The organism is Microvirga lotononidis, from assembly GCF_034627025.1.
In the GTDB taxonomy this organism is placed as follows: domain Bacteria; phylum Pseudomonadota; class Alphaproteobacteria; order Rhizobiales; family Beijerinckiaceae; genus Microvirga; species Microvirga lotononidis.
The window spans coordinates 1,584,881-1,641,758 of record NZ_CP141048.1 but is presented as its reverse complement, the minus strand read 5'-3'; the positions used below and the strand labels follow the sequence as shown (position 1 = coordinate 1,641,758).

Below are 56,878 nucleotides of genomic sequence, written 5' to 3'. Positions count from 1 at the left end.
GGATCGATGACTTGATCAAACCGAGCGAATACACGAGGTGATAAATAGGCTGATGTTCTCTCGTCCTCGACCCCGCCGGTTGGCGTTTGAGGGCGGCGGGCTTGGGGTCAAGAGTATCTAGGACTTCAAAACGGCCAGACGCCGACCAGCACGGGCGTGAACGTGTCCGGCTCGTACGCCAGCCATGATATCCAGCAGGTGACGAAAGCCACCATCGGCGAGGGCACGATCACGATCCGCGACAAGGACAAGCAGAAGCAGGATGCGGCTATGATCAACCGCGAAGCTGGTTCAACTCAGATCATCACGAAGGAAGAAAAGGCAGGAGTAGAGGTACATCTGTCATCTGACGCACTTCAAGAACTTGCGACTGGTTTCAAAGGTATACGTGAAAACATTGAAAAAATAGCCGACAAAAACTTTACCTCAAGCGCTGCCATCCCAGATGACGTAAGTAACGCTGTAGGGAAGGGCGATATCGGTGGTCTTGATCTGGCATATGCTGTAATGCAGATGTTACTTGACCCCTCTGGTCTGGGCGATGAATTCAGCGGCACTATTAAGTCGACGGCATCTATTTGCGCAAAGAGCGACGCCTGTGTGGAACAGTCAAGAGATATAATGGATCGCTGGGAGGCTAAACTTTCAGAGAATCCAGATTTAGCACAATATGCACAGATAAAAGGAGAGAGAGGCTTCTCGGGAAGTCCTAATGGGACTGATAATCCTTTCAAACACCTTAGGCCTCATCCGACAGATCCGACCAAGGTCATTTATATCCACCCCCAGACAGGGAAGAAGATAGTTAAGCCAATGCCACCCGGCTTCCCAGGTGGTAACAAGGATTAAATAGAATGCCTAATGTTACGAAAATTTTGGCCGGGCACCCTTTGGTCGGACGTTGGCGTACTGAAGAAGATGATGCCAGGACAGAATATGAGATATCTGCTGATTTAGATGGCCTAAAAGTCACCGGCCGTGACTATATTGACGGGGAGGATTATGAGATAAGTGATGTAAAATGGACCAAAAATCTCGTTGAGTTTAAAACCCATATGCCATCAACAGGTAGAAGAGGACATATTGTTTTGAGTTATGTAGAAGCAATGCGATGCGTAACAATGACGTTTACTTTCACCGATACATGCATGGCGTATAAAGTAGTGTAAGATTTTCGTTTGCAGGGGTGAGTCGATTTACCGAACCTTAACTGCATCAATAAGAGAGCAGGTCTGGTTGAACGGCGTAGCTCTCGACACCGCCACGCTCGAATTCAAAGGCATCTAGGACCGCTGCACGGGCATCTCAATCAACGATTAGGCGGAAGTGACGCTCGGCACGCAGACCCTGCCGAACGGCCAGACGCCGACCAGCACGGGCGTGAACGTGTCGGGCTCGTACGCCAGCCACGACATCGAGCAGGTGACGCAGGCGACGATTGGGGCAGGCACCATCACGGTCCGCGACAAGGACAAGCAGAAGCAGGACGTCAAGGACATCAACCGCGATGTCGATGAAGCGCAGGTCATCACCAAGAATGAACGCGCGGGCGTGCAGGTCTATGCATCAACCAATGCGGTCCAGGAGATCGCATCCGGATTCGAAGGCATTCAAGCAAATATCCGAAACTTCGAAAATCTTCCCAATAATGTCAGAAATGGCATTGATCAGCTTGCGGCAGCAGGCGGAGCGCTTGGAAAAACGGTAGACAAGGCACTCGGCGGAATCCTGAGCCAACTCGGCAGCCCGAATGCTTCACGTGTCGGTGCTGCGCTGAACAGCGGGGAGCTCGACTACAAGGCCCTCGCGGCTAGCTTGTCGCATTGCGGCCAACAAAGCTTCAACCTGCACGACCTGCTGTTCACACCGGCGTATGCCAGCGGAGGCTGTCCGGTGCAGTTGAGCACTGGCGAGACCGTTTATCTGAGCAAGAGCGAGCAGGATAGCTGCTGGTATGCAGCCGGGAAGGTGGCTTTAGGGATCTTAGAGCGGAGTACAATCGGGAGCGGCGCAGCCTCCACCGGATTTGCAGCGGGAGCGCTTGCTGCGGCCGGAAGTGACCTCCGGGCGATGGGAGATCTCGGGGCTTATGCCGTTGCATTGACCTATGGTGCCGACGACCCGCGCCGCAAGGAGGCGGAGCAGTTCTTTGGGGCAATGCGCGATCAGGTTGTGACCATGCTCAAAGACCCTGCCGGCACGCTTAAGGGTGCGGCAGTCGAAGTGGTCAATAGCGTACAGGATAAGGCTATCCTGTACGCGCAAGCTTCAGCGCAAGGCGATTATGTTGCCATGGGGCGCATCGAAGGCGAGCTGGCATATGAAGTGGGGTCAATCATTGCATCTGGCGGCGCGGGCGGGGCTCTTGGCAAAGGAACGCTTAAAGTTCTCAAGTCCGCAGTCCCGAAGATTGCTGAGGCGGCTGAACTCGGCTTGGGCAAAATCTCGCTCAAAGGAACAAAAATTCTTGACGCCAATATCAAATGGGGTGGAGAGATTCTCGAACAGGGTATGCCTTGGAAGGACTACTTGGCAGGACAACTGCCAAAAGGCTCCAGGCTCCCTGCTAATTTCAAGACATTCGACTTCTTCGACGAAGCAAGCGGCGTTGCCACAAGTGCAAAGACCCTAGACACGATGACGGCTGCGAAGCTCGCGGATCCTAAGCAGGTGTACTACTCGCTGAAGGCCAATATCGATGATATGGCAAACTATAATAAAACGTACAGGTTAGATAACAGAAGCGTTGATCCTAATCATATTGAGGTCCGTCAACTTCAAGTGGCCGTCCCAGCAGGAACCACATCAGCACAATGGGAGCAAATCAACAGAGCAGTCGAATACGCAGCTGGCAACAATATGCAAAGCGTTAAGCTAATAGTGACTGTGGTGAAATAAGATGAAAAATGTCAAACCCAAAAAATGGTCTGTTGCATATAAAACAGCAGATTTTATTTCAATCGTGACCCATTCTGGTTATAGGGGTTCCGCAATTGAGATAGGGCGTGCTTATTGTATAGTTCCAGCGACTATTAACGAGAGAGATCTCGGTATTGCTGCCCAAGAATGCTTGGGCAAAAGCAGGTTTTTGTCACTAGAGCAGATTCCCGATTTTTTTGAGCTTGGTCGGCTTAAAAGAGATCATGATCTATGGATTGACGAGCTGATGCAGAAGCATGGCTTTAAAACGAAAAGAGCATTATTCAAAAGCATGCTGAGTTGCAACCTAACCATTTCAGATGATGTATTAACAATCGAGCCTACGGTTCACGAGAAACTTGAAGGTTGGAGCGGTCGGGGAGAGGAGGAAACTATCGTGCTTCCAGCGGACAGTTCTCCGGGCGAGGTCGGAGCAGCAATTCGAGCTGCCTTTGAGCGCTGTGCTTAGAGTTCGTTTAGACACTTGGACCGGCTTCCAATTGCCTATTTGAGACACTTTGTACCGAGTCCTCGAACTAAGGGCGCCCCAACTTAAAAGTGGTCCGACCGCAAAGCTGTTGCGATCGAACCTATGTATGCTGAATAGTGCGTAACTTATTGCCAGAATTAGTTTTTGCGAAGTCCTTCGCATTAGTGACGAAATTTAGCGTTTAATGCGAAGGGTTTCCGATTATTTCTGACGGTACCCAAAGTGGATGTACGAGACACCATAAGTCAGACTCTGTTTGCAGCTTCCTCCTAGGGAAGTACGCATCAAAACTCTGACTCTGATTCCAGAGAAAGCTGACTCAAAGTGGCCGCCATGACATAAAAGCCTGACTCAAGCACATTATGTGTCTTAGTTACACGCTTCGCCGCATTAAGTTTGAGGCTCAATATTGCGTATCAATCAGCAGATGGTGCTTGCGAGCCTTGACCTTCTTGGCGCCATCATAGCCACGCGGTCCGTCCATCTCAGTAGTCTTGACTGATTGGATGTCGAGGATCGCGGCTGTGGGCTGCGAATTGCGGCCGATCCTGCAGCGGTCACTCTCGCGCAGAACCTTGGTCACGTGCTCCCAGGTGCCGTCCTCGCGCCACTGGGCGTAGTGGTAGAAGATGGGGCATCGCGGAGGGTACTCATGCGGCAGCAGCCGCCATTGAGCGCCGGTGCGCAGCAGGTAGAAGATCGCATCGACGATGCTCCATAACGGATAGATTTGTCGCCGCCCAGCCGGATGTCTGCAGAGAATAAGGGGCGCGAGCAGCGCCCATTCGGCATCGGTGAGATCGCTGGCATAGAAACAGGAATCCATGGCAGGGCTCCTGGATCGTCAAACAGCCCACATCCGCGGCAGCGGCCAGCACCAAAACTATGTTGAATAAAACACTTGTACCGAGCAATAAGATTGTTCGTCAGCCTCTTAATCATGATAAATAAATAGGTTGATATCTGTTGAGAGTGCAAACCAGTTCTGTTTATGTTGCCGAATTAAAAGCAAATCAACATGCCAATTATTTCGGAACTACAGGTCTGAAACTTTTGGAGTGGGCAATAAATAGATAGCAAATGGATTTGCGGAGATCTTTATGCTATCTTTTCTCAGAGTGAGCGGTTCGGGTTTAACGGTGCTCTTTTGGATGATGGTGCTCGATCATAGTCGCCCGGAGATAGCTTCGTTGACCCAAATGTGTGTTTGAGCACTACTCCGCAGTGAAACAGATCGATAGGTGGAGCCATGGACTCCGATTTCACCACCTCTCCGGAGCTATGCAAGAAAATAGCCGAGCAAGTCCGCTTGGCTCCAATTGGGGGCTCCCTGGATGGTCGTCTATTGCCGACTACTACCACGACAAGGATATCGCATTCAGCTTCCATGGCATTGAATGTAGTGCAACCTCGATTGCTGTTCATCCAGATCGACGCTTTGATGGTCGGGCCCGTGTCCTGATGCATTATACTGCAGTCTTCCCGGATGGATTCCAGACCTTGGGCTCTCAGACGTTTCCGGGGATGGTTTATGGACGGGTTGATCCCAGAGGGGAGATCCACGTCGAGAGTTTCCGGTTTGGAAAAGATGGCAGGATTCCGCCAGAAGGTATCCCTGGCTGAGTACGCGGGAAATTCGTGAAGCTGAACGTTGGAGGACCAAGTGATCCGTTCTTACGACAGTGAAGACCATTGGTCTGAATTCCAGCCACTCGATCCCTCTATCATGGCGCTTGTTCAAAGGCTAGCGGGCTGCGGCTTACTCCTGAGTGAGATCGAAGATGTGATCAAACGTGCCTTGGCAGATAAGCTATCGGAAGTAACAATGGTAGCCGACGGGTACGATGACAGCGCCATATCTGTCCTTAAAGGTCTGCCATCGGGTAGAAAGCATCGTCATTGATTGCTGTTGCCACAAGCGTAATTGCGTTCACTTCAGCAGAGGTTGTTGGCTGCCACATGAAGTTTTTAACCGTCGGCTGCTTCCCGTGACCAGTTGCTAGAGGCCAGCATGTACAAGTCGCCGCTTTTCTTCGGCATTGTCTTTCCTGCCCTCATGGTGCTTGCCGGCTGGTCGGCATATCGGGCAGGGCACCTCAATGGGTTTTGGTTTCTATATTCCGTTGTAACGCCTTCTCTTGTCTGTGCTCTGGGATGGTGCGCCGTCGTTCTCAACGAGATTGCGATGAGGCGAGAAAGGCAGAGAGAAAACCATAGTCTGCGGGATCCTGGGCTATCTCGAGATCAACAAGCACTGTCGGCTGCTATACTCGAAGGTCACAATCCACCTGACAAGAGCAGATCAGATCGGTTCACAGATGCGATTGAAGTCATCAATCTGGTTATTCCCTGGGTAGGCTCTACGGCACGTGCAGTTGCCTGGTACCGGACACGGCCTCTGCCCGGTCTCGACGGACAGACGGCGGAGCAGCTGGTCAACCAAGGGCGCGCTGAAGCTGTTAAAGCTCAGTTGGCTCGCATGTCACCTATAAACCTGCTGTAGCTGCCGAGCCGCGGAGGAATTCGATCTGTGACGCAGGCATTCTACAGGAGTACGACTTCGATTAGCCGGAACCTCTTCCATTGAAGGTGCAACTACCCAGCAGAGAGTCTAGCCTCACTTCTGAAGATAGGTACTTATCAGAAGTGAGCGCATGGTGCTGGATTCGTGCGGAGTAAGCGAACTCGTGGGCCTGTTCGGTATCGTTGCCGTGCCGAAGAGCAGCGAGACCAAGAGGTTAACGAAATCTTAACGATGGCGGCTGGGATCCCGATCGTCTGAAAGGCTGGGCAAAGCGGACATTCAGACCGCGGGGCTCTTGGTCGCGAAATGACCCGAAGCCGACTCCAGCGGCAAAGCCCAGCCTGGCAATTAAGAGGATATGGAGTATCGTTTTCTGAAGCCTACAACTTCGGCGAACTGGTGATACACGGTCTCGAGACTACCTCAGGGAGCGCCACAGGCCTTCTCCCAGACAAGGGTGACATTGATCGCTCCTGAGCAGCCTGACATCGATGTGACGGTGCCTTGACTTCACCGTGTGGTAGGCAGAATGTAAATCAATGGTAGCGTGATCCGGAGCAGGATCCGTACGACCTCTCCGCCACACCGCGTAAAGTGACAACGCCGTCTGGTTGGACGATCCCCATGGACAAACCCTTGCGAGAGGCCCGAGAGGGCCAGCACAGCCTTTCACTGCCCCCAAAGGTTACAATCACGCTTCATGTCAACGGCGTGGCGCGCACGCTGACCGTTGCCCCATGGACGACATTGCTCGACGCGCTGCGTGAAGATCTGGATCTGACTGGCACCAAGAAGGGCTGTGATCACGGCCAATGCGGCGCCTGCACGGTGCTCGTGGATGGACGCCGGGTGACGTCATGCCTCGTCCTCGCGATCAGGCTGGAGGGCGCTCAAGTGATCACCGTCGAAGGATTGGAGAAGGATGGTGCCCTGCACCCGGTGCAGCAGGCCTTCATCGACCATGACGCCTTCCAGTGCGGCTATTGCACGCCCGGCCAGATCATGTCGGCCGTTGCTTTGATCAGTGAGCGGAGGGCGCATAGCGCTGACGAGATCCGCGAACTGATGAGCGGGAATATCTGCCGCTGCGGTGCGTATCCCAGGATCGTCGCGGCGATCCAGCAGGCCATGGCTGTCATGGGGGGCAAGCCATGATCAACTTTCAATTTTCCCAAGCGACCGACGTTGGCGACGCTCTCCGACAGATCGCAGCCGATCCGGACGCCAGCTTCATCGCAGGGGGCACCAACATCGTGGATCTGATGAAGTACGATGTTGAACGCCCCGGGCGGCTCATCGACATCTCGCATCTGCCTCTCAGGACTGTCGAGGAAGCTCCGAGCGGGGGCCTGAGCATCGGTGCGCTCGTGCCGAACAGCGACTTGGCCTACCATCCACTGGTCGAAGCGCGCTATCCCTTGTTGTCGAGCGCGATCCTGGCGGGTGCGTCGCAGCAATTGCGCAACATGGCATCGACCGGCGGAAATCTGATGCAGCGCACGCGGTGCCTGTACTTCTATGACACGGTGACCCCATGCAACAAGCGCGATCCCGGCAGCGGCTGCTCTGCAATCACAGGCATCAACCGCATCAATGCCATCCTTGGGACGAGCGAAGCCTGCATCGCGACGCATCCGTCCGACATGTGCGTCGCGCTCGCGGCGCTCGAGGCTATGGTGCATGTCGCAGGGCCATCCGGGGAGCGCGCGATCCCCTTCGCCGATTTCCATCGCCTGCCAGGCGATACCCCGGAGATCGACACTAACCTCGCGCCGGACGAGATCATTGTCGCCGTCGAACTGCCGCCTAAGGGCTTCGCTGCCAACTACAGCTATCTGAAGATCCGGGATCGGCTGTCCTATGCATTTGCACTCGTGTCGGTCGCGGCGGCCCTGGAGTTCGAGAATGGGCGCATCAAGGAAGCGCGGCTCGCACTCGGCGGCGTGGCGCACAAGCCCTGGCGGAGAACGGAAGCCGAAGCGGCCTTGCAGGGCGAGGCTCCTGATCGTGAGGCTTTTGCCAAAGCAGCCGACATCCTGCTGCAGAATAGCCGTGGCTTCGGGCACAACGATTTCAAAATCGGCCTTGCCCGTCGTGCGATCGAACGCACCTTGACTCAGGCCGCGCGTGGCACGCCTCAAGTCCAGGCCATCAAGAAGATCCGGTGACTGTCATGACCTATATCGGCACCGCCACATCCCGCGTCGATGGCCATGCGAAGGTCACGGGCGCGGCAAAATACGCAGCAGAACCCAAGGCCGCCGACCTTGCACACGGCAGCGTCGTCACATCAACCATCGCCAAGGGCAGAGTCGCGCGCATCGACGTGAGCGATGCCTTGCGGGTCGACGGCGTGATCGACGTACTTACCCACACGAACCGGCCTCGGATGGCCGACGGCGACAGCGGCTATAAGGACGATTTGGCGCCAGACGGTTCGCCGTTCCGGCCTCTGTACGATGACGCGATCCTGTTCGACGGTCAGCCGGTGGCGCTGGTTGTGGCCAACGATCTGGAGACCGCCCAGTTCGCGGCGTCCCTGGTTCAGGTCGACTACCACGAGGAGCCGCACGTCACGGACATGCAACGCCAGCGTGATGTGGAATCTGTCTTGAAAGCTGCTGCGGAACCCGGCTCGAGCCCCTTCGCCCCACCAAAGCCGCGCGGCAACGCCAAGGCAGCACTCGCGGCAGCGGCCGTGCGCCATCAAGGCGAGTATTCCGTCCCGATCGAGCATCACAACCCGATCGAGCTCTATGCCTCGACCGTGATGTACGAGCCTGATGGCAAGCTTACCGTCTACGACAAGACCCAGGGCGTTCAGAATGTCCAACGCTATCTCTGCGGCGCGCTCGAGCTCGCACCGGGCAGCGTCCGCGTGCTCTCGCCCTTCACGGGCGGAGCGTTCGGCTCAGGGTTGCGGCCGCAATATCAGGTGGTGCTGGCCGCCTTGGCGGCGCTCGCATTGAAGCGCTCCGTACGTGTCGGGCTCACCCGACAGCAGATGTACGGGCTCGGCTATCGGCCGGCCATGATCCAGCGGATCGATCTCGGTGCGAAAGCCGACGGAACTCTGGAGGCGATTTCGCACGACGCGGTCACCGTGACCTCGCAATACGAGCACTTCTACCGGCAGGAGACCGGCTGGTCCGGCCTGCTCTATCGGTGCCCTAATACGACATACGCGCACAGGCTCGCGCCCCTTGACCTTCCAAGCTCGTGCGACATGCGTGCACCAAGCGCGGCGACCGGCGTTTATGCTCTCGAATGCGCCATGGACGAGCTCGCGGTCGCGCTCGGACTCGATCCTCTCGATCTGAGATTGCGTTGTTATTCGGACCGGGACCAGATTGCAGACCGGCCCTACAGCAGCAAGAACCTGCGGGAATGCTATCACAGAGGCGCCGAAGCGTTCGGCTGGGACAAGCGCAACCCTGAGCCGCGCTCGATGCGCGATGGTAGCGAGCTGGTGGGCTGGGGAATGGCGACCGGCGTCTGGGAGGCATTGCAGGTGCCGGTCGCGGTGCGCATCGTGCTCACCGCCAACGGTCACGCCGAGGTGTCCTGCGCAACCTCCGATATCGGCACCGGCACTTATACGATCATGGCTCAGGTCTCTGCCGACATGCTGGGCCTTCCGATCGAGAACATCAGCGTCAAGCTCGGCGACTCGACGCTGCCGCAATCACCCGTCGAAGGAGGGTCATGGATTGCGGCGTCGGTTGCCAATGCGATCGTGACGACCTCTGGTGTGATTCGCAGCGAATTGCTGAACCTCGCCAAGAAGGCGCCGAATTCGCCACTTTCGGACGTTGAGCCCGATGACGTCCGGCTCGCTGACGGCAAGATCGTGGGCAACAAGGACCCGGCCCGTGCGGTGTCGATTGCGGACGCCATGCGGCAGGGCGGAATCGATCGCATCGAGCGGGAGGAGACAACGCACTTTCCCAAGAACGAAGCGCATTCGCACAACACGCATTCGGCCGTCTTCGCCGAGGTCAAGGTAGACGAGGAACTCGGGGTTATCCGGGTTACCCGCGTCGTCAATGCGGTCGCTGCCGGGCGCATCCTGAACACCAAGACTGCCAGCAGCCAGATTCTGGGCGGGGTGGTATGGGGCATCGGCATGGCGCTGCACGAGGAAACGCTCCTCGACCACACCTTCGGGCGCGTCATGAATGCCAACATCGCGGAATACCACGTGCCGGTGAACGCCGACATACACGACGTCGAGGTGATTTTCGTCGACGAGCCGGACGGCACCATCAACCGGCTCGGCATCAAGGGTTTGGGCGAGATCGGCATCGTCGGCGTTGCCGCCGCGATCGCCAATGCGGTCCATCACGCGACCGGGAAGCGTGTACGCGACCTGCCCATCACGTTAGATAAGGTTTTCCAGTAAACCAGAAGGGCGGCGGAATTATCTCAGGCGCGCCCCGTGTCCTACTTGAGACATAGTCCGTTCCCGAATCTGCGTCGTCCCGTCAGCTACGGAACGTCCGGTAATGGCACCAAGCGGAAGTACACCAAATGTCGGTGATGCAGCGATAACCGGACTTTGGGCAACTGCCGATTGCCTGAGATCATTCGCTCTGTGCAGTTTGGACACGCGCCTTTCCCATATCTATTCGCCGCCATGTCCCGGGTCGGGCATCGGTATGGAATGGACCTTCTGATGGTAGTGGGCCCCGTCGCCGATCAGGATCTCGGCGAGTCCATCGATCTCCTGCACCACGCGATCGATCTGACGGTATTCCGGGCCGCCGATCGGGATATCAGCCAACGTCCGCGTGAGGAGATGGCGAGTCGGACGCAGGGACTCCAGGAGCCTGTCGGCAACCTCCCGAGTCATGAGGCGCCGGGACTTTCTCGAATGACCGCGTCGCATGGGATTGGATCCTCCGGGTCGCTCAGGTGTTTCGGTCGGGCGCGGGCAAAGCTGGAACATCATGGACGTGCGGGGTCGGGACGGTTGGCACCCGTACTTCCGCGGACGTAGCCAAACGACAGCGCCGACGCTAGGCGCGCGATCCGCTGCTCGAGGATCTCCTGCTCGACGAGAAGGGCCTTGATGGCCGTTCTCGGATCGCCGCCGCAGGCCTCGATCACGGCCGTGACGTCCGCCTCCATCCGGTCCGTGTCGCACGCAGGATGTACCTGATCGGTCATCGTCACCTCCCTTGAGAGCCGCGACGATACTGATTCGCCGCTCCAGTCTCCAGGGCAATGTTCTTAATTTGTTCTTTACTGTGGAATGCGGGGAAATCCCCGGGATGGCGATGTGCCCGACACGATCCACTGCCATGAGACGCGACCAGCTTGGCAGGCGTTGGCTGTTCCGTAATATCGCCCCTTGCCGCGAGCCGGGGGCACAAACATGGCAGGGATCGCCGGGATAGGGATCGCCCTATTCCTTTTCTTCTCGTTTCCGAGGCAGATGTTCGCGCTGCTCGGCGTTCTCGTTGTCGGGGTGGCGCCCTGTTCCTCTTCATGAACCAACCGGACCGACGCCGGGCGGAGGCCCGGGAAAGGGAGCTGGCCCAGGTCGTCATGCGGGCACGCGGCAGCCGGACGGCCTGTGCCGACCCCCGCTATCCGGTGATGGTGGACGTCACGAACAGGTCACCCGACAGGACGCTCTCGTCGGTGAGCTTCAGCCTCTCGGCCTACAAGCCGGGCTACAGCAGTTCCGTCATGAATGCTTATTCGCTCTCGAGCGATCGAATCCTGGGACCGGGCGAGACCCACGTGGGTTGCTGGCCGGTGTCGTCGTACTAAGGGCCAGCCGAGGGCTACACCTACGAATCCCTCCAGTGGGAGGTCAGCAAGAGCTACGTGAACTGGCGCTGAGGTCCGGGTCCTGACGCACGGGACGGCGGACCCCGGCACTTGGATGTCCCAGACCCGCAGGACTCGTGCGCCTGGTGTTGGGCGGGCAGCCTGGACTCAGCCAAAGGACTCGATGCAGGGATGTTGAGGCCGTCTGGACGAAAAAAGGCCCGCCTTTCCTGAAGGAGGTGGGCCTTTTTCAATCCTTGGCGGATGCGCCCGGTCCCGTCAGTCCGCACACAACCCAAGGCTGCAAGGACCGAAGAGTCAGCCTTTTCGCCGATTCGAGTCAGGATACCCCCGGGTTAGAGTCAGACTTCTACACCAGGGGACAAGATTTTAGCCTTCTACCAATTGGTCCCCTATAGCCGATTTGATGGATCACTTCGCATTAATTGGTTCGCGATTCGCAGTATTTGCGTGACTGTCCAACATGGATTTCATCACACGTCCAGGTTCGCCACCGAGAGTGCGTTTTCCTGGATGAACTCGCGGCGCGGTTCCACAACGTCGCCCATGAGCTTGACGAAGAGATCGTCGGCGTCCGTCGTGTCCTTGACCTTCACCTGCAGCAGCGAGCGCACGTCTCGGTCCAGGGTCGTTTCCCAGAGCTGCTGGGCGGTCATCTCGCCGAGGCCCTTGTAGCGCTGGAGCTGCAGGCCCTTGCGGCCGGACGCGATGACGGCGTTGAACAGCGAGAGCGGACCGTCGATCTGCATCTCGTCGTTCTTGCGCACGAGTTTCGCAGGCTTCGCGTACACGTCCTGCAGATTCTTGGCGCGCTCGTCGAGCTTCTTGGCTTCCTGGCTGGCAATCAGGGCCTGGTCGAGGGTCGCGGTCTGCGTCACGCCGCGCACGGTGCGCGAGAAGACGTAGCCGCCCTCGCGAACCTCGCCGGTCCAGCCGCGTTCGAGCTCTTCCGAGATCGCGTCGAGGCGTTGCGCGATATAGGTCGCAGCGGCGGGGCCCTTCTGCGGATCCTCGACCACGTCGGGACGCAGCGCAGCGGCGATGGCCGCCTGCTCCACGACCTTGCGGTCGTAGCGGGTGTGCAGGCTGTTGAGCACCTGGCGGACGAGGCGAGACTCGTCGATCAGACCCTTCAGCTGGTCGCCTTGGAAGGCCACGCCGGTTTCGAGCTGCAGCGCGGCGTTCTCGACGCCTTCGCCGATCAGGTAATCTTCCAGCGCGCGCTCGTCCTTCAGGTAGATCGAGGACTTGCCGCGGGTCGCCTTGTAGAGCGGCGGCTGCGCGATGTAGAGGTGCCCGCGCTCGATCAGTTCCGGCATCTGCCGGAAGAAGAAGGTGAGCAGCAGGGTGCGGATGTGCGAGCCGTCCACGTCCGCGTCGGTCATGATGATGATGCGGTGGTAGCGCAGCTTGTCGAGGTTGAATTCCTCACGGCCGATGCCGGTGCCGAGCGCGGTGATCAGCGTGCCGATCTCCTGGCTCGACAGCATCTTGTCGAAGCGCGCGCGCTCCACGTTCAGGATTTTTCCGCGCAGTGGCAGCACGGCCTGGAAGGCGCGGTCGCGGCCCTGCTTGGCAGAGCCGCCGGCGGAATCGCCCTCGACGAGCAGCAATTCGCATTTCGACGGATCGCGCTCCTGGCAATCGGCGAGCTTGCCGGGAAGCGACGCGATGTCGAGCGCGCCCTTGCGGCGGGTGAGCTCACGCGCCTTACGGGCCGCCTCGCGGGCGGCGGCGGCTTCCACTACCTTGCCGACGAGGGTGCGCGCCTCCTGCGGGTGCTCCTCGAGCCAGTTGTTGAGCGCCTCGTTCATCACGTTCTCGACGGCGGGACGCACTTCGGAGGAAACGAGCTTGTCCTTCGTCTGCGACGAGAACTTCGGATCCGGCACCTTCACGGAGACGACGGCGGTCAGGCCTTCGCGGCAATCGTCGCCGGTGAGCGAGACCTTTTCCTTCTTCGTGAGGCCCGATGACTCCGCATAGCCGTTAACCTGGCGCGTCAGCGCCGCGCGGAAGCCCGCCAGGTGCGTGCCGCCGTCGCGTTGCGGGATGTTGTTGGTGAAGCAGAGCACGTTCTCGTGGTACGAGTCGTTCCACCACAGGGCCACTTCGACGCCGATGCCGTCCTTCTCGGAGCGGATCATGACCGGCTGCTGGATCAGCGGGGTCTTGGCGCGGTCGAGATAACGCACGAAGGCCTCCACGCCGCCCTCGTACATCAGCTCCTCGCGCTTGTGCTCCGCATGGCGCTTGTCGGTGAGGATGATGCGCACGCCCGAGTTCAGGAACGCCAGCTCGCGCAGGCGGTGCTCCAGGGTCGCGTAATCGAACTCCACCATGGTGAAGGTCTCGGGCGAGGGAGTGAAGGTCACCTCCGTGCCGCGCTTGCCCGGCGCGTCGCCGATGACGGCCAGGGGTGCCACCGCGTCGCCGTGGCGGAACTCCATGAAGTGTTCCTTGCCGTTGCGGTAGATGCGCAGCTTCAGGGAGGTGGAGAGCGCGTTCACCACCGAGACGCCCACGCCGTGCAGGCCGCCGGAAACCTTGTAGGAATTCTGGTCGAACTTACCGCCCGCGTGCAGCTGGGTCATGATGACCTCGGCGGCCGAGACGCCTTCGCCCTGGTGGATGTCGGTGGGAATGCCGCGGCCGTTGTCGGTGACCGTCACCGAGCCGTCCGCATTGAGCGTGACCGTGACTTCCGTTGCGTGACCGGCGAGCGCCTCGTCGATGGCGTTGTCCACCACCTCGTAGACCATGTGGTGCAGGCCCGAGCCGTCATCGGTATCGCCGATATACATGCCCGGCCGCTTGCGTACCGCGTCAAGGCCCTTGAGGACCTTGATCGATTCCGCGCCATAGGCGTCGGCATTCACGTTGATAGCAGGTTCGGCCATTTGGGATCCTTCAGGACGCGCAGAAAAGGACAGGCACGCCGGTGTTTTGATTCGTCAGATCAGATATTTAGTGACGAATCGTTGAAATTTCACCCCCACGCGCATACGCGCGCGTGGAAAGGGGAAGAAAAATCCACCAAAATCTGCCGAATCAGGGCTCGGAGGGGCGGTTCTTTGCCTCAGAAGCTGCCGAAGACCCCTGATCGCAAGCAGGCCGAAGGGAAGGGTCAGGATCCCCCAGATCAGACCTGACTGTTCGACCATAACACCTGCGTTGCTATCGTAGCAGCGGCCAAGCTCGTTGAAGCAGTCCCGCCAAAGCCAGTACCGATCGTAAAACGCAAAGCTGCAGACCAGGGCGAGAACAAGCCAGAGGATCAAAACACCAAGGCGCGCGGCAGAACGAAGCTGCCAACGGCGATAGAGTAGTACGACGACGGTCCCCAAGAAGATCAGGATCAAAGGGCCGAGAATCGCCAAGGTCTTACCTCGACGCAACGGCAGCCGCGGCGCCGGCCAGGAGGGCGCCGGTCGTGCGGTTGAGGATCCGGATGGCCTTCGGGGTCGTGAAAAGCTGCCGGGCGCGGGCGGCGAGCACGATATAGACGGCAAAGACCACGCCCAGCACGCTTACGGTCGCCGCCACCAGCTCCGCATAGCCCAGCAAGGTGATCCGGGTGAGATCGAGGATCGTGGGCAGGAGGGCGAGGTAGAACACGATGGTCTTCGGGTTGCCCAGGGTAAGGGCGAGCCCGCCGAAGAGAAGCTTGGCCGGGTGCTCCGGCCGCGCGTTGGCCGCGACATCTCTGGCCAGCGCCGGCGCCGTCCAGATCTTGTAGGCGATGTAGAGCAGATAGGCGGCGCCGGCATATTTGATGACCAGGAATACCTCGTGGAAGGCCTGGGCGAGCGCCGCCAGGCCGAGGATGGCGAAGGTCAGCCAGACCACGTCCCCCAGCGCCACGCCGACGCTGAACGCCACCGCTTCCTTCGGTCCGCGGCCGAGGACGCGCCCGACGATGGCGGCGATGCCCGGGCCGGGCGAGGCGGCAGCGATGAACAGGGCGGAAGAGAAGAGCAGCAGGCCCGCGGGATCCATGGTTCTCGAACCGGAAGAGACAATGTTGCCTCACCATAAGGCCAAGTGGCCTTCCGGACCATCAAGGAATTGTGATGGGTTCGATCACGCCGGGCGACACATGCAGCAGGTCGGCCCGGCCCCGCAGCTCGGCGAAGAGGCCCGGATCCGCGCCCGTCATCCAGACCTGTCCGCCAAGCGATTCAAGGGCATCGTAGAGCCCGGCCCGGCGGCGGGGGTCGAGATGGGCCGCGACCTCGTCGAGGAGCACGAAGGGCGCGATGCCGCTCATGCTGGCGACGAGCCGGGCATGGGCGAGCACGAGGCCGATCAGCAGCGCCTTCTGCTCGCCCGTGGAGGCGGTGTTGGCGGGAATGTCCTTCGGGCCATGGCGCACGAGAAGGTCCGAGGCCTGGGGACCGACGAGGGTGCGCCCGGCGGCCCGGTCGCGGGCGCGGGAATCGCGCAGGATCGCCCGGTAGCGGTCCTCGGCATCGACGGCCGGAAGGGTGGCCACGAGCGTGTCGAGATCGCCTTCCAGGCCCATCGTAGCGAAGGGGAAGGGCGATTCGTCCTCGCGGGTTTCGAGGATGAGGCTCGCCAGCCGCTCCACGGTCTCGCGGCGGGCGGCCGCGACCGCGATGGCGAGTTCCGCCACCTCCCGTTCGAGCGCGTCGAGCCAGAGCCGGTCGTCGGGATTGTCCTCGAGCACGCGGTTGCGCGAGCGCAGCGCCCGCTCGAGCGCATTCACCCGCGAGCCGTGCTCCGCATCGACCGCGAGCACGAGCCGGTCGAGAAAGCGCCGCCGGTCGCCGGCGGGGCCGCGGAACAGGGCGTCGAGATCCGGCGTGAGCCAGACAATGCGCAGGAACTCGGCGAAGGCCGTGGGCGAGGAGGCGGGCATGCCGTCGATGCGACAGACGCGCGAGGCGCGGGAGCTCTCCCCTTGAGGCTCGATGCCGGTGCCGAGCCGGTGCTCGCCGTAAGGGGCATCGAGGGTCACGGAAATGGCGAAGGAGCCCGGCCCGTCCTGGCGCGCCATCTCGCCCAGTTCCGCGCGCCTCAGGCCGCGACCCGGCATGAAGAGAGAGATCGCCTCCAGCACGTTAGTCTTGCCGGCCCCGTTCTCGCCCACCAGCGCCACCAGCGGGCGCGAGACGGTGAGGTCCAGGCTCGCATAGGTGCGGAAGTCCTGGAGAATCAAGCGGACGATTCGGGAAACGGCAACAGGAGAGGAGGACATGCCTCCCCTTCATTCAGGAGCGGGGACGAAAGATCAAGCGTCGGCACGGCCAAAGCGGCTTTGGAGTGTTTGTTGGCCCTGTATCCAAGCCAACACTTTGCCATGACTGGCTTGTGCCCGCTATCTCGATCAGGAAGAGCGTTGCGGCTCATCAAAGCGAGATCACCGGCACAAGGCCGGTGATGACGTGGAGTTCGATTGTCGGTGCGGTTACACCCGCATCGGCATCAGGACGTAGAGCGCCGAGGCTCCTTCGCGGTCCTGGACGATGGTGGGGGAGCCGGGATCGGCGAGCTTGAACAGGGCGGTGTCGCCGTCGAGCTGGGACGTGATGTCGAGCAGATAGCGGGCGTTGAAGCCGATATCGATCGGTGCGGCATCGTAATCGACCTCGATCTCTTCCGTCGCACTGCCCGAATCCGGGTTGTTGACGGTGAGCGTCAGGCGCCCGTCGCCCAGGGCAAGCTTCACCGCGCGTCCGCGCTCGGACGAGATGGTGGAGACGCGGTCCACGGCCTTGGAGAAATCGGCGCGCTCGACCACGAGAACCTTGTCGTTCCCGGCCGGGATGACGCGCTGGTAATCGGGGAAGGTGCCGTCGATGAGCTTGGAGGTCAGCACCACGCCGTCGAAGGTCAGGCGCACCTTGGCGGACGACAGTTCGACGGTGACGTTCTCGGAGCCGTCCTCCACGAGCTTGACGATCTCGGCCACGGCCTTGCGCGGCACGATCACGCCGGGCATGCCTTCCGAGCCCGTGGGCGCCGGGATCTCGACCCGGGCGAGACGGTGTCCATCGGTGGCGACCGCACGCATGACGATGGAGCCGCCCGCATCGATGGTGTGGAGATAGATGCCGTTGAGGTAGTAGCGCGTCTCCTCCGTCGAGATCGCGAATTGCGTCTTCTCGATCAGGCGCTTGAGGTCGCTCGCCGCCAGGGTGAAGCGATGGGGAAGGTCGCCGGCGGCGAGATCCGGGAAGTCGCTTTCCGGCAGGGCCTGCAGCATGAAGCGCGACCGGCCGGAGCGGATCTGCATCTGGCCCATATCGGCGGTCATCTCGAGCGACACCTGGGCGCCGTCGGAGAGCTTGCGCACGATGTCGTAGATCATGTAGGCCGGAACGGTGGTCGAGCCGGCATCCGTGATCTCGGCCGGGATTGTCTCCGTCACCTCGATGTCGAGGTCGGTGGCCTTGAGGCGAAGCGATCCTTCGTCTGCACGCAACAGGACGTTCGACAGGATCGGAATGGTGTTGCGGCGCTCGACGACGCGGTGCACATGCCCCAACGCCTTCAGCAGAGCGGCGCGCTCAACGGTAACTCTCATAACCCAGCACCCGGTTTCGGTGAAATTCTTGGCCCAATCCCGCCAAGGATGAGCCTTGGGCGGGACAAGCAGGGCAGCAATGTTGGCTTTTGTCGCCTGAGAAAGCAAGGCCGGGTGATCCCCGGCCCCTATCGCCTGCGGCGGCCGATGCGGAAGGCTTACTCCTGCAGCATCCGCTTCAGGAGTTCGACCTCGTCGGACAGGGCATGGTCTTCGCCCAGAGCCTTCTCGATCTTGCGCACCGCATGGAGCACCGTGGTGTGATCGCGCCCGCCGAAGCGGCGGCCGATCTCGGGCAGTGAGCGCAGGGTGAGCACCTTGGACAGGTACATGGCGATCTGGCGCGGGCGCACCACGGCGGCGGTGCGGCGCTCCGAGAGGATGTCCGAGCGGGAGACGTTGTAGCGCGAGGCCACCAGCTTCTGGATATCCTCGATCTTGACCCGCTTCGGCTCGCGGTTGCGCACGAGGTCGCGGATCGCCGTCTCGGCGGTCTCCAGGGTGATGGAGGAGCCGGTGAGGGTCGCATGGGCGAGCAGCCGGTTCACGGCGCCTTCGAGATCGCGCCCGTTGGCCGTGATGGCGCGGGCCACATAGGCGATCACGTTCGGGCCCACCTCGAAGGTCGGATGGATGGTTTTCAGAGCTTCGACGCGGGTGGTGAGGATCGAGGTTCGCAGCGCCTCGTCGAGGGCGCTGACCTCGACCACGAGGCCGCCGGCGAGGCGCGAGCGCACGCGCTCGTCCAGGTTCTCCAGATCCGCCGGCGGTCGGTCGGCGGCGATCACGATCTGACGGCCCGCATCGATGAGGGCGTTCAGGGTGTGGCCGAATTCCTGCTGGATCTGCTTGCCCTGGATGAACTGCACGTCGTCGATGATGAGCAGGTCGATGCCTCGAAGACGCTCCTTGAAGGCCAGCGACGTCTGCGCCTTCAGGGAAGCCACGAAGCCGTACATGAAGCGGTCGGCGGTCAGGTAGATGACGCGGCGGCCCTGCGCGCGCACTTCATGGCCGATCGCGTGGAGAAGATGAGTCTTGCCGAGGCCGACGCCCGCGTGAAGATAAAGCGGATTGTAGATCGCCTGGCCGTTCTGCGCATGGGCGACCCGGTCCGCGGCCGCATGGGCGAGCGCGTTGGAGCGGCCGACGATGAAGCTCTCGAAGGTGAGACGGGAATCGAGCGGCGCGCCGCCGAGATCGCCGTTCTCGCCACGCTCCTCCTGGGGAGCCGCGATGGACGGGGCCTTGATCTCTCCCGAGGTGCTCGGGAGCGCCATGGAGGCGGTCGGCGCCGGACGGGGCGCCTCGCTCACCCGGCGCTGAGCGGCCGGATCGCGCCCGAGGGTGCTGCGCACGCCGATGGAGACGCGCTCCACGTCGCCGCTCTCGGAGCGGTAAACAGCCAGCACCCGGTCGGCATAATGGGATTCGATCCAGCTTTTCAGGAAGCGGGTGGGAACGGTGAGATAGGCGCAGCCCTCGATTACCGAATCCAGCTCCAGGCGTCCGAACCAGCTGGCGAAGATGTCCTCCCCAAGCTCGGCCCGGAGACGGCGCTTGACCCGGGTCCACACATCCGATGCCGATTGCTCGCCCGGAGCCTCCATGCCGTTCTCGCTGGGAGCGGCAAAGGTGCGGTGATCTTCGCTGCGATACATCAATGTCCCTCCACGAGGTTCCGCCTTCTTTAAGGTCGGAAACCCCCACGCATGACCCGTTTCGAACACCAAGGCACAAAGGCCTCACAGGTTATCCAAAACGTGGCGCCCCCAATTGTACTAAAGATTATTTGACTACTTTTAAGTCGAGACGGTCGCTGACTGCCGCCTCCTTTGCCTTCACTCAAGGTCTATCAAGTCTACCTCTCGGTAAGGGACGAGCCTTCGCTTGCTTCCTGAGAGAATGAAACAACGACTTATCCCCGCACATGGTGAATTTAGTTCGAACTTTGAGTGAATGACTTCACGGCGAGCCGTTGAAGCAAATTGACCTTACACAGGGTGCGGGATGGGGTGCAATACGGCCGAGTCGAGTCGCAGGCGCTCACAAGCCCCCGGCTGCGTTCACAGCCTCGTCCACAGGTTTTGAATCTGGGCTTTAAAGTCCTGACTCTTCAACTGATTCACAGTTCCATCACAGCCTGTCCGGAGGCCTGAAAAAAGAGTCTTTTCGCAACCTTGATTCAGAACCGATTCGCCGCGACTCGTGGGTGATTCTGATGCTTTGCGATGCTTTGCCTGCTAAGCTATTGAATAAAATGAATGTTTTCTGTGCAGTTTGAATCCGTGTTGTGGAGCGTCCAACCTGTCGATCGGGGATAAAGTCAAGCTGCCGTGTGGATAAAATTCGGAGCCCGAATCCAGCTCCGGAAACGAAAAAACCCGGCCACGAGGCCGGGTCTGATCGACGATGAAAAGTCAGCCGTGACGGCTGCTTTTAAGCGCTCAGCGCGTTGATGCGGCTCGCGAGGCGCGAGACCTTCCGCGACGCGGTGTTCTTGTGCACGATGCCCTTCTGAGCGGCACGCATCATCTCGGGCTCGGCGGCGCGCAGGGCGGCGACGGCCTCGGTCTGATTGCCGGAAGCAATGGCCTCTTCGACCTTGCGGACGAACGTCCGCATCCGGCTGCGACGCGACTTGTTGACCGCGGTGCGCTTCGCGATCTTGCGGGTCATCTTCTTGGCGGACACGGTGTTGGCCATGGCCCATCCTCGTTCTTTTAAAATCCCGATGCGCCAAACTCGAGCTCGTCGAGAGCTCCGGCAGCGATCGGTTGATTGCATGGAAACCGAAGAGCCCGCGGGACGCGCGGGCTCATGTGAGGCGGCTTATAGACGCGAAGCCCGCGAACGTCAACGACCATAGGCCTTTGCGCGTCAAAAAAGCGCCAGGGAGGCCTTCTGAAGGGCCTGGCGCCAGGGATTGGCCGGGTCGAGCAGGAGCCTGAGCGCCATGAGGCCCGATACCAGGACCAGGAGCGGGCGGATGATCCGGGAGCCCAGATGCATGGCCAGTCGCGATCCGGCCTGGGCGCCAAGAAAGGAGGCCGCGGCCATGGCGAGCCCCACCGGCCAGACCACCGCGCCCGTCGACGCATAGAGAAGGAGACTGCCGAAGTTGCTCGCGAAATTGACCAGCTTGGTATGGGCCGTCGCCTTGATGACCCCGTAGCCCAGGAGCGTCACGAAGGCCAGCATATAGAAGGAGCCGGCGCCGGGCCCGAAAATGCCGTCGTAGAAGCCGATGGCGACCGGCGCGGTGAGGCCGAAGGCCAGCGCGGTCATGCGGGCATGGGCATCCTCGTCCTTCATCTTGCGCGAGAGGGCGAAGTAGATCGCCATGGCGATGAGCAGCACGGGGATCAGCACTTCCAATACGGAGCGCGGCAGGAACTGCACGCACAGGGCGCCGGCGATGCTGCTTGAGAACGCCACCAGGGTGAAGCCCCAGGCCTTGCGCCACTCGATCAGCCCCTTGCGGCCGAAGGTATAGGTGGCCGAGGCGGCGGCGACCGAGCCCTGCACCTTGTTGGTGGCGATGGCCTGGGCCGGATCGAGACCCGCGAGCAGGAGGGCGGGAACGGTCAGAAGCCCGCCGCCCCCGGCGATGGAATCCACGAAACCCGCAAGAAAGGAGACCGCGGCGAGCGCCGCGATCATATCGAAGCCGATGTCGGTCACGTCTACTGATTCTTGAACTCGGCCGCCCGCTTGCCCACGAAGGCGCTCATCCCTTCCTTCTGGTCGGCGGTGGCGAACATGGCGTGGAACAGGCGCCGTTCGAAGCGAATGCCCTCGGAGAGCGAGACCTCATCGGCGCGGTTGATGGTTTCCTTCGTCATCATGGCGATGGGCAGCGACATGGACGCGATGGTCTCGGCCGTCTTCAGAGCCTCGTTCAGGAGGTCGGCGAGCGGGACCACCCGGGCCACGAGGCCGGAACGCTCGGCCTCCTCGGCACCCATCATGCGGCCCGTCAGGCACATCTCCATGGCCTTGGCCCTGCCGATGAGCCTGGTCAGGCGCTGGGTGCCGCCCATGCCCGGCATGACGCCGAGCTTGATCTCCGGCTGGCCGAACTTGGCGTTGTCCGCCGCGATGATGAAGTCGCACATCATGGCGAACTCGCAGCCTCCGCCGAGGGCGAAACCCGCCACCGCGGCGATCATCAGCTTGCGCCGGCCCGAAACCTTCTCCCAGCCCGAGAAGAAGTCGGCCATGTAGGTGTGCGGATAGGTGAGCTCGGCCATTTCCTTGATGTCCGCGCCCGCCGCGAAGGCCTTCTCCGAACCGGTGATGACGATGCAGCCGATCGTCTGATCCGCCTCGAAGGCGTCGAGCGCCTGGTTCACCTCGCCCAGAAGCGCGGAATTGAGCGCATTCAGGGCCTGGGGCCGGTTGAGGGTGATCAGCCCCACTTTCCCGCGCGTCTCAACGAGAATCGTCTCAAAAGCCATGCCGGCATCTCCTCATCGTCGGATGAGACACCGGTAGGCGAGGCTTTCGGGGACGGCAAGCGGAAATCCGGAAGCCGCCTTCCGTCTTAAGACGAGGACCGCTTCTGGCATTCCGGACAATAGAAGGTGGAACGTCCGGACTGGACGAGCCGGGTCACCGTGCCGGTGCAGGCGGGGGTCACGCAGGGTTCTCCCTCCCGGTCGTAGACCCGGAACGAATGCTGGAAATAGCCGAGGGAGCCGTCCACCTGCGCATGGTCCCGCAAGGTCGAGCCGCCGGCCTCGACGGCCTCGGCGAGCACGTCGCGAATGACATCCGCCAATCGGTATGCCGTGTCGGTGGGCTTCCCTTTCTTCGTCGCAAGCGAGCCGGCCGGCGCCTCCGGATGGAGGCCGGTGCGGAACAGGGCCTCGCAGACATAGATGTTGCCGAGGCCGGCGATCAGCCTCTGGTCGAGGAGGGCGGCCTTCAGGGGCGTACGCTTGCCTTGAAAGAGCCGCGCGATGGTCTCGCCCGAGAGCTCGTTGCCGAGAGGCTCGATGCCCATCCCGGCGAAGTGCTTCGAGGTCTCGATGGCGGACCGGGGCACCAGATCCATGAAGCCGAAGCGGCGGGCGTCGTTGTAGGTGACGGTCGCCCCGTTGGAGAGCTGGAACACCACGTGGTCGTGAGCCCCCAGGCCCCCGTGCTCATGGTGGAACTCCCCCGGCCTACGGGTGGCGCCTTCCATCGTCACCAGAAAGCGCCCCGACATGCCCAGATGCATCACCAGCACCTCGCCCGAGGCGAGATCGGCGAGGAGATACTTGGCCCGGCGGCCCAAAGCCGTGACTTCCTGGCCTTCCAGGCGCTCGGCGAACCGTTCCGGAAAGGGAAAGCGCAGGTCCGGCCGGCGCTGGGTCACCTTGGTGAGGCGGGCGCCGACCATGGCGGGCTCCAGGCCGCGGCGCACGGTTTCGACTTCAGGAAGTTCGGGCATCAACCATCTCTCGGCTTCTTGAGACCTCTTACATAGCCATCCGGCCCTGCTTCCGCTATGGATCGCGACACTGGCGCATCGTGCGGACCCAGAGGGCCGCGTCAGCGACCCGTAGGGCCATGCCAGTGAAGGTGGACCCGGTTCCGGGTCCGATGCTCTAGGTGATGACGAGAAGGTTGGTGAGGACCATGACCGACGAGAACACCCATTTCGGGTTCCAGTCCGTGCCGCTCGGCGAGAAGCAGGGCAAGGTCAACGAGGTCTTCCGCTCGGTGGCGAGCCGCTACGACATCATGAACGACCTCATGTCGGCCGGGCTCCACCGCCTGTGGAAGGACGCCCTCGTGTCGACCCTTCGTCCGCCGCGCGACCGGCCGTTCCGCCATCTCGACGTGGCGGGCGGCACCGGCGACGTGGCCTTCCGCATCCTGGACGAGAGCGGACCGCAGACCCGGGTGACGGTGCTCGACATCAACGGCGAGATGCTGAAGGTCGGCGCCGAGCGGGCTGGCCACCGCTATGAGGGCCGTATCGACTTCGTCGAGGCCAATGCCGAAGAGCTGCCGCTCGAGTCCAAGACCTACGACGCCTACACCATCGCGTTCGGCATCCGGAACGTGCCGCGCATCGATGCGGCGCTGCGCGAGGCGCACCGGGTGCTCAAGCCCGGCGGGCGCTTCCTGTGCCTCGAATTCTCCAAGGTCGACGTGCCCGTCCTCGACAAGATCTACGACGCCTATTCCTTCAACGTCATCCCGAAGCTCGGAGGCATGGTGACGGGCGACGCGGAATCCTATCAGTATCTTGTAGAATCGATCCGACGCTTCCCGACGCCTGCCGCTTTCGCGCGGATGATCGAGGAGGCGGGGTTCAAGCGCGTCACGCACCGGACATTGACGGCGGGCGTCGTCGCCATCCATTCCGGCTGGAAGATCTGACACGTGATCGGCAGCCTCGTTCATTTCACCCGGAACCTCCATGCAGGTTTCGTGCTGGCCCGTGAAGGCGCGCTCGCACTCGTCGATCCGAGCGCCCTGCCGCCGGCGGCCCGTCTTGGCTTGCGTGTCGCGCGCCTGATCGAGCGGCCGCAGGCGGGCGACGGCGCCGCGCGTCTGTCCAAGGCGCTGACGCGGCTCGGGCCCTCTTACGTGAAATTCGGCCAGTTCCTGGCGACCCGCCCCGACATCGTCGGCGTGGCCGCCGCGCGCGACCTGGAGCGGCTGCAGGACCGCATGCCCCCGTTCCCGCGGGCGGAAGCGGCGCGCATGGTGGAGGCCGCGCTCGGCCGTCCCATCGACGTGTTGTTCCTCGAGTTCAGCGAGCCGATCGCGGCTGCTTCGATCGCCCAGGTGCACAAGGCCCGCATCCGCACCGCGGACGGCGAGGAAACCGTTGCCGTGAAGGTGGTGCGGCCCGGCGTGCGCGAAGGTTTTGCCCGCGATCTCCAGGCCATGCGGGCGGCCGCCCGCCTGTTCGAGCGCCTGGTTCCCGATGCCCGCCGCCTCAAGCCGCTGGAAATCGTGGAGGCGCTCGCCCGTTCCGTCGCGGTCGAGATGGATCTGCGCCTGGAGGCCGCCGCCGTCTCGGAGCTGGCGGAAAACACCAAGGACGATCCGGATTTCCGCGTGCCGAAGCCGGAATGGGATCTCACCGCCCGGGACGTGCTCACCACCACCTGGATCGAGGGCATCCGCCTCAACGATCTGGCCGGGATCGAGGCGGCGGGCCTCGACCGGGTGGCGCTCGGCCGGACGGTGATCCAGTCCTTCCTGCGCCACGCCATCCGCGACGGCTATTTCCACGCCGACATGCATCCGGGCAACCTGTTCGTGGATGCCGAGGGGCGTCTGGTCGCCGTCGATTTCGGCATCATGGGCCGGCTCGGCATGAAGGAACGGCGCTTCCTGGCCGAGATCCTGCTCGGCTTCATCCGCCGCGATTACCTGCGCGTGGCACAGGTTCATTTCGAGGCCGGATACGTGCCGCCGCATCACTCGGTCGAGGATTTCGCGCAGGCCATCCGGGCCATCGGCGAGCCGATCCACGACCGGCGGGCCGACGAGATCTCGATGGCGAAGCTCCTGACGCTTCTCTTCGAGATCACGGCCCTCTTCGACATGGCGACTCGCATCGAGCTCGTCATGCTGCAGAAGACCATGGTCGTGGTGGAGGGCGTGGCCCGCAACCTCGATCCGAAACTCGACATGTGGACCACCTCGGAGCCCGTGGTTCGCGATTGGATCGAGCGCAATCTCGGCCCGCTCGGCCGTGTCGAACAGGCGGGTAAGGGATTGTGGACGCTCGCCGGCGTCATCGGAGACCTGCCGGAGCTGGCGCTGCGCGCCGAGCGTGTGCTCAACCAGCTCGAGGATGTGACCGCGAAGGGCGTCGCTCTCGACCAGGACAGCGTTGCCGCCATCGGCCGCGCCGAAGCCCGGGGCAACCGCTGGGGCGTGGCGGCCTTGTGGATCATCGCGGCCTCACTGATGATCATGCTGTTCAGAGGCTTCGCATGACGGCGCTTTCAGGCAAACGCATCCTCCTTGTCATCGGCGGCGGTATCGCGGCCTACAAGTCGCTCGACCTCATTCGCCGTCTGCGCGAGCGCGGCGCCTCTGTCCGCTGCGTTCTCACCCATGGCGCGCAGCAATTCATCACGCCGCTCGCGGCTTCCGCGCTGACTGGCCAACGCTCGCACACCGATCTGTTCGACCGCGAGGACGAGGCCGATATCGGCCATATCCGCCTCGCCCGCGACGCGGACCTCGTGGTCGTAGCGCCGGCGACTGCCAATCTCATGGCCAAGATGGCGGGCGGCCATGCGGACGATCTCGCCTCCACGATGCTGCTCGCCACCACGCTGCCGATCCTGATCGCGCCGGCCATGAACGTGCGCATGTGGCTGCATCCGGCGACAGGGCGGAATCTGAAAACGCTTCGGGCCGACGGCGTTCATGTGGTCGGGCCCAACGACGGCGCCATGGCGGAGGCGGAGTTCGGTCCCGGGCGCATGGCCGAACCGCTGGAGATCGCGGCGGCGGCCGAACGCCTGCTCGTGCGGACCGGGCCTCTCGCCGGCAAGCACGTGATCGTCACCTCCGGCCCGACGCACGAGCCCATCGATCCGGTGCGCTACATCGCCAACCGCTCCTCCGGCAAGCAGGGCCATGCCATCGCGAAGGCCGCCGCCGAGGCCGGTGCGCGCGTGACGCTGATCTCAGGTCCCGTGATGCTGCCGGATCCGTCAGGCGTGACGACCGTGCACGTGGAAAGCGCCCGCGAGATGCTGCAGGCCGTGGAGAAGGCCCTCCCGGCCGATATCGGGATCTTCGCCGCCGCCGTCGCCGACTGGCGTGTGGCCAATGCGGGCGAGCAGAAGATCAAGAAGAAGGACGGCGCCCTGCCGAACCTGTCGTTGACGGAAAACCCCGACATTCTCGCCACCATCTCACATCGGACCGAGAACCGCCCGCCGCTCATGGTAGGCTTCGCGGCCGAGACCGAGCACGTGATCGAGCACGCCCGGCAAAAGCTCGCCAGGAAAGGCTGCGATCTCATCGTCGCCAACGACGTGTCCAGCGCGGGTGGCGTCATGGGCGGCGACAGCAACACGGTGCATCTCGTGACCGCCTCGGGCGTGGAGACCTGGCCGACCCTGGCGAAGTCCGATGTCGCAGCGAGGCTCGTCGAGCGTCTGGGCACCCTGATGGGAGACGCAAAGCCATGAGTCGCCGTCTGCCGATTCAGCGTCTCGCCCATGCGGCCGATCTGCCGCTGCCGCGCTATGAGACGGCGGGCGCTGCCGGCATGGATCTCATCGCGGCCAATCCGGCCGACGCGCCGATCGTCCTGCAGCCGATGCAGCGTGCGCTCGTTCCCACCGGCCTCGTATTCCAGCTCGAGACCGGCTTCGAGGCGCAGGTGCGTCCCCGCTCGGGCCTCGCCTTCAAGCATGGCGTCACCGTGCTCAATGCGCCCGGCACCATCGACGCGGATTATCGCGGCGAGGTGCAGGTGCTTCTCGTCAATCTCGGTTCGGAGCCCTTCACCGTCTCGCGCGGCATGCGCATCGCCCAAATGGTGATCGCATCGGTCACCGTGGTAGAACCCGTCGAGGTGGGGGAGGTCGACGAGACCGGCCGGGCCGCGGGCGGCTTCGGCTCGACGGGGCTGGGATAAGGGGGCTCTCGCATGAATTTTCTCTCGCGTCGCTCGCTTCTCGCCATCGCGGCCGTCACCGACATCGCGCTCCATGCCCGGCCCATGCCGGTCTCGGCCAAGGCGCTTGCCGCCCGTCACAACCTGCCCCCACGCTATCTGGAGCCGGTGCTCCAGGCGCTTGTCCGCCAGGGCGTCCTGAAAGGCGTGCGCGGTCCCCGTGGCGGCTATGAACTGGCCCGAGAGCGACGGCGGGTCACGGCCGGCGATATCGTGCGCATCGCCATGTCGGCCCTGGAGGAGGACGGCTCCTCGCCGCTGCCGGAATCGCGTCTCGCCGAGGCCGTCGTGTCGCCTCTGGTTCAGCATGGAACCGAAGCTTTCTTGGCCGAACTCGACAAGGTGACGGTGGAGGACCTGTGCCAGAAGGCACAGGCGGAAGGCGTGGTCGAAACGGCCTCTCCCATCGATTTCACGATATGAGACGTGAAATTTGAGAAATATCGACACTCCTTGCAGGAAAGGTTAAGTTTCCTCCGACCTGAAGGAGGAAATTCATGGCTGACACCGTCAACATATCGGACACCAAGCCAGGGCGCGGCCGCATCTACGGCTCCATCACCGAGACGATCGGCAATACCCCGCTCGTGCGCCTGAACCGGCTGCCCAAGGAGCGCGGGATCGAGGCCGAGATCCTCGTGAAGCTCGAGTTCTTCAACCCGATTTCAAGCGTGAAGGACCGTATCGGCGTCAGCATGATCGAGGCCATGGAGGCGGCCGGGAAGATCAATCCGGACACGACCCTGATCGAACCGACCTCCGGCAATACCGGCATCGCACTCGCCTTCGTGGCGGCGGCGCGCGGCTACAGGTTGATCCTGGTGATGCCCGAGACCATGTCGATCGAGCGTCGCAAGATGCTGGCCTATCTCGGGGCGGAACTCGTGCTCACCCCCGGCCCCATGGGCATGAAGGGCGCCGTCGCCAAGGCCGAGGAACTTCTCAACGAGATTCCCAATTCGGTCATCCCGCAACAGTTCAAGAACCCGGCCAATCCGGAGATCCACCGCAGGACCACGGCGGAGGAGATCTGGAACGACACCAATGGCCAGCTCGACGCCTTCGTGGCGGCCGTGGGCACCGGCGGTACCATCACGGGCGTCGCCCAGGTGATCAAGCCGCGCTTAGCCGGCATGAAGGTGATCGCCGTGGAGCCGGAGGATTCTCCGGTCCTCTCCGGCGGCCAGCCCGGCCCTCACAAGATCCAGGGCATCGGTGCGGGATTCGTCCCGGACGTGCTCGATCGCTCGCTCATCGACGAGGTGGTGACCGTGGGCAATCAGACGGCCTTCGACACGGCGCGCAGGCTCGCCCGTCTCGAAGGCATTCCGGGCGGGATCTCGACCGGCGCCAACGTGGCGGCGGCGCTCGAAGTCGCCGCGCGGCCCGAGTTCAAGGGCAAGCGCATCGTCACCGTCGCGCCCTCCTTCGCCGAGCGCTATCTCTCGACGGCCTTGTTCGAAGGGCTCTGATCGTCGCATCGCATCGCTTCGGAAAGGGCGGCTTCACGGCCGCCCTTTTTGTTGGCGGGCCTTCCAAGCGTAGCCAGAACTTCGCCTGTCCGGTCGGGTTCTCCTTGCTGCACATGACTTCAGACGATGTCCCAAGGAGCTCGACATGGTGGAACACAAGGCGCCTCATTCATTGAAGGAGCAGTCGGCAGATCAGATCCGCAACGAGCAGCGCGGCGGGATCGACAGTCCGGTCGATCCGAACCGGGACGGCGGCATCGAGGGCAATGCCACCATGCGCAAGGTGTGGAGCGAGCCCGGCGGCGAGGCTTATAATTACCGTCAGGGCCAGACCGGGCAGACCAGCCAAGCTGGCATGGACGGCCATGACGAACTCACAGCGGCCGAGACGCCCGAGACCACGAAGCATCTGAGCGATGCGAGCCTGTCGCCCGAGGACAAGGACGCCACGGCCGAGGCCATCGAACGCGCGACCGCCGTGAACGGCAAGCGGCAGGATTGAGGAAGCACGGCCATGGGCAACGCAGGCTACGGCAACCACACCGAGGATACGGCGAAGGACGCCGCCTCCACGAGGCAGGCTCCGCAATCCGGTTCCGACAAACCGTCCGGCGGCAAGGTTCCGGCCGCAGGGCCGCACGACAAGCCGGATCTGACCAATCCCGATGCGACGCCCGGAACCGGCTCGTTGCCGGAATCGGGCGACCACGATGCCACGGACTCGACGAGTTCATAACGATCGCGAAAGGAGACGAGCATGGCTCAGCCGGAAAGCAAGAAGCCCGGTCAAGCGACGGAAGAGGACATCAGTGCGCCCCGGCTGACCCCGCAGGGGCGCGAGAACCCCGACGCCTCGGGCGAGGATTCCACGAACCCGATGGGCGAGGGCGCCAAGAAGGGGCAGGGCAGCAAGGCGGAAGGGTAAGCCCGGCCCTTCGCATCACGGCCGGCCCTGGCCGGTGACGACGGAGTGATGTCAAAGAAAAAGGCCGCCCTGGAGGCGGCCTTTCGATTTTGCTCGACGCGTTGCGTCCTTAAGCGCTCAGCGCTTCCTTCTGCTTCTCGGCGCGCTTGCGGTCGTTCGGGTCGAGGATCGCCTTGCGGATGCGGATCGACTTCGGCGTCACCTCGACGAGCTCGTCGTCCTCGATCCAGGCGAGCGATCGCTCGAGGGTCATGCGGATCGGCGGCGTCAGGCGCACGGCTTCATCCTTCGAGGTCGTGCGGATGTTGGTGAGCTTCTTGCCCTTCAGCACGTTCACTTCGAGATCGTTCTCGCGGTTGTGCTCGCCGACGATCATGCCCTGATACACCTTCCAGCCGGGCTCGATCATCATCGGGCCGCGATCTTCCAGGTTCCACAGGGCGTAGGCCACGGCCTCGCCCGCGTCGTTGGAGATCAGCACGCCGTTGCGCCGTCCCGCGATCTCACCCTTGTAGGGCTCGTAGGCGTGGAACAGGCGGTTCATGATGGCGGTGCCGCGCGTGTCGGTCAGAAGCTCGCTCTGGTAGCCGATGAGGCCGCGGGTCGGAGCGTAGAACACGAGGCGCTGGCGGTTGCCGCCCGACGGCTTCATCTCGACCATCTCGGCGCGGCGCTCGGACATCTTCTGCACGACGACGCCGGAATGCTCCTCGTCCACGTCGATGACCACTTCCTCGATCGGCTCGAGGAGCTGGCCGTTCTCGTCCTTCTCGAACACCACGCGGGGACGCGACACGGCGAGCTCGAAGCCTTCGCGGCGCATGGTCTCGATGAGGATCGCGAGCTGCAATTCGCCACGGCCGGAGACGTAGAACGAATCCTTGTCGGCCGCTTCCTCGATCTTGAGGGTCACGTTGCCTTCCGCTTCCTTGAACAGGCGGTCGCGGATCATGCGGCTCGTCACCTTGTCGCCCTCGGTGCCCGCGAGCGGTGAGTCGTTGACGATGAACGACATGGTCACGGTCGGCGGATCGATGGGCTGCGCCTGGATCGGGGTGTCGTTCTCGGGCGCGCAGAAGGTGTCGGCCACCGAGCCCTTCACGAGGCCCGCGATGGACACGATGTCGCCGGCCTCGCCGACCTCGATCGGCTGACGCTCCAGACCACGGAAGGCCAGGATCTTGGACACGCGGCCGGTCTCGACCACGTTGCCTTCACGGTCGAGCACCTTGATCGACTGGTTCGGCTTCACCGTGCCCGAAGCGATGCGGCCGGTGACGATGCGGCCCAGGAAGGGGTTGGCCTCGAGCAGGGTGCCGAGCATGCGGAACGGGCCTTCCTCGGTCTTCGCCGGGGGCACGTGATCGAGCACGAGGTCGAAGAGCGGGGCAAGGCCCTGGTCGCTCGGGCCTTCCGGCGACTTCGCCATCCAGCCGTTGCGGCCGGATCCGTAGAGGATCGGGAAGTCGAGCTGCTCGTCGGTGGCGTCGAGCGCCGCGAACAGGTCGAACACCTCGTTGATGACCTCCTGGTGGCGGGCATCGGGACGGTCGATCTTGTTGATGGCCACGATGGGGCGAAGGCCGATCTTGAGGGCCTTTGAGACCACGAACTTGGTCTGGGGCATCGGGCCTTCGGCCGCGTCCACGAGCACGATGGCGCCGTCGACCATGCTCAGGATGCGCTCCACCTCGCCGCCGAAATCGGCGTGGCCCGGCGTATCGACGATGTTGATGCGGGTATCCTTCCAGACCACCGAGGTGGCCTTGGCGAGAATCGTGATGCCGCGCTCCTTTTCCAGGTCGTTCGAATCCATGGCGCGCTCTTCCACGCGCTGGTTCTCACGGAAGCTGCCCGACTGCTGGAGGAGCTTGTCGACGAGGGTCGTCTTGCCGTGGTCGACGTGGGCAATGATGGCGATATTGCGTAGTTTCATGGGGGTCTTTCAAAGCAAAGCGGCCCGGCACGCGGCAAGCTTGGCCGCGCCCCTGGCTCGTACCGGGCGGAAATCTGATGCGCTGCAATATAATGATAAGAGAGCGGCGGCAATAGGGCACGGTGGCGCGTTTCTGGGCAGGAGCGTGGGCAGCACCTTGAGGCCCAGGGCTTGGGAGCCCTGAGCTGAAGGCAGTCGAGGGTGGCGCGACGGGCCGTCCGGCTCGCTTATGGAGATTAGCTGGAAGAGCCGGAAGGCCGCTTCGCGCACGGTTCTTTTAGGCGTTTAAACTTGGACCAGCACAGGGCTGCCAAGGGCCTCCTGCCGCCGGCTGCGTGACCGGCGGACAGGACCGTGCCGGATCCCACACCGTGCGACGCCTCGCGAAGCGCGCCCCTCGTCGGATCAGGCTGTGCAACGATATAGCCAAGGTTCATCCCCCTGTCAAGAACAAAGTGAGAACATAACATCACGATTCCCACACCCTCCACGTCATCACCGGCCTTGTGCCGGTGATCCCGATTGGAAGGCACAGCGCTTCACACAATCGAGATGGCCGGGACGAGCCCGGCCATGACGGGCCCGTGTCATCCCCGGCGAGCATAGCGAGGGAAGGGGATCAAGGGCGCAGAGGGTGTGAGTGGATTCCCTTCCCCTCCGCTGCCCTCCGGCCGGGAATGACACCGGGCCGCGCTTCACCGTATCGGGATGGCCGGGACAGGCCCGGCCATGACGTCAAGGGTGTCGTCCCCGGCCATGACGGGGAGGCACGGCATATCGCGCGCATCCTCGCCGGAAAAAGCCCGAGGGTGCGCCATCTCGCCGATGCAGAGGAACATTGAAGTAACCTGGCGTTAGTCTACATGGACAACATTCTTCGGCCTTCCGAAAGTCGGCATGTCAGCCAGAACAACCTTGACCAGATCCCGCACCCGCCCGCTCGCCATCGTCGCCGCGGCCAAGGTTGAAGCGTATGGCACCGGCAATGATCGGTCGGCTCCGCGCGCGATCGCCTGTCGCCTCCCTCACCCGCAACGCAAGACAAAGCCCTCTCCGGCAGGCGGTCCCCATGCATCGTAAGTTCGCTCCCGGCCTCGATTTCCTGAGCGGGGGCGGTGAAATGGGTGCGCTCATGCGCGCCCACGACTGGTCCACGTCGCCGCTCGGTCGTCCGGAAGACTGGCCGCAGAGCCTGCGAACCGTGGTGAGCCTGATGCTTACCTCCAAGTTCCCCATGTTCGTCGCCTGGGGTCCTCGGCTCGCCTTCCTTTACAACGATGGTTATCGGCCGATCTTCGGCGCGAAGCACCCGCATGCCCTCGGACTTCCCTTCGTGGATGTCTGGTCGGAGATCTGGTCCGATATCGAGCCCCTGGTGACGAAGGCGCTGGCCGGGGAGGCGACCTATCACGAGGACATGCACCTCGTGATGGAGCGCAACGGCTATCCGGAAGACACGTGGTACACCTTCTCCTACTCGCCCGTACGCGACGAAACGGGAGGCATCGGCGGCATGTTCTGTGCCTGCACGGAAACGACCCAGGAGGTGAAATCCCGGGCGTCGCTGAAAGCGGAGCAGGACCGGCTTCGCGAACTCTTCCGGCAGGCTCCCGGTTTCATGGCGATGCTGAGCGGCCGTGATCATGTCTTCGAGCTGGCGAACGACGCCTATCTCCAGCTCGTGGGACACCGCCGGGACATTCTGGGAAAGACCGTCAGGGACGTCCTGCCCGAGATCGAGGGCCAAGGATTCTTCGAGCTGCTCGATAAGGTCTATGCGACGGGCGAACCCTTCGTCGGGCGCAGCCTCCGGGTCAGGCTTCAGCGGGAACCGGGGAGTAGCGTTGAAGACCGGTTCGTCGACCTCGTCTACCAGCCGATCACGGACCGCACGGGCGATGTCACCGGCATCTTCGCCGAGGGCTACGACGTCACCGAGCGGGTCCAGGCGGAGGAGAGCCTGCGCGAGAGCGAAGCGCGGTTCCGCAACCTCGCCGACAATGCTCCCGTCATGATCTGGGTGACGGAGCCGGACGGAAGCAGTTCCTACCTGTCCCGTTCCTGGTACGAATTCACCGGACAGACGCCGGAGACAGGTCTCGGCTTCGGCTGGCTGGACGCCGTCCACCCCGAGGATCGCGATTGGTCGGGCAAGGTGTTCCTGGAGGCCAACGCCAAGCGGGAGGCCTTCCGGCTGGAGTACCGGCTGCGCCGCGTGGACGGGACCTACCGGTGGGCCATCGATGCGGCTGCGCCGCGCTTCGGCGAAGACGGCGCCTTCCTCGGCTATGTCGGATCGGTGCTCGACATCACCGACCGCAAGCGGATCGAGGAGCACCGCGAGCTTCTGATCAACGAGCTGAACCACCGGGTGAAGAACACGCTGGCCATCGTTCAGTCGATGGCGGCCCAAAGCCTTCGGCAGCTGGACGACGAGAGCCGGCACAAGTTCCAGGCCTTCGAGGATCGCCTGTTCGCCCTGGCGCGCGCCCATGACGTTCTCACGCGCGAGAACTGGGAAGGCGCCGAACTGCGAGAGATCATCGACGAGGTGGTCGAGCCCTATCTTCGGCAGAAGACGAAACATTTCGAGATCGAGGGCGAGCACCTTCGCCTCATCCCGCGGACGGCTCTCGCCATCGCGATGGCCATCCACGAACTTGCGACGAACGCCGCGAAATACGGCGCGCTCTCCGTGCCATCAGGATGCGTCGTCATCACCTGGACGCTCGCGCCGGGCGCCGAGCCGCGTCTGGTATTGAGATGGCAGGAAAAGGGCGGCCCGCCCGTGACCGCACCGACCCGCCGGGGGTTCGGCACGCGGCTGATCGAGCGAAGCCTGTCGACCGATGTCGGCGGCGATGTTCAGCTGACCTACGCACCCACCGGAGTCGTGTGCGAGATGGACATTCCGCTGATTGATGCGACCGATGCGCAGGAACGGGCTTCATCGCATTGAGCGGAAAGCTTGCAGCCATCCTGAGAATTGGACCGGACATTCACGCTCGTCGTCATCACCGGTCCCGCGCCGGTGATCCTGCTTTCACATTCTCACCTCATCCTGAGGAGCAGCGCAGCTGCGTCTCGAGGGATCGTCCAGTGTGCGCCGGATCCTCCTTCGAGACGGTCGCTCCGCGACCTCCTCAGGATGAGGTGAAGGGTTGCGAATGAGGACGTGAATGGCTGGCAAAAGCCGGTCACGACGATGGAAAGGGCTGAACGGCTGGACGCTCAGACGAAGACCATTGACCCGGCACCCCCGTTGCGTGTTACCTCGTTGCCGGAACCGGGCGCACCCGGTTTTGGGGTCTAGTAAGCCCCTCACAGTGCGGTCGGCATCGACCGTGAACGATGCCTTCCCAGCTACGGCCGGGGAGGTGTTGGCGCATGTCCAGGGCGAAAGCCTAAAGGCCAATGCGGCCGTCTCTGTGCGGTCTTACTACTCCCCGACCACCAGCACTCCTGCTGGTGGTCGCTTCAATCAGGGAGTCGCCGCCATGGACCAGCCGTACAGCATGGGGGCCGATTGGCTCTCGAAGTTCCACACCTGGCCCGAGTTCATTCAAGGATTGTGGCTCGTCGCCGTGCCGCTGACGCTCATCGGCGTCACATGGCTGCTGATGCGCGGCTTACGCGATCTCGCCCCCGCACTCTCCCGCCGGTGGCGTGGTCACAGCGAGTGGCGCGGCCACCTGATCTACGGCGTGTATCAGGACGCGCAGGGCCGCTGGATGGTCTACTGGCACGGCCGCAAGCCCGAGGCGGTCGACTGGACCAACCCGCCGCCCGAACTGATCGGGCGCGGATCGGTGATTCAGGGCGTGTTTCGCAGGCCAGAGGCGTGAGGGGCGTTCAGCACACCCTCACGTCATGGCCGGCCCGGTGCCGGTGATCTCGATGGTGTGAAGCGCCGAGCCTCACCTGATCGGGATGGCCGGGACGAGCCCGGCCATGACGTGGAGGGTGGGAGTGGGCTCAGAGAGAATGTTCTTTCTTACAGTCCCAGCTTCTTCTTGCGCTGGGCCAGCGTGCGCAGGCGCAGGGCGTTGAGCTTGATGAAGCCGGCGGCGTCGCGGTGGTCGTAGGCGACGGCGCCTTCCTCGAAGGTGACGAGGTCCTGGTCGTAGAGCGTGTAGGGGCTCTGGCGGCCGATGAGGTGGACGCCGCCCTTGTAGAGCTTCAGCGTCACTTCGCCGGTGACGAATTCCTGGGACTTGTCGATAAGCGCCTGGAGCATCTCGCGCTCCGGCGAGAACCAGAACCCGTTATAGATGAGCTCGGCGTATTTCGGCATCAGCTCGTCCTTCAGGTGCGCCGCGCCGCGATCTAGCGTGATCGACTCGATGCCGCGATGGGCGAGGTGAAGGATCGTGCCGCCGGGGGTCTCGTACATGCCGCGGCTCTTCATGCCGACGAAGCGGTTCTCCACCAGGTCGAGGCGGCCGATGCCGTTGATCTTGCCCAGCTCGTTGAGCTTCGCCAGCAGGTCGGCGGGGCCGAGCTTCTTGCCGTCGATGGCGACCGGGTCGCCCTTCTCGAAGGCGATCTTGATCACGGTCGGCTTGTCGGGCGCACTCTCGGGGCCGTCGGTGCGGGAATAGACGTAGTCCGGGACTTCCAGGGCCGGATCCTCCAGCACCTTGCCCTCTGAGGAGGCATGCAGGAGGTTGGCGTCGACGGAGAACGGGGCCTCGCCGCGCTTGTCCTTGGCGATCGGAATCTGGTGCTGCTCGGCGAACGCGATGAGCTGCTCGCGGGAGCGCAGGTCCCATTCGCGCCAGGGGGCGATCACGGTCACGTCGGGCTTCAGGGCATAATAGCCGAGCTCGAAGCGCACCTGGTCGTTGCCCTTGCCGGTCGCCCCGTGGGAGACGGCGTCGGCGCCCACCTTCTCGGCGATCTCGATCTGCTTCTTGGCGATCAGCGGCCGGGCGATCGAGGTGCCCAGCAGGTACAGGCCCTCGTACTGCGCGTTGGCGCGGAACATCGGGAACACGTAGTCGCGTACGAACTCGTCGCGCAGGTCCTCGATGAAGATGTTCTCCGGCTTGATGCCGAGCAGCTCGGCCTTCTTGCGCGCCGGCTCCAGCTCCTCGCCCTGGCCGAGATCGGCCGTGAAGGTGACCACCTCGCAGCCATAGGTGGTCTGCAGCCACTTGAGGATGATGGAGGTGTCGAGGCCGCCGGAATAGGCGAGCACGACCTTGTTCACGCGCTTCTCAGCCATAGCAAGGGTTCCGTTGATAAGGGTGCCTGCGACTTAAAACGGAAGCGCCATGGGCGCAACGGGCATTTGATCGGCCCGACATGTCCCTCCTGCATTCCTGGCAGGAAAACCATGGACTGCCATAACTTAGCGGAATGCGGTAGGCCTTTAGCCGGGGTATGAAGCGGCTCGCAGAAGGCAGGAAGCGTCCTGTCGCCGGGGCCGGTCCCGAGAGACGCTCATGATCCGCCAGCCGCAGCTCGAATTCTGGTACGAATTCGCCTCCACCTATTCCTATCTCGCGGCCATGCGCATCGAGAAGGCCGCCGCGGAGGCGGGCGTCGTGCTCCTGTGGCGGCCGTTCCTGCTCGGCCCGGTCTTCAAGGCCCAGGGGCTGGAGACCTCGCCCTTCGCGCTCTATCCGGTCAAGGGACGCTACATGTGGCGCGACATGGAGCGCGAGGCGGCCCGGCTCGGACTGCCCTTCTACCGTCCGAAGACCTTTCCGCAGAACGGCTTCCTCGCGGCGCGCATTGCGCTCATCGGCGTCGAGCCCGGCTGGACCCCGGCCTTCACCAAGGCCGTCTACACGGCCGAGTTCGGCGAAGGCCGCGACATCGCCGATCCGGCCGTGCTGGCTTCCATCCTGACGGACCTGGGACTCGAGCCCGAGACCGTGCTCTCCGAGGCGGAGGGAGAGGCGAACAAGACGCGCCTGCGACGGATGGGCGACGAGGTGCAGTCCCGAGGCCTCTTCGGCGCACCCACCTTCTTCACCGAGGACGGGGAGATGTTCTGGGGCAACGACCGGCTCGAGCAGGCGCTCGGCTGGGCGGTCGCTCAGGCCCGGCGCTCGGACTGGCCGGTTTGACCCAGAGGCGGGGCGGTACTATGTCGGGTTCAAATTCATAAGGCCGCAGTGACACGCCAATCGCTGCCGCCCCGACAATCCTTCCAGTCTCTTTTGTAAAGCCATGCGCTCCCTTGCCCGGGGCGTATGCCCACGTTGGAAAACGAGTCGCATGATGTTGATGAAGAACAGTGCCGCCGACCAGAAAGGCCGCCTGAAGTCGATCCTCGGCGGATCGGCCGGCAACATGGTCGAGTGGTACGATTGGTACGTCTACTCTGCCTTCACCCTCTATTTCGCCCCCATCTTCTTTCCCAAGGGCGACCAGACCGCCCAGCTCCTGAACGCCGCCGCGGTCTTCGCGGTCGGCTTCCTCATGCGCCCGATCGGTGCCTGGATCATGGGCATCTATGCGGACCGCAAGGGCCGCAAGGCCGGCCTGACCCTGTCCGTGACGCTGATGTGCACGGGCTCGCTCATGATCGCCGTCACGCCGGGCTATGACAGCATCGGGGTGTTCGCCCCGATCGTCCTCGTCCTGGCGCGCCTGCTCCAGGGAATCAGCGTCGGCGGCGAGTACGGCGCCAGCGCCACGTACTTGAGCGAGATGGCGGGCAAGAGCCGCCGCGGCTTCTTCTCCAGCTTCCAGTACGTCACCCTGATCTCGGGCCAGCTCCTGGCGCTCGCCGTGCTGCTGATCCTGCAGCAGGTCATGTCCGAGCAGAGCCTCGAAGCTTGGGGCTGGCGGATTCCGTTCGCCATCGGCGGCGTGCTCGCGGTGATCGTGTTCTATCTCCGCCGCGGCCTCGCCGAGACGGAATCCTACAAGAACGCCCAAGGCGCCCAGGACAAGGACGCGACGGCGCCCCGCTCCAGCGGCCTCGCGCTCTTCACCAAGTATCCGCGCGAGGCCTTCACGGTGATCGCGCTGACCGCCGGCGGCACGCTCGCCTTCTATGCCTACACCACCTACCTGCAGAAGTTCCTGGTCAACACCTCGGGCTTCTCCCGCGAGGCGGCGAGCCAGATCACGGCGGCGGCCCTGTTCGTGTTCATGGTGATCCAGCCGGCGGCGGGCGCCCTGTCCGACAGGATCGGCCGCAAGCCCCTGATGGTGGGCTTCGGTGTCCTCGGCGTGCTGTTCACCTACCTGATCTTCTCGACGCTCGCCGGCACGAAGGACCCCTATACGGCCTTCGCCCTGTGCCTCGCGGCGCTCGTGATCGTCACCGGCTACACGTCGATCAACGCCGTGGTGAAGGCCGAGATGTTCCCGGCCCATATCCGGGCCCTGGGGGTGGCGCTTCCCTATGCCATCGCCAACACGGTCTTCGGCGGCACCGCCGAATACGTGGCGCTCTGGTTCAAGCAGGCCGGGATCGAATACGGCTTCTTCTGGTACGTGACCGTCATGGTCGGCCTGTCCCTCATCGTCTACCTGCGCATGAAGGACACCCGCCAGCACAGCCTGATCCACGAGGATTAAGGATCCTTCGGGCCTCCCCGCGAACCGCCGGGGAGGCTCAAATCCTTGAAAGCCTTGTGATCGGGGCCCATTTGGGATATTAGAACCCCCATCCGACAAGGCATTGACGGTTAACGTTGCGTAAGGGTGCGTCGTACGCGCCCTTCTGGCGTCCGGATAAGTCCTTGCGGTACAAGCGTTTCCATCCGTCGATGATACGCCGGCCCGCTCGATGAGCGGCATGCCTCGGACATGGCCCTAGAAGGGGCGTCCTCAGGCAGCGGCGGCTGGAAACGGCCCGTTAACACGAGCCGCCGGCGTTGCCCCTTTAAACGAGGGCCATTCAGGAGAACCTATGTCTGCAGCTTTGCAACAGCCGAGCCGTGAAGATTTCGCGGCCCTGCTCGAAGAATCCTTCCGCACTTCCGAGATCAGCGAAGGCTCGGTCGTGAAGGGCAAGGTGGTCGCGATCGAAAAGGACGTCGCGGTCATCGATATCGGCGCCAAGACCGAAGGTCGCGTCGCTCTCAAGGAATTTGCCGGCCCGAACCGCGACCAGACGGTCAATGTCGGTGACGAGGTCGAGGTCTATGTCGAGCGCATCGAGAATGCGCTGGGCGAGGCCGTCATCTCCCGTGACAAGGCCCGCCGCGAAGAGTCGTGGGTGAAGCTCGAGAAGGCCTTCGAGGCCGGCGAGCGCGTCAACGGCACGATCTTCAACCAGGTGAAGGGCGGCTACACGGTCGACCTCGACGGCGCCGTGGCGTTCCTGCCCCGCTCGCAGGTCGACATCCGCCCGGTCCGCGACGTCACCCCGCTCATGGGCGTGGCTCAGCCGTTCCAGATCCTCAAGATGGACCGCCGCCGCGGCAACATCGTCGTGTCGCGCCGCACGGTCCTCGAAGAGAGCCGCGCCGAGCAGCGCTCCGAGCTCGTGGCCAACCTCGAAGAGGGTCAGGTCATCGACGGCGTGGTCAAGAACATCACCGAGTACGGTGCGTTCGTTGATCTCGGCGGCATCGACGGCCTGCTGCACGTCACCGACATGGCATGGCGCCGCGTCAACCATCCGTCCGAGGTCGTAACCATCGGCCAGACGGTGAAGGTGAAGATCATCAAGATCAACCACGAGACGCACCGCATCTCGCTGGGCATCAAGCAGCTGCTCGCCGATCCGTGGGAGGGCATCGCCGCCCGTTACCCCGTCGGCGCCAAGCTGAAGGGCCGCGTCACGAACATCACCGATTACGGCGCGTTCGTGGAGCTGGAGCCGGGCATCGAAGGCCTGATCCACGTGTCCGAGATGTCCTGGACCAAGAAGAACGTCCACCCCGGCAAGATCATCTCCACCTCGCAGGAGGTTGAGGTCGTGATCCTCGAGGTCGACCAGGTGAAGCGCCGCATCTCGCTCGGCCTGAAGCAGACGCTTCAGAACCCGTGGGAAGCCTTCGCCGAGAAGCACCCCGTCGGCTCCGAAGTCGAAGGCGAGGTCAAGAACAAGACCGAGTTCGGTCTGTTCATCGGTCTCGAGAACGACGTCGACGGCATGGTCCACCTCTCGGACCTCGACTGGAACCGTCCGGGCGAGCAGGTCATCGACGACTTCAAGAAGGGCGACGTCGTCCGCGCTCAGGTTCTCGACGTGGACGTCGAGAAGGAGCGCATCTCCCTTGGCATCAAGCAGCTTGCGGGCGATCCCTTCGCCGAAGCCGGCGAGATCAAGAAGGGCCAGATCGTCACCTGCGAGGTCCTCGAGGTGAAGGACGGCGGCCTGGAGGTGAAGATCGTCGACGCCGACCTGACCACCTTCATCAAGCGCAACGAGCTTGCTCGTGACCGCGCCGACCAGCGCCCCGAGCGCTTCGCCGCCGGCGAGAAGCTCGATGCCCGCGTCACGCAGTTCGACCGCAAGGCCCGTCGCGTCACCGTCTCCATCAAGGCCCTCGAGGTCGCCGAGGAGAAGGAGGCCATGGCCCAGTACGGCTCGACCGATTCGGGCGCGTCGCTCGGCGACATCCTGGGCGCCGCCCTCAAGGCCCGCACCGACAAGAAGTAATCGGATTCTCGATTTCGGGAGTCTGATGGATCCCCGGGCTTCGGCCCGGGGATTTTTTTGTGCAGAAATGCGCGTGAGTTCTCCTCCCTCGTCATCACCGGCCTCGTGCCGGCGATCCGGATAGACTGGAACGCTGCGCTTCACGGTAGCGGGATGGCCGGGACAAGTCCGGCCATGACGTTGAGGCGCTCCCTGATACGTCCGTTTCCCGAGATCCCCACGCGATGCATCACGTCGGTTTTTCCTTGGCCGGCTGTCCTCCCGCCCTATCTGCTCGCGAACGGACGCCTTTTCGGCGGGTGCAGATTCGTGCCCGCAGCCTAGAAAAAGCATCCGAACCGCTCTAGGGTGCGGCCCTCCTCATCCGATCTGGAACCAGCAAGAGACCCAATCGATGTCCATCGATGCCGAAGCCATCGCCGACCGCCGCCGTCTGCGCCGCAAGCTCTCCTTCTGGCGCGTCGCCGGATTCCTGGGCCTGATCGCGGCCGTGGCCGCCCTCGGCTATGCGGCGGCCGACCGGGCCGGATACGGGACGATCCAGAACCAGATCGCCCGCGTCTCCATCGACGGGGTGATCACCGGCAACCAGCGCCTCGCCGACCTGATGCAGCGGGTGGGCGATTCGAGCGCGGTGTCCGGCGTGGTGATCTCCATCAACAGCCCCGGCGGCACCACGACCGGGTCCGAGGAGCTCTACCGCAACATCCGCCGCCTTTCCGAGAAGAAGCCCGTCGTCACCTTCGTCGACGGCACGGCCGCGTCGGGCGGCTACATCACGGCTATCGCGACCGACTACATCGTCGCCCGCGAGACCTCCATCGTCGGCTCCATCGGCGTGCTCTTCCAGTACCCCGACGTGTCGGGCCTCATGAGCCAGGTCGGCGTGAAGCTCGAGGAGGTGAAATCCACCCCGCTCAAGGCCGAGCCCAGCCCCTTCAAGCCCACCTCGCCGGAAGCGCGCGCGGCCATGCAGCTGGTGGTCAACGACACCTATGACTGGTTCAAGACCCTGGTGCGCGAGCGCCGCCGCCTCAGCGAGAGCGAGCTGGCCGCCGCCTCCACCGGTCAGGTGTTCAGCGGCCGCCAGGGCGTGCCCATGAAGCTCGTCGACAGGATCGGGGCGGAGCGCGATGCGGTCGCCTGGCTGGAGCAGAACAAGGGCGTGGCCAAGGACTTGCCGATTCGCGACTGGAAGCCGAAGAGCGACCGGGATCTCTCCCTCTTCGCCATGGGCGCCACGGTGGCCGACATCTTCGGCTTTGATCGGGTGGCGGACGGCCTGCGCCGCGCATCGTCCCATGCGGAGATCGCGCAACTTGACGGCCTTCTGGCGGTCTGGCAACCTTCGGAAAAATAAAGCAACGTCAAAGATATAGCCATTCCATGATCAAATCCGAACTGGTGCTCAAGATCGCCGAGCAGAACCCGCATCTCTACCAGCGCGATGTGGAGAAGATCGTGAACGCGATTCTCGATACCATTGGCGATGCCCTCGCCAGGGGCGACCGGGTCGAGCTGCGCGGCTTCGGCGCGTTCTCGGTGAAGAAGCGGGATGCCCGCACGGGGCGCAACCCGCGCACGGGCGAAGCCGTTTCCATCTCCGAAAAGGTCGTTCCCGTCTTCAAGACGGGCAAGGAAATGCGTCAGCGGCTCAATGCGCCGGCCCCCAAGGTGCTCAAGGCCGCGGCCGCTCAGTAATGGCTTGAGAGGTGTTCGTGATTCGCTTTCTGAAGGCGCTCATTCTTCTGCCGGTGGCGATCCTGGTGGTTCTGCTCGCGGTCGCGAACCGCGCGCCGGTGACCCTGTCGCTCGATCCGTTCTCCCAGGACGCGCCGGAATTCGCCACCCGGCTGCCGCTCTTCGCCGTGATCTTCGCGGCCGTCATGCTCGGCGTGGTGATCGGCGGCACGGCGAGCTGGCTCGCGCAGGGCAAGAACCGCAAGTCGCGCCGCCAGCTGCGGCGCGAGACGCGCCAGCTGCGCTACGAGACCGAGCGCCTCAAGACGCAGAACCCTCCGGCCACCACTCTGCCGGCGACGGTATCCTCCGCTCCCAGTCCCAGGTTCTAGAATTCCCTCATGCGCGTCGTGACATCCGCCGAGATCGATCGGGTTCTCACCTTTCCGGCCCTGATCGATGCCCTGGCCGAGGCCTTTCGCGGCGACATGGTCACGCCGGTGCGCCATCACCACGAGATCGAGCGCGCCGGCGCCCACGGCACGCTCCTGCTCATGCCGTCCTGGACCGGTCCCGCCACGCAGGACGGGTTTGTGGGCGTGAAGGTCGTGTCGGTGTTCCCGGAGAACGGCGCCAGGAACCTTCCCAGCGTCATGGGCTCCTACCTGCTGATGGACGGCGCCACGGGCCAGCCCGTGTCGGTTCTCGACGGCACGCGCCTGACCGTCTGGCGCACGGCCGCCGCATCGGCCCTGGCGGCCCGGTTTCTGGCGCGCGCGGACGCGAGCCGCATGGTGATGGTCGGGGCCGGGTCCCTCGCACCCTTCCTGATCCGCGCCCATATGAGCCAGCGGCCGATCCGCGAGGTGGCGCTATGGAACCACAACGGCGCCAGGGCCGAGGCGCTCGCCGCCGAGCTGCGCCGGGAGGGCCTGCCGGTCACCGCCGTGACGGACCTGGAGGCGGCGGTGCGCGAGGCCGATCTCGTCTCCTGCGCGACCCTGTCGACGGCGCCCATCGTGAAGGGCGCCTGGCTGAAGCCGGGCGCGCATCTCGATCTCGTCGGCGCCTTCAATCTCAGGATGCGCGAGGCCGACGACGAGGCCTTGCTGCGGGCTCAAGTTTATATCGACACGCCCGCCGCAAAGACGGAAGGCGGGGACGTCGCCGTGGCGCTCCAGGGCGGCGCGATGGCCGAGAGCCATATCCGGGGCACGCTCGCGGAGCTGTGCCGCAGTGCGCCAGCCCGCGATGCGGCCTCCATCACGGCCTTCAAGTCGGTCGGTGCGGCACTGGAGGACCTGGCTGCGGCGATGCTGGTGTGGCGCTCGCTCCCAAAAGCGTTGTAAAGTAGCCCTTATGGATAACCTGATCAAAATCTGCGGGCTCTCGACGCCCGAGACCCTCGATGTCGCCCTCGGCGCAGGCGCGGACATGGTCGGTTTCGTGCGTTTCCCCAAGAGCCCCCGTCACGTCAGCCTCGATCTCGGCCATAAGCTCTCCCTGCAGGCCCGGGGCCGCGCCCAGCGCGTGGTGCTCCTGGTCAATCCGGGCGACGAGGACGTCGCCCAGGCCATCGAGGCGCTCAACCCTGACCTGATTCAGCTGCATGGAAGCGAGAGCCCCGAGCGCGTCGCCGAAATCCGCACCATGGTCAAACGCCCGGTCATGAAGGCGCTCGGCATCGCAGAAGCCTCCGATCTGCAGGCGCTGCAACCCTATGCGGGCGGCGTCGACCGCATCCTGCTCGACGCCAAGCCGCCCCGCAGGGCCGGCGCGCTGCCGGGCGGCAACGGGATCGCCTTCGACTGGCGGCTCCTGAACGGCCTTGACCGCAAGGTTTCCTTCATGCTGTCAGGGGGCCTCGACCCCGACAACGTGGCGGAGGCGATCCGGCTCACGAAGCCGCAGGCCGTCGACGTGTCGTCCGGGGTGGAAAGCGGACCGGGTCTCAAGGATCCGGCCAGGATCGAGGCCTTCATCAGGGCCGCCCGGACGGCATTCGCGGCTGCCCATCACTAAATTCAAGACGCGCGTCCTTATACCAGGGCGTGCCTTCAAGATCTTCAAGGCAGGACAGGCCGTGTCAGCTCAAGCTCAACCCAATTCCTTCCGCACCGGACCCGACGAGCGCGGGCATTTCGGCCAGTTCGGCGGCCGCTTCGTGGCCGAGACCCTGATGCCGAACATCCTCGAGCTGGAAAAGGCCTACGAGGAGGCGCGGAACGACCCGGCCTTTCACGCCGACATGGCGAGCTACTCGACCCATTACATCGGCCGCCCCAGCCCGCTCTATTTCGCCGAGCGTATGACCGAGCATCTCGGTGGAGCAAAGATCTACTTCAAGCGCGAAGAGCTGAACCATACCGGCGCGCACAAGGTGAACAACGTGCTGGGCCAGATCCTTCTCGCCCGCCGCATGGGCAAGAAGCGCATCATCGCCGAGACCGGCGCCGGCCAGCACGGGGTCGCCACCGCGACGCTCTGCGCGCGCTTCGGCCTGGACTGCGTGGTCTATATGGGCGCGGTCGACGTGGAGCGGCAGAAGCCCAACGTGTTCCGCATGAACATGCTCGGCGCCAAGGTCGTGCCGGTGCAGTCGGGCACGAAGACCCTCAAGGACGCCATGAACGAGGCCCTGCGCGACTGGGTCACCAACGTGTCCGACACCTTCTACTGCATCGGCACGGTGGCGGGTCCGCATCCCTATCCGGCCATGGTGCGCGACTTCCAGTGCGTGATCGGCAACGAGACGCGCGAGCAGATGATGCAGGCGGAAGGCCGCCTGCCGGATTCGCTCGTCGCCTGCATCGGCGGCGGCTCCAACGCCATCGGGCTGTTCCATCCGTTCCTCGACGACAAGGACATCGAGATCTACGGCGTCGAGGCGGCCGGCCACGGCCTGGACAAGCTGCATGCGGCCTCGCTCTCCGGCGGCCGCCCGGGCGTGCTCCACGGCAACCGCACCTATCTGCTCATGGACCATGACGGCCAGATCCAGGACGCGCATTCCATCTCGGCCGGTCTCGACTATCCCGGCATCGGGCCCGAGCACGCCTGGCTGCACGAGATGGGCCGGGTGACCTACATCTCCGCCACCGACGAGGAGGCCCTGGAGGCCTTCCAGCTCTGCTCGCGGCTCGAGGGCATCCTGCCCGCCCTGGAGCCCAGCCACGCTCTCGCCAAGGTCATGGAACTGGCCCCGCAGAAGCCCAAGGATCACCTGATGGTGGTCAATATCAGCGGCCGCGGCGACAAGGACCTGTTCCAGATCGCCGAGCACCTGGGCAACCAGATCGTCTAAAAGCGCTCAGTGTCATTCCTCGATCTCCATGCTAAAGACCCGCCCATGACAAAGCGCATCGAAGCCCGTTTCGAACAATGCCGCGCGGAAGGCCGCGCCGCTCTCGTCACCTATGTCATGGCCGGCGACCCGGATCCCGAGACCTCGCTCGCGATCCTGAAGAGCCTGCCCAAGGCGGGAGCCGACATCGTCGAGTTCGGACTGCCCTTCACCGATCCGATGGCCGACGGTCCGGCGATCCAGGCGGCGGGCCTGCGTGCACTGAAGATGGGCCAGGACACGGTCAAGACCCTCGACCTCATCCGTCGCTTCCGGGCCGAGGACCAGGACACGCCCGTGATCCTCATGGGCTATTTCAACCCGATCTTCGTCTACGGCGTCGACCGCTTCCTCGTCGACGCCAGGGAAGCCGGCGTCGACGGCCTGATCGTGGTCGATCTGCCGCCGGAAGAGGACGACGAACTGTGCCTGCCGGCCCTCAAGGCCGGGCTCGCCTTCATCCGGCTTGCCACGCCGACCACGGACGACAAGCGTCTGCCGACGGTGCTGAGCAACACGGCAGGCTTCGTCTATTACGTGTCCATCACCGGCATCACCGGCGCGGCGACGCCCGATTTCGGCAAGGTCGCGACGGCCGTGGAGCGGATCAAGCGCCATACGCCCCTGCCGGTGGTGGTGGGCTTCGGCGTGAAAAGCGGCGCCCATGCGGCGGCGGTGGCTGAAGGAGCCGACGGCGTTGTGGTCGGCTCGGCCCTCATCGACGCGCTGAAGGGCACCCTCGATGGCCAGGATCGCGCAACGGCAGGTTCGGTCGAGGCGGTCACGAAGCTGGTGAAGGAATTAAGCGAGGGCGTGCGCTCGGTGGCAAAACGCGCGGCGGCCTAATACATAAGGCACGTCATGCCTGCCGTGGCAGGCATCCACGCCTCCAGCGTGGTCAGACGTGGATGGCCGGGTCAGGCTCGGCCATGACGAGAGGATTGAAGCGATGAACTGGATTTCCGAAGTCGTCCGTCCGAAGATCAAGACGCTCTTCAAGCGCGAGACGCCGGACAATCTCTGGATCAAGTGCCCGGAGACCGGGCAGGTCGTGTTCCACAAGGACGTGGAGGCGAACCAGTGGGTGATCCCCGGCTCCAACCACCACATGCGGATTTCCGCCACCCAGCGCCTCCAGCTCATGTTCGACGGCGCCACTTGGCTCGACGTGGCCCTGCCGGAAGTGGCCGTCGATCCGCTGAAATTCCGTGACGAGAAGCGCTACATCGACCGCCTGAAGGATGCCCGCACCAAGACCGGCCAGCAGGACGCGTTCAAGGTCGGCTTCGGCCGGGTCGCGGAACTGCCAATGACCATCGCGGTGCAGGATTTCGGCTTCATGGGCGGTTCGCTCGGCATGGCGGCCGGCGAGGCCTTCATCAAGGGCGCCGAGACGGCGCTCGACAAGAAGACGCCCTACGTGCTCTTCGCCGGCTCCGGCGGCGCGCGCATGCAGGAGGGCATCCTGTCCCTCATGCAGATGCCCCGCACCACGGTGGCGATCCGCCGCCTGCGCGATGCGAAGCTGCCCTACATCGTCGTGCTCACCAACCCGACCACGGGCGGCGTGACGGCTTCCTATGCCATGCTCGGCGACGTGCACCTGGCCGAGCCCGGCGCGCTCATCGGCTTCGCCGGCCCGCGCGTCATCGAGCAGACCATCCGAGAGAAGCTGCCCGACGGTTTTCAGCGCTCCGAGTACCTGAAGGAGCACGGCATGGTGGACGCGGTCGTGCACCGGCACGACCTGAAGGAGACGGTGGCCCGCCTGTCGCGCCTCTTCACCAAGGCGCCGGCCGTCAGCTCCGTGGCGGTTCCCGTGCCAGTGAACGCCGAGATCACGGCCGCGGCCGCCGAGTAAACGAGACCAGGGTGATGGAATCCTCCGATGCGCTGATCGCGCGCTTTCTCGCCCTGCACCCGAAGACCATCGATCTTTCGCTCGGGCGCATCCAGCGGCTTCTGGCGCAGCTCGGCCATCCGGAGCGCCGCCTGCCGCCGGTCATCCATGTGGCCGGCACCAACGGCAAGGGCTCGACCATCGCGTTCATGCGGGCGATCCTGGAAAGCGCCGGGCTTTCCGTTCACGTCTATACCTCGCCCCATCTCGTGCGCTTCCACGAGCGTATCCGCCTGGGCCGGCTCGGCGGCGGCGGTCGCTATGTGAGCGAGGAGAGGCTCGTCGAAGCCTTCCGCCGCTGCGAGGCGGTGAACGCGGGCGAGCCCATCACCGTGTTCGAGATCACGACCGCCGCGGCCCTGCTCATCTTCGCGGAGGAGCCCGCCGACGTGCTCCTGCTCGAGGTCGGCCTGGGAGGCCGTTTCGACGCTACCAACGTCATCGACCGGCCGGCCGCCGCCGTCGTCACGCCCATCGGCCACGACCACGCGGAATATCTCGGTACGACCCTGCAGGCCATCGCCCGGGAGAAGGCCGGCATCTTCAAACGCGGCTGCCCGGCCATCATCGCGCCGCAGGATTACGCGGAAGCCGACCAGACCCTGCGCGACGAGGCCGAGCGGATCGGCGCGTCGCCGCTCCTCGTCGGCCAGCAGGATTTCTCCGTGCACGAGGAGGGCGGACGCCTCGTCTACCAGGACGAGAAGGGGCTTCTCGACCTGCCGCGTCCCCGGCTCATCGGGCGGCACCAGTTCACCAATGCGGGCACGGCGATCGCGGCCCTGCGCGCCGCCGGGTTCGAGAGGTTCGAGACCTCGGCCTTCGAGGCGGGTCTCACCCGCGCCGAATGGCCGGGCCGCCTGCAGCGCCTCAACCGGGGCCGCCTGCCGGAGATCGCCCCGCAGGGCTGCGAGCTCTGGCTCGACGGCGGGCACAATCCCGACGGCGGACGGGTGCTTGCGGCCGCAATGGCGGATCGGAGCGAGCGCTCGGACGCGCCCCTCGTGCTCATCACCGGCATGCTCGGCACCAAGGACAGCCAGGCCTTCTTCAAGAACTTCTCCGGGCTCGCCCGCGAGGTGATCGCGGTGCCGATCGCAGGCCAGATCGCCGCGCGGCCGGCCGAGGAGGTCGCGGCCATCGCGTCGAGCGTCGGGCTCACCACCTCGACGGCTGCAAGCGTCGAATCGGCCCTTGCTTCCCTCCACAATTACGTCTGGGACCACCCGCCCCGCATCCTGATCTGCGGCTCGCTCTATCTCGCCGGCGAGGTGCTGGCGGCCAACGGGACCCTGCCGGAATAAGGGCGGAACATTCATCTATGACGGACACGCATGCCAAATATGGCGCGGGTGTTCCCCCCTTGCGGGGGAGGGCTAGAGCATTTTTCGGTGAAGTGGATCCGGTTCACCGTCAAAAATGCGGCCGGCAAAGAAGAGAGATGATTCCACGTGAGTGGAAACAGCTCTAGGGAGGGGGGTGTGAGCGCCATCCTCGAACCAGTCCAGCGCCAGCCCCCCTCTGACAACTCTCCCCCCACAAGGGGGGAGAGGGCAGGTCGCGCTTTACACCAACGGACAACAGAAAAGGGGCCTTTCGGCCCCTCCCCATGATTCCAGAATGTCCGTTCGATCAGGCCGAGGCCTGGATCCAGCGGGACAGCTCGCCCTTGGGGGCGGCGCCGACCTTCTGGGCGACGACCTTGCCGTCCTTGAAGACCATCAGCGCCGGGATCGACCGGATGCCGAGCTGGGAGGAGATCTGCGGGTTCTCGTCCACGTTGAGCTTGGCGATCTTCACCTTGCCGGCCATCTCGTTGGAAATCTCTTCCAGGGCCGGGCCGATCATGCGGCAGGGGCCGCACCATTCCGCCCAGAAGTCGACCACGACGGGCTCGGAGGATTGCAGGACATCCTGCGCGAAGCTTGAGTCGGTCACCTTTACGGTTGCCATCAGATCACCTTTGACTTGAGCGCGACTCGGCTTCGAGCCGCTCGGCTATAGGGCCAAGGTAAGAACCCGGCTTGAGGGAATCAAGCAAGGGGCCCGTCCCTCACGCCGCTTTGATGAGGGTAAGTGCGGATTCAAGCTCGGGTTCCAGGAGCTCGTGGATCACGGGCCCGGAGGTCCAGATCAGGAAGGTGCGGATGCGCTTCTCCGGGTAGATCTCGGCGAGGAGCGTCCGGTAGAGGGCCAACTGCGCCACATAGGAGCGCGGCGGCGGCTGGCCCGGCTTCGGGGCCCGCGCGGTGGTCTTGAAATCGGCCACCAGCACGTCGCTGTCGAGCACGGCCAGCCGGTCGATCTGGCCCGACACCAGGATCTCGCCCTCAACTGTGAGCACCCGCCCGGCGATGGGCGCCTCGGCCCGCGAGCCCTGGCCGAAAAGGGGTTTCAGGTCCGGGTGGTCGAGAACCCCGAGGGCGTTGGTCAGGATCGCTTCGCGCAGGTCCTGGGGAAGACGCGGGGCGCGGGCCTTGATGTAGGTGCGGGCCATGCCCTCCCGATGCTCGGGCGCGAGCGCGGGCAGGCGCTCCAGCAGGGCATGGACCAGGGTGCCGCGTAAGCGGGCCTCGGGCGCATAGGGACCGTCGCCGGGCCGCGTCATCCGGTCGGCGGCGCCGAGTGCGCTGGAGGGTCGGATCGGAGGCAGGGGCTCGGGCTCCGGTGCCGCCGCCGTGGTCAGCCAGCCCGGCACCGCGATGGGATCGAGCGGGGGAACGTCGGATTCCGCCGCCAGCGTGCGCGCCAGCGGCGAGCCTTCGCGCCAGACGGCGATCTCGCCATAGGGAGCCTTGTCCAGCTCCAGGCCGCCGGCCTTGGCGACGAGCCCGTGGCGGATCATCTCGCACCAGGCTTCCTGCCTGGTCTCGTTGCCGTTCGTCCGGTAGGGGGCGATCACCAGCCGGTCCTTGGCGCGGGTCATGGCGACGTAGAGCAGGCGGTTGTGCTCCTCGTAGCCCTTGGCGTGCAGGAGCTCGCGCGCCTGTGCCATCACGCTCGAATCGGAGGTCTTGCCGGGCGCCCAGACCGGGATCTTCCCGCCGGTCGCGCTCTGCAGCTGCAGCAGCGGCGGGTCTCTCCCCAGCACCTCGCAGCCGTCGATGAGCACCACGATGGGTGCCTCCAGGCCCTTCGCGCCGTGCACGGTCATCACGCGCACTTCGTTGTTCACGGAATCGAGGTCGCGCTTGATCGTGTGCGAGGCGGATTCGAACCGGCTGAGGAAGACCGTGAGCGAGGGCGTCTCGGTCATCTCCGATTGATGGGCGAAGCACAGGAAGGCGTCGATGGCGTCGCCCGCCTCGCTGCCCAGCCGCGCCACGAGCAGCGAGCGTCCGCCGCGCGGTCCGAGCAGGGTGGCGAAGAATCCGAAGGGGCCGTGGACGCGCGCAAGCTCGCGCCATGCGCCGAGCGCCTCGCAGCCGCGCCTCGCCTTCACGTCGCCCGCCTCCGCGTGGCGCGTCATGGCGGCGTGCAGGGATTCCGCGTCCGCCCGGTCGGCCGCGATGCGGATGAGATCGTCGTCGGTCAGTCCGACGAGGGGTGATTTCAGCGCGGTGGCGAGCGTGAGATCGTCGTCCGGCAGAAGCGCCGCGCGGCCTGCGGCCACGAGGTCGAGCACGGCGATGTGCTCGCCGATATTGAGCCGGTCCGCGCCGGCCACCGGTACGCCCGCTTCCTTGAGGGCGCGGATCACCGCCTCGAACGCCGCGCCACGCTTCCTCACCAGCACGAGCACGTCGCCGGCGGACCACACGCGGCCCGTCTCGTCGCCCTTGGTGGTCCAGCACTTCACCGCCTGGGCGATGCGGCGCGCGACGACCACGGGCGGCGAATGCTGCTCCGGCTCGTCGATGGGCAGCACCCAGGCCTCGGGCTCCTCCTCCTTGGCGGGCATTTCCAGCGGCCACATCTCCACGAGGCCCGGTGCGTGCGGACGCGCGCTCTCATGCACGGTGCCGACCGCCTTGTCCTCGAAGGACAGGCCCTTGAAGTTCGCCTCGACCGCGAAGGTGGCGTCCACCGCCGACAGAACGGCGCGGCCCGAGCGGAACGACATGGTGAGCGACACGTCCTCGAAGTGAAGCTCGGCGTTCTTCACCTTCTGCGACCAGCTCCGGCGCGTCGTCTCGAATTCCTGTGGGGCTGCGCCTTGGAAGCCGTAGATCGACTGCTTGGGATCGCCGACGGCAAAGAGCGTGCGCACGCGCGAGGCCGCCGCGCCTGCGCCGGACGTGAAATCCTCCGTGATCCGGCGCAGGATCTCCCATTGCTCCGGGTTCGTGTCCTGCGCCTCGTCGATCAGCACGTGGTCGATGCCGCGATCGAGCTTGTAGAGCACCCAGGCCGTGTCGCCGCGCGAGAGCAGCGCCAGCGTCTTGTCGATGAGATCCTGAAAGTCGAGCGCGCCGAGGCGCATCTTCGCCTGCTCGACGCGGGCATGGATTTCGGCCGCGAGCGTGAACAGCGCGCCGGTGCGCTCGGCTGCGCGGGCGGCCTTGCGCTTGTCGATGAGCGAGCACACCCGCTCCTGCTCGCGCAGCAGGAGATCCTTCAGGCTCTCGCCGACATCCTTGGTCAGGAAGGCCGACCCCTTGCGCGGCGTGCCGGCATCGGTGAGAAAGATCGACAGATAGTTTTCGAGTTTCTCCGACCTCTCCTTCGCCTCGGCGGCGGCGATGAAGGATGCCGCGCGCTTCTGGTCGGTCGCCTTGCCGGCGAGCAGCTCCTGCGCGATGGCGGGCCACTCGTCCGGCCCGATGCCGCCTTCGAGCATGGCGGTCTCGACGCTCTCGAGCGTCTCGTCCGCGCCGAGCCCAAGCTCCCGGCGCAGCCTTGCGGGACCTGTCGCATCGTGCAGAAAATTCTTGCACTTCAAGGCCGCGTTGATCGCGCCGGCGAGCGCGTCGCCCACCGCATCGACGCTGATGATGTCGAGGGCTTCGGCCAGCGCCGGGAAGTTGCCGCTCGCCGCATCGGCCATCACGTTGGCGGTGGCCTGGGACAGCATCTCGTCGGTCTGGCTCTCGTCGAGCACCGCGAAGCGCGCGGGCACGTTGGCCTCGAACGGCACGAGGTGCAGAAGCCGCTCGCAGAAGGCGTGGATGGTGTCGATCTTGAGACCGCCCGGCGTTTCCACCGCCCGGGCGAAGAGCGTGCGCGCGAGCTTCACCTGCTGGCGCGTCGGCTTCTCGCCCTCGAGCTCCGTCAGCTCCCGTACGAGGCTTTCCTCGTCGAGCGTGACCCAGCGGCCGAGGCGCTCGAACACGCGGATCGCCATGTTGGCGGCGGCCGCCTTGGTGAAGGTGAGGCAGAGGATGCGGCCGGGCAGCGAGCCTGCGAGCAGGAGACGCACGACGCGGTCGGTGAGCACCTTGGTCTTGCCCGCGCCCGCATTGGCCGACACCCAGGCGGAGGCGCGCGGATTGGCGGCGCGGCGCTGCGCGTCCTTGGTGTATTCCGGGATGACGAGATCGGTGCTCATTCGGACCCCTCAACCCCGCCGGCGCTTGCCAGCGACCATTCCTTCACGCGCGCCAGATGGTCGTATTCCGAGAAGCGGCGCGCATATTTCGGGAAGGGCCGCGAGACGTAAGCGGCTTCGCCCTTGGCATAGCGGACGATCATGCCCTCGAAGCGGCGGCGATGCTCCTCGACGATCTCCGGCACGGTGCGTTCTTCTTTACCCGTCGGCTTGATCTCGCGCGGATCGATGGGGGTCCGTCCTCCGGTCGTATGCACGTAGAGAAGATCCGGCGTGTCCTTCGCCATCGGCAGCCCCTTGAAGGCGCCCTTCATCAGCATCATGGCTTCCAGCGTCAGCTGCGGCGAGAAGCCGGCATAGACCTCGCGCACGCCGGGAGGCTGGCCGGTCTTGAAATCGATGATGGCGAAGCGGCCGTCGCGGCGATGCTCGATGCGGTCGGCGCGGGCGCGCAAATTGAAGATCGTGCCGTCGGGCAGCGGGATCGACAGGCGGCCCGAGCGCTCCGCGTAGACCTCGACGAGGTCGGGGCGGCGGGCCTGCTCCCACACGACGAATTCGGTGGCGAGCCTGGTGAAGCGCGGCCACCATTCCGCATAGAGTTCGGGATAGGCCTCGGCGATGTCGGCGAAGGCGTCCGTGCCGAGCGCGAGCAGGATTTCCTGCGCGTGGGCCGGCATCGCCTTCGGGTATTGCTCGGCGAACGTGCCCAGCACGTCGTGGATGATCGTGCCGCGATCCGCGGCGCTCGGCGTCACGGCGATCGCATCGAGCGCGTCGAGCTTGAGGATGTGGCGCGCGAAGATCGAATAGGGATCGCGCACGAGCGTCTCGATCTCCGTGACGCTCAAGGAGCGCGGGAAAAGCGCCGGATCGGGCTTCGGACGCGGGCGCGGCAGCGACGGCGCGGGCTCCGGCGTGTCGAGGGTGCGCGCGAGGCGGCGGTAATATTCGCCGGCCTTCGTCATGCGCTCCCAGACGTCCTTGCCGGTGAAGGCCTTCAGGCGCTGCAGGAAGCGCGAGGGCACCATGGGCGAGCCGTCGCGCTTGTGCGCGCGGGTGATCACCACGTCGTGCGTGCCGAGCGCCTGCACGAAATCGTGCGCCGTCTGGCCGATGCGCCGTTCCGGCGGCATCAGGCCGACGCGCGAGCGCATGGGCCGGTTGAGGAACGCGTCCGTCACCGTGCGCGGCGGCCAGGAGCCCTCGTCCAGTCCGCCGAGCACCACGCGGTCGACGGAGAGCAGACGCGCTTCGAGAAGGCCGAGGATCTTCAGGCGCCGGTGCGTGGCACGCGGCGAAGGGCTCAAGGAACGCTGCTTGGCGAGCGCCGTGAAGAAGGTCGGGTAATCGACGAAGCGGCCCGCGAGGGGATGGCCTTCCTCCGCGCGGATGTCGGAATGTTCGAGATCGTCGAACAAGGCCGCGAGCGCTTCCTTCGAGGAATCGTCGTCCTGCTCCGCCGGTTCGTCGTCGGGGCCGGCCCAGAGCAGCTCGACGGCGCGGCGGTGATGCTCCACGAGGGACATGAGGTCGAGGCGCCCTTCGCCGTGCGCGGCCGGCGTGAAGGTCTCGAAGGCGACGCCGAGGCGCTGCAGCAGGTCGTCGGCGAGGTCCCAATCGGCCTCCGTCAGGCGCTTGCGCGGGCGGGGCGTGCGATGATCGTTCCCGGCGCGGCGGCTGGCGAGTGCCGCGCGCATGCCCTCGATGCCGAGCGCGGGAGCGGGCCCGCGCAGCACGCCGATTTCGAGCACGCTCGACGCATGCTCGATCGTTTCGCGGGACAGGCCGAGGCGCACCATCGGGTGCGCGAGCAGCGCCAGGAGGCGCACGGGCCGCAGATCGTCGGCGGCCGCTTCCGCGGCCATGCGCGCGAGGCGTCCGGCGGGCGTGTCGGAGAGCGGAATGCCGGCCGAATCCTCGACGCTCAGGCCCCAGCGGGCGAGCTCCGCCGTCACGCGCGTGGCGAGTGCGCGGTCCGGCGTGACGAGGGCTGCGGTCTTGTGCGGATGCGCCAGGGTTTCGCGCAGCGCGATGGCGATGGAAAGCGCCTCCTCGCGCTCGTCCATCGCCTCGATGATGGAAAGCCCTTCGCAGCCGCGCGCGCTCAAGGACATGCGATCCTCAGGGAGGATCAGCGACCAGCGATCCGTGGTGTCGGCCGGACGCAGGGCTTCGGAGAGCAGGTGGTTACGGGCTTGCGCGGCTTCGGGCACTGCGCCGAGAACGGTGACATCCGAGCGTGGGATGCGCAGATGCTTGTCCAGGAGGCGGCGCAAGGAGGCCTGCGGATGCCCGTGCACCGGATCGGTCTCATCGTCGCCGACACCCCCGATGGTGGACCAGCTCTCCTCGTCGAGAACCGTGTCGAGCCCCGGCAGCACGACGGCGCCTTTGGGCAGGCGTGCGATCACGCCCATCAGATGCGCGGTCGCCGGCACGGAGCCGGTCGATCCCGCGACGATGATCGGATGCGCGGGCCGCTCGCGGGTCAGGCGCCGGGCCTCGGCGTCGAGGAGCGCGTTGCGCCGCTGCGCCGGATCGCTCGCCTGGCGCTCGGCCAGGATCCGGGGCCAGTTCTCGCTCGCGATCTGCACGAAATGGCGCGTGATCTCGA

Annotated in this window: 52 protein-coding genes (2 of these 52 cut by a window edge); 34 read left to right on the top strand and 18 right to left on the bottom strand. The window is 64.2% G+C overall.

Annotated features, from left to right (window positions below; translation table 11 throughout):
- The 5 genes from U0023_RS07715 to U0023_RS07695 form a co-directional block, all read left to right on the top strand.
- Positions 1–41, top strand: the 3' end of a protein-coding gene (locus U0023_RS07715; RefSeq protein ID WP_009490523.1) for a hypothetical protein. The gene continues 265 nt to the left of window position 1, outside the view; the window shows 41 of its 306 coding nt (coding positions 266–306); its start codon lies off the left edge, out of view; the stop codon is at positions 39–41.
- A gap of 157 nt (positions 42–198) precedes the next feature.
- The gene (locus tag U0023_RS07710) at positions 199–849 is read left to right on the top strand and encodes a hypothetical protein (RefSeq protein ID WP_154660992.1); all 651 of its coding nucleotides are present in this window, start codon (positions 199–201) and stop codon (positions 847–849) included.
- A gap of 5 nt (positions 850–854) precedes the next feature.
- Positions 855–1,169, top strand: coding sequence for a hypothetical protein (locus tag U0023_RS07705; protein WP_154660991.1), 315 nt, complete (start codon positions 855–857; stop codon positions 1,167–1,169).
- Positions 1,170–1,326: 157 nt separating this feature from the next.
- A complete protein-coding gene (locus tag U0023_RS07700) occupies positions 1,327–2,898 on the top strand; it encodes an endonuclease toxin domain-containing protein (RefSeq protein WP_009490522.1) in 1,572 nt (523 codons plus the stop codon).
- Position 2,899: 1 nt separating this feature from the next.
- A complete protein-coding gene (locus tag U0023_RS07695; protein ID WP_083861338.1) occupies positions 2,900–3,388 on the top strand; it encodes a contact-dependent growth inhibition system immunity protein in 489 nt (162 codons plus the stop codon).
- Between the two features lie 424 nt (positions 3,389–3,812).
- On the opposite strand, the gene U0023_RS07690 is transcribed toward U0023_RS07695, so the two are convergent.
- On the bottom strand, positions 3,813–4,235 hold the full coding sequence (locus U0023_RS07690) for a transposase (RefSeq protein WP_009490521.1): 423 nt from the start codon (positions 4,233–4,235) through the stop codon (positions 3,813–3,815).
- 837 nt (positions 4,236–5,072) lie between these two features.
- Between U0023_RS07690 and U0023_RS07685 the strand changes: the two genes are divergently transcribed.
- The 5 genes from U0023_RS07685 (at position 5,073) to U0023_RS07665 (ending at position 10,335) form a co-directional block, all read left to right on the top strand.
- The gene (locus U0023_RS07685) at positions 5,073–5,312 is read left to right on the top strand and encodes a hypothetical protein (protein ID WP_154660990.1); all 240 of its coding nucleotides are present in this window, start codon (positions 5,073–5,075) and stop codon (positions 5,310–5,312) included.
- 108 nt (positions 5,313–5,420) lie between these two features.
- Entirely contained in the window at positions 5,421–5,912 is a 492-nt protein-coding gene (locus U0023_RS07680) for an antitoxin Xre/MbcA/ParS toxin-binding domain-containing protein (RefSeq protein WP_245272899.1), read from the top strand.
- A 645-nt stretch (positions 5,913–6,557) separates the two neighbouring features.
- Positions 6,558–7,088, top strand: coding sequence for a (2Fe-2S)-binding protein (locus tag U0023_RS07675; RefSeq protein WP_009490520.1), 531 nt, complete (start codon positions 6,558–6,560; stop codon positions 7,086–7,088).
- Positions 7,085–8,101, top strand: a complete 1,017-nt coding sequence (locus tag U0023_RS07670; RefSeq protein ID WP_009490519.1) for an FAD binding domain-containing protein — start codon at positions 7,085–7,087, stop codon at positions 8,099–8,101. The genes U0023_RS07675 and U0023_RS07670 overlap by 4 nt, the downstream gene beginning before the upstream one ends.
- A gap of 5 nt (positions 8,102–8,106) precedes the next feature.
- Positions 8,107–10,335, top strand: a complete 2,229-nt coding sequence (locus U0023_RS07665; protein WP_009490518.1) for a xanthine dehydrogenase family protein molybdopterin-binding subunit — start codon at positions 8,107–8,109, stop codon at positions 10,333–10,335.
- Between the two features lie 222 nt (positions 10,336–10,557).
- On the opposite strand, the gene U0023_RS07660 is transcribed toward U0023_RS07665, so the two are convergent.
- Together U0023_RS07660 and U0023_RS07655 are read right to left on the bottom strand one after the other, a co-directional pair.
- Positions 10,558–10,821 carry a hypothetical protein gene (locus tag U0023_RS07660; RefSeq protein ID WP_009490517.1) on the bottom strand — a complete coding sequence of 88 codons (264 nt, stop codon included), beginning with the start codon at positions 10,819–10,821 and terminating at the stop codon, positions 10,558–10,560.
- Between the two features lie 59 nt (positions 10,822–10,880).
- Positions 10,881–11,102, bottom strand: coding sequence for a hypothetical protein (locus tag U0023_RS07655; protein ID WP_009490516.1), 222 nt, complete (start codon positions 11,100–11,102; stop codon positions 10,881–10,883).
- A 321-nt stretch (positions 11,103–11,423) separates the two neighbouring features.
- Here U0023_RS07655 and U0023_RS07650 point away from each other — a divergent pair, with 321 nt between their 5' ends.
- On the top strand, positions 11,424–11,711 hold the full coding sequence (locus tag U0023_RS07650; RefSeq protein ID WP_009490515.1) for a hypothetical protein: 288 nt from the start codon (positions 11,424–11,426) through the stop codon (positions 11,709–11,711).
- Positions 11,712–12,205: 494 nt separating this feature from the next.
- On the opposite strand, the gene gyrB is transcribed toward U0023_RS07650, so the two are convergent.
- The 10 genes from gyrB to mutM all read right to left on the bottom strand — a co-directional run bounded on the left by gyrB (position 12,206) and on the right by mutM (position 23,722).
- The gene (gyrB, locus tag U0023_RS07645) at positions 12,206–14,632 is read right to left on the bottom strand and encodes a DNA topoisomerase (ATP-hydrolyzing) subunit B (RefSeq protein WP_009490514.1); all 2,427 of its coding nucleotides are present in this window, start codon (positions 14,630–14,632) and stop codon (positions 12,206–12,208) included.
- A 54-nt stretch (positions 14,633–14,686) separates the two neighbouring features.
- Positions 14,687–15,112: a hypothetical protein gene (locus U0023_RS07640; protein WP_009490513.1), complete on the bottom strand. Its 426-nt coding sequence runs from the start codon at positions 15,110–15,112 to the stop codon at positions 14,687–14,689.
- Positions 15,113–15,116: 4 nt separating this feature from the next.
- On the bottom strand, positions 15,117–15,731 hold the full coding sequence (locus U0023_RS07635; RefSeq protein ID WP_009490511.1) for a LysE family translocator: 615 nt from the start codon (positions 15,729–15,731) through the stop codon (positions 15,117–15,119).
- 61 nt (positions 15,732–15,792) lie between these two features.
- Complete coding sequence (gene recF, locus U0023_RS07630; protein WP_009490509.1) at positions 15,793–16,953, bottom strand: DNA replication/repair protein RecF; 1,161 nt, start codon at positions 16,951–16,953, stop codon at positions 15,793–15,795.
- Between the two features lie 210 nt (positions 16,954–17,163).
- Positions 17,164–18,282 carry a DNA polymerase III subunit beta gene (dnaN, locus tag U0023_RS07625; protein WP_040638226.1) on the bottom strand — a complete coding sequence of 373 codons (1,119 nt, stop codon included), beginning with the start codon at positions 18,280–18,282 and terminating at the stop codon, positions 17,164–17,166.
- Positions 18,283–18,440: 158 nt separating this feature from the next.
- Entirely contained in the window at positions 18,441–19,943 is a 1,503-nt protein-coding gene (gene dnaA / locus U0023_RS07620) for a chromosomal replication initiator protein DnaA (protein ID WP_009490505.1), read from the bottom strand.
- A gap of 778 nt (positions 19,944–20,721) precedes the next feature.
- Positions 20,722–20,988 carry a 30S ribosomal protein S20 gene (gene rpsT / locus U0023_RS07615; protein ID WP_009490503.1) on the bottom strand — a complete coding sequence of 89 codons (267 nt, stop codon included), beginning with the start codon at positions 20,986–20,988 and terminating at the stop codon, positions 20,722–20,724.
- 174 nt (positions 20,989–21,162) lie between these two features.
- A complete protein-coding gene (locus U0023_RS07610) occupies positions 21,163–21,966 on the bottom strand; it encodes a TSUP family transporter (RefSeq protein WP_009490501.1) in 804 nt (267 codons plus the stop codon).
- Between the two features lie 2 nt (positions 21,967–21,968).
- Positions 21,969–22,742 (bottom strand): enoyl-CoA hydratase, encoded by a 774-nt coding sequence (locus tag U0023_RS07605; RefSeq protein WP_009490499.1) that lies wholly within the window; start codon positions 22,740–22,742, stop codon positions 21,969–21,971.
- 86 nt (positions 22,743–22,828) lie between these two features.
- Positions 22,829–23,722, bottom strand: coding sequence for a bifunctional DNA-formamidopyrimidine glycosylase/DNA-(apurinic or apyrimidinic site) lyase (gene mutM / locus U0023_RS07600; RefSeq protein ID WP_009490497.1), 894 nt, complete (start codon positions 23,720–23,722; stop codon positions 22,829–22,831).
- 188 nt (positions 23,723–23,910) lie between these two features.
- Between mutM and ubiE the strand changes: the two genes are divergently transcribed.
- From ubiE to U0023_RS07555, 9 genes are all read left to right on the top strand, one after another.
- On the top strand, positions 23,911–24,660 hold the full coding sequence (ubiE, locus tag U0023_RS07595; protein WP_009490495.1) for a bifunctional demethylmenaquinone methyltransferase/2-methoxy-6-polyprenyl-1,4-benzoquinol methylase UbiE: 750 nt from the start codon (positions 23,911–23,913) through the stop codon (positions 24,658–24,660).
- 3 nt (positions 24,661–24,663) lie between these two features.
- Positions 24,664–26,238, top strand: a complete 1,575-nt coding sequence (gene ubiB / locus U0023_RS07590; protein ID WP_009490490.1) for a 2-polyprenylphenol 6-hydroxylase — start codon at positions 24,664–24,666, stop codon at positions 26,236–26,238.
- Positions 26,235–27,449 (top strand): bifunctional phosphopantothenoylcysteine decarboxylase/phosphopantothenate--cysteine ligase CoaBC, encoded by a 1,215-nt coding sequence (coaBC, locus tag U0023_RS07585; RefSeq protein ID WP_009490488.1) that lies wholly within the window; start codon positions 26,235–26,237, stop codon positions 27,447–27,449. The genes ubiB and coaBC overlap by 4 nt, the downstream gene beginning before the upstream one ends.
- Positions 27,446–27,901 (top strand): dUTP diphosphatase, encoded by a 456-nt coding sequence (dut, locus tag U0023_RS07580; RefSeq protein ID WP_009490486.1) that lies wholly within the window; start codon positions 27,446–27,448, stop codon positions 27,899–27,901. The genes coaBC and dut overlap by 4 nt, the downstream gene beginning before the upstream one ends.
- Positions 27,902–27,913: 12 nt before the next feature.
- Positions 27,914–28,363 carry an RrF2 family transcriptional regulator gene (locus U0023_RS07575; RefSeq protein ID WP_009490484.1) on the top strand — a complete coding sequence of 150 codons (450 nt, stop codon included), beginning with the start codon at positions 27,914–27,916 and terminating at the stop codon, positions 28,361–28,363.
- Positions 28,364–28,437: 74 nt separating this feature from the next.
- On the top strand, positions 28,438–29,412 hold the full coding sequence (cysK, locus tag U0023_RS07570; protein ID WP_009490483.1) for a cysteine synthase A: 975 nt from the start codon (positions 28,438–28,440) through the stop codon (positions 29,410–29,412).
- 145 nt (positions 29,413–29,557) lie between these two features.
- Entirely contained in the window at positions 29,558–29,914 is a 357-nt protein-coding gene (locus U0023_RS07565; RefSeq protein ID WP_009490482.1) for a hypothetical protein, read from the top strand.
- Between the two features lie 12 nt (positions 29,915–29,926).
- Complete coding sequence (locus U0023_RS07560; protein ID WP_009490481.1) at positions 29,927–30,148, top strand: hypothetical protein; 222 nt, start codon at positions 29,927–29,929, stop codon at positions 30,146–30,148.
- A 21-nt stretch (positions 30,149–30,169) separates the two neighbouring features.
- Complete coding sequence (locus U0023_RS07555; RefSeq protein WP_009490480.1) at positions 30,170–30,337, top strand: hypothetical protein; 168 nt, start codon at positions 30,170–30,172, stop codon at positions 30,335–30,337.
- Positions 30,338–30,446: 109 nt separating this feature from the next.
- Here the strand turns inward: U0023_RS07555 and typA are convergent, their stop codons facing one another.
- A complete protein-coding gene (gene typA / locus U0023_RS07550) occupies positions 30,447–32,273 on the bottom strand; it encodes a translational GTPase TypA (RefSeq protein WP_009490479.1) in 1,827 nt (608 codons plus the stop codon).
- Between the two features lie 1,069 nt (positions 32,274–33,342).
- Between typA and U0023_RS07545 the strand changes: the two genes are divergently transcribed.
- Both U0023_RS07545 and U0023_RS07540 read left to right on the top strand, forming a co-directional pair.
- Positions 33,343–35,232, top strand: coding sequence for a PAS domain-containing sensor histidine kinase (locus tag U0023_RS07545; protein WP_009490475.1), 1,890 nt, complete (start codon positions 33,343–33,345; stop codon positions 35,230–35,232).
- A 538-nt stretch (positions 35,233–35,770) separates the two neighbouring features.
- Positions 35,771–36,118: a hypothetical protein gene (locus U0023_RS07540; protein ID WP_009490474.1), complete on the top strand. Its 348-nt coding sequence runs from the start codon at positions 35,771–35,773 to the stop codon at positions 36,116–36,118.
- A 149-nt stretch (positions 36,119–36,267) separates the two neighbouring features.
- Here the strand turns inward: U0023_RS07540 and U0023_RS07535 are convergent, their stop codons facing one another.
- A complete protein-coding gene (locus tag U0023_RS07535; RefSeq protein WP_009490473.1) occupies positions 36,268–37,500 on the bottom strand; it encodes an argininosuccinate synthase in 1,233 nt (410 codons plus the stop codon).
- Positions 37,501–37,720: 220 nt separating this feature from the next.
- On the opposite strand from U0023_RS07535, the gene U0023_RS07530 reads away from it, so the two are divergent.
- The 12 genes from U0023_RS07530 to U0023_RS07475 all read left to right on the top strand — a co-directional run bounded on the left by U0023_RS07530 (position 37,721) and on the right by U0023_RS07475 (position 50,077).
- Positions 37,721–38,350 (top strand): 2-hydroxychromene-2-carboxylate isomerase, encoded by a 630-nt coding sequence (locus U0023_RS07530; protein ID WP_009490472.1) that lies wholly within the window; start codon positions 37,721–37,723, stop codon positions 38,348–38,350.
- Positions 38,351–38,504: 154 nt separating this feature from the next.
- Positions 38,505–39,815, top strand: a complete 1,311-nt coding sequence (locus U0023_RS07525; protein WP_009490471.1) for an MFS transporter — start codon at positions 38,505–38,507, stop codon at positions 39,813–39,815.
- 334 nt (positions 39,816–40,149) lie between these two features.
- Positions 40,150–41,850 (top strand): 30S ribosomal protein S1, encoded by a 1,701-nt coding sequence (rpsA, locus tag U0023_RS07520; protein ID WP_009490468.1) that lies wholly within the window; start codon positions 40,150–40,152, stop codon positions 41,848–41,850.
- A gap of 394 nt (positions 41,851–42,244) precedes the next feature.
- Positions 42,245–43,210, top strand: a complete 966-nt coding sequence (gene sppA, locus U0023_RS07515) for a signal peptide peptidase SppA (RefSeq protein ID WP_009490467.1) — start codon at positions 42,245–42,247, stop codon at positions 43,208–43,210.
- 26 nt (positions 43,211–43,236) lie between these two features.
- The gene (gene ihfB, locus U0023_RS07510; protein ID WP_009490463.1) at positions 43,237–43,551 is read left to right on the top strand and encodes an integration host factor subunit beta; all 315 of its coding nucleotides are present in this window, start codon (positions 43,237–43,239) and stop codon (positions 43,549–43,551) included.
- A 17-nt stretch (positions 43,552–43,568) separates the two neighbouring features.
- Positions 43,569–43,922 (top strand): LapA family protein, encoded by a 354-nt coding sequence (locus tag U0023_RS07505; protein WP_009490461.1) that lies wholly within the window; start codon positions 43,569–43,571, stop codon positions 43,920–43,922.
- A 9-nt stretch (positions 43,923–43,931) separates the two neighbouring features.
- The gene (gene lhpI / locus U0023_RS07500) at positions 43,932–44,879 is read left to right on the top strand and encodes a bifunctional Delta(1)-pyrroline-2-carboxylate/Delta(1)-piperideine-2-carboxylate reductase (protein WP_009490459.1); all 948 of its coding nucleotides are present in this window, start codon (positions 43,932–43,934) and stop codon (positions 44,877–44,879) included.
- Positions 44,880–44,889: 10 nt separating this feature from the next.
- A complete protein-coding gene (locus U0023_RS07495; RefSeq protein WP_009490457.1) occupies positions 44,890–45,552 on the top strand; it encodes a phosphoribosylanthranilate isomerase in 663 nt (220 codons plus the stop codon).
- Between the two features lie 61 nt (positions 45,553–45,613).
- Positions 45,614–46,834, top strand: coding sequence for a tryptophan synthase subunit beta (gene trpB / locus U0023_RS07490; protein ID WP_009490455.1), 1,221 nt, complete (start codon positions 45,614–45,616; stop codon positions 46,832–46,834).
- Between the two features lie 45 nt (positions 46,835–46,879).
- On the top strand, positions 46,880–47,719 hold the full coding sequence (gene trpA, locus U0023_RS07485) for a tryptophan synthase subunit alpha (protein ID WP_009490453.1): 840 nt from the start codon (positions 46,880–46,882) through the stop codon (positions 47,717–47,719).
- Positions 47,720–47,822: 103 nt separating this feature from the next.
- A complete protein-coding gene (gene accD, locus U0023_RS07480) occupies positions 47,823–48,734 on the top strand; it encodes an acetyl-CoA carboxylase, carboxyltransferase subunit beta (RefSeq protein ID WP_009490447.1) in 912 nt (303 codons plus the stop codon).
- 14 nt (positions 48,735–48,748) lie between these two features.
- Positions 48,749–50,077, top strand: coding sequence for a bifunctional folylpolyglutamate synthase/dihydrofolate synthase (locus tag U0023_RS07475; protein WP_009490445.1), 1,329 nt, complete (start codon positions 48,749–48,751; stop codon positions 50,075–50,077).
- A 328-nt stretch (positions 50,078–50,405) separates the two neighbouring features.
- Here the strand turns inward: U0023_RS07475 and trxA are convergent, their stop codons facing one another.
- From trxA to addB, 3 genes are all read right to left on the bottom strand, one after another.
- Positions 50,406–50,726 carry a thioredoxin gene (trxA, locus tag U0023_RS07470; protein WP_009490441.1) on the bottom strand — a complete coding sequence of 107 codons (321 nt, stop codon included), beginning with the start codon at positions 50,724–50,726 and terminating at the stop codon, positions 50,406–50,408.
- Positions 50,727–50,826: 100 nt separating this feature from the next.
- Positions 50,827–54,261 carry a double-strand break repair helicase AddA gene (gene addA / locus U0023_RS07465; RefSeq protein WP_009490439.1) on the bottom strand — a complete coding sequence of 1,145 codons (3,435 nt, stop codon included), beginning with the start codon at positions 54,259–54,261 and terminating at the stop codon, positions 50,827–50,829.
- On the bottom strand, positions 54,258–56,878 hold the 3' portion of the coding sequence (gene addB, locus U0023_RS07460) for a double-strand break repair protein AddB (RefSeq protein WP_009490437.1). 595 nt of this gene lie beyond the right edge of the window; the window shows 2,621 of its 3,216 coding nt (coding positions 596–3,216); its start codon lies off the right edge, out of view — the gene reads right to left on this strand; its stop codon occupies positions 54,258–54,260. The genes addA and addB overlap by 4 nt, the downstream gene beginning before the upstream one ends.

Excerpts from the sequence above, each read along its gene's own strand:
- U0023_RS07705 (WP_154660991.1), top strand. The coding sequence starts at position 855 with ATGCCTAATGTTACGAAAATTTTGGCCGGGCACCCTTTGGTCGGACGT.
- U0023_RS07695 (WP_083861338.1), top strand. The coding sequence starts at position 2,900 with ATGAAAAATGTCAAACCCAAAAAATGGTCTGTTGCATATAAAACAGCA.
- U0023_RS07690 (WP_009490521.1), bottom strand. The coding sequence starts at position 4,235 with ATGGATTCCTGTTTCTATGCCAGCGATCTCACCGATGCCGAATGGGCG.
- U0023_RS07680 (WP_245272899.1), top strand. The coding sequence starts at position 5,421 with ATGTACAAGTCGCCGCTTTTCTTCGGCATTGTCTTTCCTGCCCTCATG.
- U0023_RS07675 (WP_009490520.1), top strand. The coding sequence starts at position 6,558 with ATGGACAAACCCTTGCGAGAGGCCCGAGAGGGCCAGCACAGCCTTTCA.
- U0023_RS07670 (WP_009490519.1), top strand. The coding sequence starts at position 7,085 with ATGATCAACTTTCAATTTTCCCAAGCGACCGACGTTGGCGACGCTCTC.
- U0023_RS07665 (WP_009490518.1), top strand. The coding sequence starts at position 8,107 with ATGACCTATATCGGCACCGCCACATCCCGCGTCGATGGCCATGCGAAG.
- U0023_RS07660 (WP_009490517.1), bottom strand. The coding sequence starts at position 10,821 with ATGCGACGCGGTCATTCGAGAAAGTCCCGGCGCCTCATGACTCGGGAG.
- U0023_RS07655 (WP_009490516.1), bottom strand. The coding sequence starts at position 11,102 with ATGACCGATCAGGTACATCCTGCGTGCGACACGGACCGGATGGAGGCG.
- U0023_RS07650 (WP_009490515.1), top strand. The coding sequence starts at position 11,424 with ATGAACCAACCGGACCGACGCCGGGCGGAGGCCCGGGAAAGGGAGCTG.
- gyrB (WP_009490514.1), bottom strand. The coding sequence starts at position 14,632 with ATGGCCGAACCTGCTATCAACGTGAATGCCGACGCCTATGGCGCGGAA.
- U0023_RS07635 (WP_009490511.1), bottom strand. The coding sequence starts at position 15,731 with ATGGATCCCGCGGGCCTGCTGCTCTTCTCTTCCGCCCTGTTCATCGCT.
- recF (WP_009490509.1), bottom strand. The coding sequence starts at position 16,953 with ATGTCCTCCTCTCCTGTTGCCGTTTCCCGAATCGTCCGCTTGATTCTC.
- dnaN (WP_040638226.1), bottom strand. The coding sequence starts at position 18,282 with ATGAGAGTTACCGTTGAGCGCGCCGCTCTGCTGAAGGCGTTGGGGCAT.
- dnaA (WP_009490505.1), bottom strand. The coding sequence starts at position 19,943 with ATGTATCGCAGCGAAGATCACCGCACCTTTGCCGCTCCCAGCGAGAAC.
- rpsT (WP_009490503.1), bottom strand. The coding sequence starts at position 20,988 with ATGGCCAACACCGTGTCCGCCAAGAAGATGACCCGCAAGATCGCGAAG.
- U0023_RS07605 (WP_009490499.1), bottom strand. The coding sequence starts at position 22,742 with ATGGCTTTTGAGACGATTCTCGTTGAGACGCGCGGGAAAGTGGGGCTG.
- mutM (WP_009490497.1), bottom strand. The coding sequence starts at position 23,722 with ATGCCCGAACTTCCTGAAGTCGAAACCGTGCGCCGCGGCCTGGAGCCC.
- ubiE (WP_009490495.1), top strand. The coding sequence starts at position 23,911 with ATGACCGACGAGAACACCCATTTCGGGTTCCAGTCCGTGCCGCTCGGC.
- coaBC (WP_009490488.1), top strand. The coding sequence starts at position 26,235 with ATGACGGCGCTTTCAGGCAAACGCATCCTCCTTGTCATCGGCGGCGGT.
- dut (WP_009490486.1), top strand. The coding sequence starts at position 27,446 with ATGAGTCGCCGTCTGCCGATTCAGCGTCTCGCCCATGCGGCCGATCTG.
- U0023_RS07575 (WP_009490484.1), top strand. The coding sequence starts at position 27,914 with ATGAATTTTCTCTCGCGTCGCTCGCTTCTCGCCATCGCGGCCGTCACC.
- cysK (WP_009490483.1), top strand. The coding sequence starts at position 28,438 with ATGGCTGACACCGTCAACATATCGGACACCAAGCCAGGGCGCGGCCGC.
- U0023_RS07565 (WP_009490482.1), top strand. The coding sequence starts at position 29,558 with ATGGTGGAACACAAGGCGCCTCATTCATTGAAGGAGCAGTCGGCAGAT.
- U0023_RS07560 (WP_009490481.1), top strand. The coding sequence starts at position 29,927 with ATGGGCAACGCAGGCTACGGCAACCACACCGAGGATACGGCGAAGGAC.
- U0023_RS07555 (WP_009490480.1), top strand. The coding sequence starts at position 30,170 with ATGGCTCAGCCGGAAAGCAAGAAGCCCGGTCAAGCGACGGAAGAGGAC.
- typA (WP_009490479.1), bottom strand. The coding sequence starts at position 32,273 with ATGAAACTACGCAATATCGCCATCATTGCCCACGTCGACCACGGCAAG.
- U0023_RS07545 (WP_009490475.1), top strand. The coding sequence starts at position 33,343 with ATGCATCGTAAGTTCGCTCCCGGCCTCGATTTCCTGAGCGGGGGCGGT.
- U0023_RS07540 (WP_009490474.1), top strand. The coding sequence starts at position 35,771 with ATGGACCAGCCGTACAGCATGGGGGCCGATTGGCTCTCGAAGTTCCAC.
- U0023_RS07535 (WP_009490473.1), bottom strand. The coding sequence starts at position 37,500 with ATGGCTGAGAAGCGCGTGAACAAGGTCGTGCTCGCCTATTCCGGCGGC.
- U0023_RS07530 (WP_009490472.1), top strand. The coding sequence starts at position 37,721 with ATGATCCGCCAGCCGCAGCTCGAATTCTGGTACGAATTCGCCTCCACC.
- U0023_RS07525 (WP_009490471.1), top strand. The coding sequence starts at position 38,505 with ATGTTGATGAAGAACAGTGCCGCCGACCAGAAAGGCCGCCTGAAGTCG.
- rpsA (WP_009490468.1), top strand. The coding sequence starts at position 40,150 with ATGTCTGCAGCTTTGCAACAGCCGAGCCGTGAAGATTTCGCGGCCCTG.
- sppA (WP_009490467.1), top strand. The coding sequence starts at position 42,245 with ATGTCCATCGATGCCGAAGCCATCGCCGACCGCCGCCGTCTGCGCCGC.
- ihfB (WP_009490463.1), top strand. The coding sequence starts at position 43,237 with ATGATCAAATCCGAACTGGTGCTCAAGATCGCCGAGCAGAACCCGCAT.
- lhpI (WP_009490459.1), top strand. The coding sequence starts at position 43,932 with ATGCGCGTCGTGACATCCGCCGAGATCGATCGGGTTCTCACCTTTCCG.
- U0023_RS07495 (WP_009490457.1), top strand. The coding sequence starts at position 44,890 with ATGGATAACCTGATCAAAATCTGCGGGCTCTCGACGCCCGAGACCCTC.
- trpA (WP_009490453.1), top strand. The coding sequence starts at position 46,880 with ATGACAAAGCGCATCGAAGCCCGTTTCGAACAATGCCGCGCGGAAGGC.
- accD (WP_009490447.1), top strand. The coding sequence starts at position 47,823 with ATGAACTGGATTTCCGAAGTCGTCCGTCCGAAGATCAAGACGCTCTTC.
- U0023_RS07475 (WP_009490445.1), top strand. The coding sequence starts at position 48,749 with ATGGAATCCTCCGATGCGCTGATCGCGCGCTTTCTCGCCCTGCACCCG.
- trxA (WP_009490441.1), bottom strand. The coding sequence starts at position 50,726 with ATGGCAACCGTAAAGGTGACCGACTCAAGCTTCGCGCAGGATGTCCTG.
- addA (WP_009490439.1), bottom strand. The coding sequence starts at position 54,261 with ATGAGCACCGATCTCGTCATCCCGGAATACACCAAGGACGCGCAGCGC.